Here is a 56928-nt window from a genome sequence, read left to right as displayed (position 1 = left end):
CCGCGCTGCCGCATTTGCGTAAGTCGAAGAGCCCGCGCATCGTCAACATCGCCTCGACCGAGGCGCTCGGCGCCACCGCGCTGCACAGCCCCTATTCGGCGGCGAAGGGCGGCGTGGCGAGCCTGACCCGCTCGCTCGCGGTCGAGCTCGGCCGCGAGGGCATCACGGTCAACTGCATCTGCCCGGGGCCGATCCGCACCGCGATCACCGACCGCATCTCGGAGGAGCACAAGACCATCTACGCCAAGCGCCGCACGGCACTCGGCCGCTACGGCGACCCCGAAGAGGTCGCGCATATGACGCTGAGCCTGTGTCTGCCGGCGGCGTCTTTCCTCACGGGCGCGGTGATCCCAGTCGACGGCGGGTTGATGGCGCGCAACGCGTGAGAGCTATGCGCGCCGCGCGTTGACAACTCCGAGTGCAGGAGTAGCTTTTTCACTGACAGAGCGGGACCAACCGCTCGCAGCCAGCGGGAGAAAACGCCATGACGATCGCCATCCGGCAGCTTCAGAAGCATTTTGTCGGCGAGGTTTCGGGCCTCGATCTGCGCAAGCCGCTGACACCGGACGAGGCGCGCGAGGTCGAGGCGGGAATGGACAAGTACGCGGTGCTGGTCTTCCACGACCAGGACATCACCGACGAGCAGCAGATGGCGTTTGCGCTCAACTTCGGCCAGCGCGAGGATGCGCGCGGCGGCACCGTGACCAAGGAAAAGGACTACCGTCTTCAGTCCGGCCTCAACGACGTCTCCAATCTCGGCAAGGACGGCAAGCCGCTGGCCAAGGACAGCCGCACGCATCTGTTCAATCTCGGCAACTGCCTGTGGCATTCCGACAGCTCGTTCCGCCCGATCCCGGCAAAGTTCTCGCTGCTGTCGGCGCGCGTGGTGAACCCGAAGGGCGGCAACACCGAATTCGCCGACATGCGCGCGGCCTATGACGCGCTCGACGACGAGATCAAGGCGGAGCTCGAGGACCTCGTCTGCGAGCACTCGCTGATGTATTCGCGGGGATCGCTCGGCTTCACCGAATATACCGAAGAAGAAAAGGAGATGTTCAAGCCAGTGCTGCAACGGCTGGTGCGCACCCATCCGGTGCATCGCCGCAAGTCGCTGTATCTGTCATCGCACGCCGGCAAGGTGGTCGGCATGAGCATGCCGGAGGGACGCCTGCTGCTGCGCGACCTCAACGAGCATGCGACGCAAGCAGAGTTCGTCTATGTCCACAAATGGAAGCTGCATGACCTCGTGATGTGGGACAACCGCCAGACCATGCACCGCGTCCGCCGCTACGACCAGTCCCAGCCGCGCGACATGCGCAGGGCGACGGTGGCGGGGACCGAGCCGACGGTGCAGCAGCAGGCGGCGGAGTAGCGACATACTACCCTGTCGTCCCGGACAAGCGCAGCGAAGCGGAGCGCCGATCCGGGACCCATAACCACAGGGAGTGGTTTGGCGAAGGCTAGCGGTGACCAGCCTGCCTCAAACTTCATCCTGTGGTTATGGGTCCTGGATCGGCGCTACGTTCTGGACAACGCTACGCGTTGCCAGAATCTCCGCTTGTCCGGGACGACAGCGGAGGGCGCTGCGCCAGCTACGCGTGCCCGGCCTCGTTCGAGAGCATGCCGGGATCGATGCCGATCTTGCGTAGCGCCCGGCCGTACTTCTCCTCGACATCGTCGCCGAAGATCAGGTCGGCATCGGCGTCGCAATGCAGCCAGCCATTGCTCTGGATCTCGGTCTCGAGCTGGCCCGGCGCCCAGCCGGCATAGCCGAGTGCGAGGATGGCGTGCTTGGGGCCGGAGCCGTTGGCGATCGCGCGCAGGATGTCGACGGTCGCGGTGAGGCAGACACCGTCGTCGATGCGCAGCGTCGCCTTCTCGATGTAGAAGTCGCTGGAATGCAGCACGAAGCCGCGGCCGGTGTCGACGGGACCGCCCTGCAATACCTTCATGGTTTCGGCATTCCCGGGCAGCTTGATGTGCTCGCCCTTCTTGATGATGCCGAGCTGCTGCAAGAGCTCGGGAAAGTCGATGCTGCCGGCCGGCTGGTTGACGATGATGCCCATCGCGCCCTCGGCCGAATGGGCGCAGAGATAGATCACCGAGCGTTCGAAGCGGGAGTCACCCATCACGGGCATTGCGATCAGGAGCCGGCCGTCCAGATAACCGGCCGAGCTGGGGAGCGCAGGGCCTGCGCTGCGGGTGCTTTCGCCCGTCCTCTTGCCTGTAGGAGCCATGGTGAAGCACTCCGGTTTCAATTCCTATCCTGATGTCGGGCCGGGCCGCTGTCAAATCAAGGCTTGCAGAGACTTGATTCAAGTGCATCCATCACAAGCAATTCAATGGTTTGGCCCAGGGTGACCCTGTAAAGACGTGCCATGCTGACAAGAGTTCCCCTGCGTGCGGCGATTGGCGTCGCGACAACCCTGCTTGCGTCGTCGCTGGCGTTCGCGGCTCATGCCGACGACGCCTCGCCCTGGCAGCGCGACGGACACTCCGCGGTGCGGCTGGTCGCGGGCTCGCGCAGCGGCGCGGTGCTGCTCGGCGGTATCTCCTTCCAGATCCAGCCCGGCTGGAAGACCTATTGGCGCATGCCGGGCGATTCCGGCGTTCCGCCGCGGTTCGACTTCTCGAAGTCGGATAATGTCGAAGCGGTGACGGTGATGTGGCCGGCGCCGCAGAAATTCGACGACGGCGCGGGCGGCCACTCGATCGGCTATCACGACCAGATCGTGCTGCCCCTGCGCATCGTGCCCAAGGCCGCCGACAAGCCGGTGACCTTGCGCGCCGAGATCAACTACGCCGTGTGCGAGAAGCTCTGCATTCCCGTCGAGGCCAGTGCCGAGCTCGGCTTCAACAACGTCGCCTCGACCGAGGACGCGAATTTGCGCGCCGCACTCGACACGGTGCCGAAGCCGGCCAATATCGGCGATCCCAATCCGCTGACCATCCGCGACGTCAAGCGCGATGGGCCCAAGAACGTGGTGGTCGACGTGGTCGTGCCTGACAAGCGCAACGTCAACCTGTTCGTGGAAGGGCCGACGCCGGACTGGGCCTTGCCGATTCCGGCCCCGGTCGACCAGGCACCGCCGGGCGTGAAGCGATTTACCTTCGAGCTCGACGGGCTGCCGCCGGGGGCCAAGCCTGATGGGGCGGCGTTGAAATTCACGCTGGTCGGGCCGGAGAAGTCGTACGAGTTCAATACGAGTTTGGATTGAGGCGGAGCTGTCGTCGCGGCGGCAGTCAGGACGCGGCGAGTGAGTTGCTCTGCCAGCGCTTCATATTCCGCTGTCGTCCCGGGGCGCGCGCAGCGCGAGCCCGGGATCCATAACCACAGGCCGTGGTTTGGCGAAGACTCGGAGTTTATCAGCTCGCGCTACAATTTCTCCCTGTGGCTATGGGTCCCCGCCTTCGCGGGGACGACACCGCAGTTGGCGCGACTGCACGCCCACCCAACCGAATCTTAACGAATGGTTGCTAATTCCCAAGCCTGCCGCAGACTGCGGGCGCCTGGGGATTCTTCGAATTGGCCGTGATGGATGCAGAACCCGCAACGACCGGACCGGCCGGGCTGATCGCGCGGCTGCGGGCCAGGTTGACCGGCGGATCGAGCGAGGCGTCGCTGACGCGGCGGCTGGCGGGCACCATCTTCATCATCCGCGTCATCAGCGCGGGCCTCGCCTATTTCTCGCAGGTGCTGCTGGCGCGCTGGATGGGTACCTCCGACTACGGCATCTATGTCTATGTCTGGACCTGGGTGCTGCTGCTCGGCAGCATGATGGATTTCGGCATCTCCGCCTCCGCGCAGAAGATCATTCCGGAGTACCGCACCAGCGGTGAGCATGCGCTGCTGCGCGGCTTCCTCTCCGGCAGCCGCTGGCTGACCTTTGCCGTCTCCACACTGGTGTCGCTCGCCCTTGCCGGCATCGTCAGGCTGCTGTCGCCCTGGATCAACCCGGCCGAGGAGCTGCCGCTCTATATCGGCTGCATGACGCTGCCCGCCTTCGTCGTTGCCAACACCCAGGACGGCATCGCGCGCTCGCATGACTGGATGCAGCTCGGCCTGATGCCGCAATTCATCATCCGCCAGGCGCTGATCATCGGCATCACCGCCGCGGCGTTCCTGCTCGGCTATCATCTCGGCGCGGTCGCCGCGATGGTCGCAAGCCTCGGTGCGGTGTGGATCGCGATGACCGGGCAGATGGTGGTGCTGAACCGCAAGCTCGCCGATCACATCGAGCCGGGCCCCAAGGCTTACGACATCAGCGGCTGGCTCGCGGTGTCACTCCCGATCCTGCTGGTCGAAAGTTTTTATCTGCTGCTGTCCTACACCGACGTGCTGGTGCTGCAGCAGTTCCGTCCATCCGACGAGGTCGGCGTGTATTTCGCCGTGGTGAAGACGCTGGCGCTGGTGTCGTTCATCCACTACGCGATGTCGGCGACGACGGCGCATCGCTTCGCCGAATACAACGCCCTCGGCGACAAGGCGCGGCTGTCGGCTTATGTGGCGCATGCCATCAACTGGACGTTCTGGCCGTCGCTGGCGGCAACGGTCGTGCTGCTCGCGCTCGGCAAGCCGCTGCTCTGGCTGTTCGGACCGCAATTTGTGGTCGGCTACGACATCATGTTCGTCGCCGCCATCGGCCTCGTCGTGCGCGCCGCGATCGGGCCAGTCGAGCGACTGCTCAACATGCTCGGCCAGCAGAAGATCTGCGCCCTCGCCTACGCGCTGGCCTTCGTGATGAACCTCGTGCTCTGCATTGCCCTGGTGCCGCGCTACGGCGGCCACGGCGCCGCGGCCGCAACCTCGATCTCGCTCACATTCGAGACGGTGCTGCTGTTCTGGATCGTGCGGCAGCGGCTGGGGCTGCACGTGCTGGCGTTTGGCAAATAGGCGCTAAGCGCCTGCCGGTGCGAGGGAACGGCCGTTTCGCGGTACGCTTGGGGCGGAGGCGAAACCCCTACCATCTCCCGCCCTGAAGAACGATTTTTCTTATTCCCTCCAAGCAGTTGCGCCGCAGGGAAAGTTTATTCTACGTCATATTGCCCAACCGACGAGATAAACCTAGATTCCCCGCACATGATCGATCCGCTCTATGTCGCCTCTGGTTTCGGCGTCGGCCTGCTTGTCGGGATGACCGGCGTGGGGGGCGGCTCGTTGATGACGCCGCTCTTGATCCTGCTGTTCGGCATCCATCCCACGACCGCCGTCGGCACCGACCTGCTCTATGCCGCCGCCACCAAGACCGGCGGCAGCGTGGTGCATGGCTGGTCACGCAGCGTGCACTGGCCGGCGGTGCTGCGGCTCGCCTGCGGCAGCATTCCGGCGAGCGCGCTGACGTTGCTGGTGCTGTGGAAGCTCGACCTGAAAAGCGATTCCGAGCGCAACCTCGTCAACCTCGTGCTGTGCTTTGCGCTGCTGCTGACCGCGACCTCGCTGATCTTCCGCAAATCGATCATGGAGCGCTACCGCAAGCGCCTCGAAGGTGTCGACGAGCGCACCACCGCGATCGCGACCGTCGTCACCGGCATCGTGCTTGGCGTGCTGGTCTCGATTTCGTCCGTCGGCGCCGGCGCGGTCGGCGTGACCGTGCTGCTGCTGCTCTACCCGCGGCTGCCGATGGCGACCATCGTCGGCTCCGACATCGCGCATGCGGTGCCGCTGACGCTGGTCGCGGGCGCCGGACACTGGCTGCTCGGCTCGGTCGACTGGGGCCTGATGGGCGTTCTGCTGCTGGGCTCGCTGCCCGGCATCATCCTCGGCAGTTACAGCGCAACGCGCGTGCCCGAGACGGTGCTGCGGGCCGCGCTCGCCTGCGTCCTCGTCGTGGTCGCTGGCAAGATCATGTTCGCGGAGCTGAACCTGTCGTCCGCGATCGTGACGGCGCTGGCCTGGAGCCATTAGGCGAGAGGCTGCCGCCTCGTCCTCGCTCTCGTAGGGTGGGCAAAGCGGAGCGTGCCCACCATTTCTCTCGATCAGACAAAGATGGTGGGCACGGCGCTGACGCGCCTTTGCCCACCCTACCGGCATCGGGCCGTTACTCCGCGGTCCAGCCGCCATCGATCGACAGGTTGGTGCCGGTGATCTGCGCGGCGTCATCGCCGCACAGGAACAGGGCGAGCGCTGCGACCTGCTCGGAGGTCACGAACTCCTTGGTCGGCTGCGCGTCGAGCAGCACGTCGTTGATGACCTGCTCGCGCGTGAGGTTGCGGGCCTTCATGGTGTCGGGGATCTGCTTCTCCACCAGCGGCGTCCAGACATAGCCGGGGCTGATGCAGTTGCAGGTGATCTTGTGGGTCGCCACTTCGAGCGCCACGGTCTTGGTGAGACCGTTGATGCCGTGCTTGGCCGACACGTAGGCCGACTTGAAGGGCGAGGCGACCAGCGAGTGCGCCGAGGCGGTGTTGATGATACGGCCCCAGCCCTTCTTCTTCATACCGGGGACGGCGGCGCGGATGGCATGGAAGGCCGAGGACAGGTTGATCGCGATGATCTGGTCCCACTTCTCGATCGGGAATTCCTCGATCGGCGAGACGAACTGGATGCCGGCATTGTTGACGAGGATGTCGACCGAGCCAAACGTCTTCTCGCCGAGCGCGATCATCTGGGCGATCTCGGCCGGCTTGGTCATGTCGGCGGGCGAATAGACTGCCTTGACGCCAAAATCGGACTCGATCTTCGAACGCTCCTTCTCGATGTCCTCAGGGGAACCGAAGCCGTTGATGACGACATTGGCGCCGGCGCTGGCGAAGGCGCGCGCATAAGCAAGCCCGATACCGCTGGTCGAACCGGTCACGACGGCGTTTTTGCCTGAGAGAGTACCCATCTTATTCGCTCCTTTTTGCCGGGGGCGCGGTGACGTCCCCCGTGAGATCGTAGGTCACCATGGTCTCGCCGGACTGCGGCTTCTCCAGCCAATCCTTGTGGCGCATCGACAGATGCACGTCACGCACGCCGGCTTCCCAATGCTCGACCATGGCGACATGCGAGAAGTCGTAATCCTTGGACGAGGATTCGTAGTTCTTGCTGCGGTAGATCAGGTGCACCACAGTGACGGTACTCTCACGTGCCGCCTTCGCAAGGAATTCGACGGAAGGATCGTTCTTGAGATAATCGGGCAATTTGGAAATCAGGTCGCGCACGGCCCTGCGGGCGTTGTGGATCTGCTTGTTCTTGTCGGTGTTCATGCGCGTGCGGCTGGAGAAGCGGATATCCTTCTCGCGCTCGGTCGCCTCGAGCAGCGAATTCGGCAGGTCGCCGCGGGCGCTGAACAGGTCGACCTGGAAGATCAGCATGTCGCGCGCGAGCTCGGCATCGAGCACGTAGTCGAGCGGGGTGTTGGAGGCGATGCCGCCGTCCCAGTAATGCTCGCCCTCGATGACGACGGAGGGAAAGCCGGGCGGCAGCGCGCCGGAGGCCATGATGTGCTCGGGGCCGATTTTCTTGCCGAGCTTCTTGAACTCGTAATTGTCGAAATATTTGAAGTTGCCGGAGGTGACGCCGACGGCGCCGACCGACAGGCGCGTCTTGAGGTCGTTGATGCGGTCGAAATCGACCAGGCGCTCCAGCGTCTTCTTCAGCGGCGCGGTGTCGTAATAACTTTCGGCTTCGCGATGGCCCGGCGGCCAGAGCGGCGCGGGCGGCACGCGCGGGACAAAGAAGCCGGGGACGCCGAAGGTCGCGATCAAAGCGGCGCTGGTCGAGTTGAACAGCTCGCGGCTGTGGTCGCTCTTGCCGATCGGTTTCCACGGCACCGGCGCGGAGACCATCTCCCAGAATTCCTTCAGCCGCTTGACGCGGGTGTGCCCCTCGTTGCCGGCGATGATGGCGGCGTTGACGGCACCGATCGAGATGCCGGCGACCCATTCCGGCTCGAAACCGTAGCCGCACAGCGCCTGATAGGCGCCGGCCTGGTACGAGCCGAGGGCGCCGCCGCCCTGGAGTACCAGGACACGTTGCGCATTCGCGGGGACGCTGGCGGATTCCGGGCTATGGTCGGTCATACGGGAACAATAGCAAAAGGCGAGCCACCGTGGCGACAGTTTCGCCACCCCGTCAATGCATCCCGGGATCAAGTCTGGCTTATCGGTCCGTCGAAGCCAGGATCATGGTCCAGAACACCTTGTATTTGGTGCCCGGAGCATAGCTCGCCGCTATGCCCAATTTTGTGACACCGTTCTTGAGCATGTTGGCACGGTGCGGAGGCGAGTCGCGCCAGCCGGAAAATGCTTCCGCCAGCGTATGATAGCCGGCCGAGATGTTCTCGACCGCGACGGTCGCGGGGTAGCCGCCGGCGGTCAGCCGTTTGGCCAGCGGAGCACGAACGTCGTGGTCCATCTTGTTGGCGGCAGCCATGGCCTGGGACTGGGATTCGGCGAGCCGCATCAGATCGGAATCGACCACGACCGTGCCGAGCATGTTGTTCTGGCGGTATTGCGAAATCATGATCGCGGCGGCCTGCGCGTCGAGCTGGGCGCCGGGGACGGCCATGTCGGCATACATCGACGGCTGCTGGACCGGCGCCTCATTGCCGGCGCAGCCGGCGAGAAGCAATAGGATGAGAATTGCGGCCGCAGCGCGCATGGATCGGGGCCCCCAAATGAGGGGCCGTTGTTGCATACCAACCGTGGCTGAAAGGTGAATTTTGAGGAAAATCTGTCCGGTGTCATTCCGGGGCAGTGCGCAGCACTGAACCCGGAATCTCCCTCTATAATCTCGAGATTCCGGGTTCGCGCTGACGCGCGCCCCGGAATGACGGGGGAATTCTAGCCTGCAAATATCCGGTAGCGCCTCGGCTCGAGGCCGATGGTGTCGCCGGCGCGGAGTTCCTTGTCGCGGGGGGCGTCGATCTCGATGGTTTCACCGCCTGACAGGGCGACTTCGGCGCGCTGCACCGGGCCGAAATTGCGGACGTGCTGAACCGCGCCCTCGAAGGCGCCGCTGCCCGGCGGGCCGACCAGCATGTCATGTCGCCGCACGAACAGTTTTGACGCGCCAGGCGCAAGCCCGTCCGCGGCAAGGGCGAGCGGCCGGTCGCCGAGCCTGATCACGCCGCCGTCGACCTGGACCGGCAGCTCGATGGACTCACCGATGAAGCCGTGGACGAAGGCGGTCGCAGGCGTCTCGTAGACGTCGTCCGGCGAGCCGATCTGCTCGATCTTCCCCTTGTCCATCACCACGACGCGGTTGGCGACTTCCAGCGCCTCCTCCTGGTCGTGGGTGACGAAGATCGAGGTGACGTTGATCTCGTGATGCAGCGAGCGCAGCCACCTTCGCAGCTCTTTCCGCACCTTGGCGTCGAGCGCACCGAAGGGCTCGTCGAGCAGCAGGATGCGCGGCTCGATCGCGAGCGCGCGGGCGAGCGCGATGCGCTGGCGCTGCCCCCCGGAGAGCTGGCTCGGATAGCGGTCGGCGAGCCAGTCGAGCTGCACCAAGTCGAGCAGCTCCTTGACCCGCGCACGGATCGTGGCTTCGTCCTTGCGGACGGCGCGCAGCTGCACGCGCAGGCCAAAGGCGACGTTCTCGAACACGCTCATGTGGCGGAACAGCGCGTAGTGCTGGAACACGAAGCCGACGTGGCGCTCGCGCGCGCCCTGCGCCAGCGCGTCCTCGCCGTTGAAGGAGACTTCGCCGGAATCAGGCCAGTCGAGACCGGCGATGATCCGCAGCAAGGTGGTCTTGCCGGAGCCGGAGGGACCGAGCAACGCCAGCAGCTCGCCATTGTCGACCCTGAGGTCGACGCCGTCGAGCGCGGCAAAGCTGCCGAACTTCTTGACGAGATTTTTGACTTCAATGGTCATTGACGTCTTGTCCTTCGTCGAGGTGACGTTCGAGAATTGTCTTGGCGATCAGCGTGATCAGCGCCAGCATCGCCAGCAGCGAGGCAATCGCGAAGGCGGCGACGAACTGGTACTCGTTGTAGAGGATCTCGACCAGGAGCGGCATGGTGTTGGTCTCGCCGCGGATATGGCCGGAGACCACTGAGACCGCGCCGAACTCGCCCATCGCGCGCGCGTTGCAGAGCAGGACGCCGTAGAGCACGCCCCATTTGATGTTGGGCAGCGTGACGCGGAAGAAGGTCTGCAAGCCGGAGGCGCCGAGCGAGATCGCGGCTTCCTCCTCCTGCGTGCCCTGCTCCTGCATCAACGGGATCAGCGCGCGTGCCACGAACGGGAAGGTCACGAAAGTGGTGGCGAGTGCGATGCCGGGCACCGCGAACAGGATCTGGATGTCGTGATCCCTGAGCCAGCCGCCGAAATAGCCCTGCGCGCCGAATAGCAGCACGAAGACGAGGCCGGAGATCACCGGGCTCACCGAGAATGGCAGGTCGATCAGCGTGATCAGGAAGGTCTTGCCTGGGAAATCGAACTTCGCAATTGCCCAGGCGGCGACGAGGCCGAAGACGAGATTGAGGCCGACCGAGATCGCCGCGACGATCAAGGTCAGCTTGATCGCCGCCATTGCCTCCGGCTCGGCGAGCGCGGCGAAATAGGCGAGGATCCCTCGCGAGAACGCCTGCGCGAACACCACGACCAGCGGCAGCACGACGAAGACGGACAGGAAGATCACCGCGAGCGAGATGATGATGGCGCGCACCGCGCGCGGTTCGGTGCGCAGGCTGTCGCGGGCTGCGGCAGCATGTGCACGTGCGCGTGCATCGGGCGACGTCAGCGATACGGTGTCTGCGATCTGCATCGTCATCGCATCCCCCTCAGTGCGCCGGGATCCGGCTCTGCGCCCAGCGCTGGAGCCGGTTGACGGCGAAGATGACGACGAAGGAGACGACGAGCATGACCACCGCAATCGCGGTCGCGTCGGCGTAGCGGAATTCGGAGAGCCGGATCACGATCAAGAGCGGCGCGATCTCCGAGACGTTGGGTAAGTTACCGGCGATGAAGATCACCGAGCCGTATTCACCGACCGCACGCGCAAAGGCGAGCGCGAGACCCGTGAGCAGCGCCGGCGCGAGCGAGGGCAGGATCACGCGGATGATGGTCTGCCAGCGGCTGGCCCCCAGGCTGCCCGCGGCCTCCTCGATCTCGGGATCGAGATCCTGGAGCACCGGCTGCACAGTGCGCACCACGAACGGAATACCGATGAAGATCATGGCGACGAAGATGCCGACCGGCGTGAACGCCACCTTGATACCGAGCGCGGCGAGCGGCGCGCCCAGCCAGCCCTTCTCGGCGAACAGCGCGGTCAGCGCGACGCCGGCAACCGCCGTCGGCAGTGCGAAGGGCACATCGACGATGGCATCAAAGATGCGCCGGCCGGGAAAGCGGTAGCGCACCAGCGCCCAGACGATGATGCTGCCCATGATGAGATTGACGCAGGCCGCCGCGAAGGCGAGGCCGAACGAGACCCGCAGCGCATTCAGGGTGCGGCGACTGGAGAGGATGTTCCAGAATTGCTCGGGGCTGAGCTCGAGCGATTTCAGGAACAGGCCGGCGAGCGGAATCAGAATGATGATGGACAGCCAGGACAGCGTCAGTCCCATCGTGAGACCGAAGCCCGGCAGTGTCCGGCGTCGTGCTGCGAGTGCGCTCACCAGGCCCCCTGTTAAAGCCCCTTCGACAGCGCCCGATCAGTTCTTGTAGATCTGATCAAAGACGCCGCCGTCGGCAAAATGTTCCTTCTGCGCCTTGGTCCAGCCGCCGAATACGTCGTCGATCGTGAACAGCTCGACCTTTGCAAACGAGTTTTCGTACTTTTTCGCGATCACGGGATCGCGCGGACGGTAGAAGTTGCGCGCGGCGATCTCCTGCCCTTCCTTGGTGTACCAATACTGGAGATAGGCATCGGCAGCGTTGCGAGTGCCCTTTTTATCGGCAACCTTGTCGACGATCGCGACCGGCGGCTCGGCGAGGATCGATTGCGGCGGCGCCACGATCTCGAATTTTTCCGGACCGAATTCCTTGAGCGCGAGGAACGCCTCGTTCTCCCAGGCCAGCAGCACGTCGCCAACGCCCCGCTCGACGAAGGTCACGGTGGCGCCACGCGCGCCGGTATCGAGCACCGGCACCTGCTGATAGAGCTTGCCGATGAAGTCCTTGGCCTTGTCGGCCGAGCCGTATTTCTTCTGCGCAAAGCCCCACGCGGCCAGATAATTCCAGCGCGCGCCGCCCGATGTCTTCGGGTTGGGCGTGATCACGGCAACGCCGGATTTGAGCAGATCGTCCCAGTCCTTGATGCCCTTGGGATTGCCCTTGCGCACCAGGAACACGATGGTCGAGGTATAGGGTGATGAATTCTGCGGCAGACGCTTCTGCCAATCCGCCGCGGTGAGGCCCTTGCCGGCGATGGCATCGATGTCATAGGCGAGCGCGAGCGTCACCACGTCCGCCTGCAAGCCGTCGATCACGGCGCGCGCCTGCGAGCCGCTGCCACCATGCGACTGCTTGATCTCGACGCTCTTGCCGGTCTCCTTCTGATAGGCGTTCACGAACGCCTTGTTGAACTCCGCATAGAGCTCACGCGTCGGATCGTACGACACGTTCAAAAGATTGATGTCAGCGGCGAGAGCCGAGCTTGCCACGAGGCTCGATACGAGCAGTCCTGCAGCGAGCGGAACGATACGGCGCATCATGTCCAACTCCATTCACTTCGACGACGCCAGTGTCAGCGAAGGCATGCAGGCGAAACTCGTGGCGAAACGCTCTCAAGTCAACGGAACCGGATTTTCTTGTTCGCAGCGTGGCAGATCGACTGTGCTACGAAGTCTTCATCGTGTGGATGCCGCATTCTGTCTTGGCGCGGCCGCGCCAACGACCCGCGCGCTCATCCTCGCCTTCGGCCGTTCTGCTCGTGCAAGGCATACACCCGACCGAGCGAAAACCGGACGCCGCAAGTGGGTGACGCGGCAATTTGGCGCGGACGAAAATCGCTTCGAGTTCCTCGCGCGAGACATTCGCGAACGGATTGAACTTCAACCGCGCACCGTCGTCCTCCACAACCGGAATGTCGGCGCGCGCATTGCCCTGGAAGCGCTTGCGGCCGTTGAGCCAGGCATCGAACGGTTTCAGCGCCCGCGCCAGCGGTTCCACCTTGCGGATACGGCAGCAGGCGTCGGGATCGGAGAACCAGAGGTCGCGCTCGGGATCCTCGCGCGACAGCGTTTCCTCCGCCGGCTTGATCGAGCGGACGTCCTTGAGGCCCAGCGTTTCGATGAGCGTGTCGCGATAGGCCAGCGTCTCCTCGAACAGCCAGCCGGTATCGAGGAAGATCACGGGAATCGCGGGATCGACGTCTGCCATCACCTTGAGCAGCGTCGCCGATTCCGTGCCGAACGACGACACCAGCGCGAGCTTCTCGCGCCCCACCGTCTTCAGCGCCGCGGCAATGACCTCCGCGGGGGACGCATCGCGCAAGGCGCGATCGAGCTCTTCCGCCGAAGGCAGTGCAGAGATGGACGGTGAGACCTGGGGCGCGATCGCGTTCACGTGCCGACACCCTCGGAATGACGCAGCTGCATGCGCCGGTGCAGCGCCGTGATGCGTCCGTCGCCGGTCGGCTGGTAGAACACCGAATAGCGCTTGGCGGTCTGCATGAAGGCTTCCGCGTCGGCCTGCTTCTTGACCTCGAAGGAATCGAAGCCGGCGCGCAGCATGAACACGAACTGGTCGCGCAGGATCTGGCCGGTGGCGCGCAGCTCGCCGCGATAATTGTAGCGCTCGCGCAGCAGCCGCGCCTGGCTGTAGGCGCGCCCATCACGGAAGGTCGGGAACACCAGCGCGACCGCGGCGACCTTGCCGAGATACGGCACCAGCTCGTCGATGTCGCGGTTGTTCGGCCAGATCACGCCGACCTTACCGGCGCGCTTGAGCAGGCCTTCGGCATCGCCGAGGAAGCGCTCGGCCGGCACCAGGATGTCGCCGCTCTCGGGCAGCGGCGTATCGACGGCCAGCTTGGCGAAGCTGTCGTCGGCGATCTTTCCGCCGTTAACGAGTGGCATAGACGCGCTCCTTGAAGGGTTCGACGCCGAGACGCTTCACGGTGTCCATGAACAGCTCCTCGGGCCGCTCGCGCAGCGCGAGATAGGCTTCCACGATGTCCTCGACGACGTCGGCGACCTCGTCGAACTTGACGCCGGGACCGATCAGGGTGCCGAGCGCGGCGTTCTCGTCGGCACGGCCTCCGATGGTGATCTGGTAGACCTCCTCGCCGTTCTTCTCGACGCCAAGAATGCCGATGTGGCCGACATGGTGATGGCCGCAGGCATTGATGCAGCCGGAGATGTTGATGTGGAGCCGGCCGATCAGATTGGCGAGCTCGTGATTGGCAAAGCGCCGCGTCAGCTCCTGCGCGATCGGGATCGAGCGCGCATTGGCCAGCGAGCAATAATCGAGCCCCGGGCAGGCAATGATGTCGGTGATCAGATTGACGTTCGGCGTCGCGAGGCCGAGCTTGTCGAGCGCCTTCCACAGCGCCGGCAAATCGCGCTTGGCGACGTGCGGCAGCGCCAGGTTCTGCTCGTGCCCGACGCGGATTTCGCCGAACGAGTATTTGTCGGCGAGGTCGGCCAGCGCATCCATCTGCTCGGCGGTGGCATCGCCCGGAGGCCCGCCGGTCGGCTTCAGCGAGATCGTGACGATGGAATAGCCCTGCACCTTGTGCGGAGCCACCGAGTTCTTGCGCCATGCCTCGAACTCAGGATCGGCCGCGGCCTGGCGCAGCTCGTCCGGCATGTGCGGCAGCTTCTCGTAAGCGGGATAGGTGAAGCGCGAGCGGATGTCCTCGATCACCTCGTCGTCGATCTGGAGCGAGGAGTTGCGGATATGCTGCCACTCGTCCTCGACTTCGCGCGCGAATTTCTCGATGCCGAGCTCGTGCACCAGGATCTTGATGCGCGCCTTGTAGATGTTGTCGCGGCGACCGTACTGATTGTAGACGCGCAGGATCGCCTCGATGTAGCTGAGGATATCGCGGCCATGCACGAAGTGCTTGATGGTCTTGGCGATGAACGGCGTGCGGCCGAGGCCGCCGCCGACCAGCACCTCGAAGCCGGTCTCGCCCTTCTCGTTCTTGATCAGGCGCAGACCGATGTCGTGGATCTTGATCGCGGCGCGGTCATGGTCCGACGCGGTGATCGCGATCTTGAACTTGCGCGGCAGGAACGAGAATTCCGGATGCAGCGTGGTATGCTGGCGGATCAGCTCCGACCAGATGCGGGGATCCTCGATCTCGCCCGGCGCGACGCCCGCCCACTGGTCCGAGGTGACATTGCGCATGTTGTTGCCGGAGGTCTGCATCGCATGGATGCCGACCTGGGCGAGATCTTCCAGCGCATCCGGCAGCTCGGCGAGCTTGATCCAGTTGAACTGGATGTTCTGCCGGGTGGTGAAATGGCCGTAGCCGCGATCGTACTTCCGCGCGACATGGGCGAGCGCCCGCAGCTGGTTCGTCGCCAGCGTTCCATAGGGAATCGCAACGCGGAACATGTAGGCGTGCAGTTGCAGATAGACGCCGTTCTGAAGACGCAGGATCTTGAACTCGTCCTCGGTGAGCTCGCCGGAGAGGCGGCGCTTCACCTGGTCGCGGAACTCCGAGACGCGCTCGTTGACGAGCGTGCGGTCGATTTCGTCGTAAGCATACATAAGAAAGCGCCTTAAGCCTGAGCCGACGACCCGATGGTCACACCGGTGCGGCGGATCTGTTCGCGCAGGTTGCCGGGTTCGATCTTGCCGTCCGCGCCGACCTGCACCGGGGCGATATAGGGGCCGATGGCGCCGACGTCATCGGCGACCGACTCTGCAAGCAACGCTTTGGCCTCGTCGGAGTTGCGCACGATCGCAGCTTCCGAGAGGTCGGCGGACCAGCTCTTGGCGGCGGTGCGGTACACCACAATGCCGTCCCAGGTGCGGTTGGCGGTCACGACCGAGGGGCCGGCGATCTTGATCTTCTTCTGTTCGAGCGGGGAGGTCATTCGGCTGCATCCAATAGGTCAGAGATGATTTGTTTTGGGGTTTGGCGGCGAAGCGAGCCGGCATGCCGGACCACGTCGCCGATGATGAGGATGGCGGGACCGCCATTGGTCCGCCGCACGAGCTCGGGCAGATCGCGCAGCGTGCCGATCGCGCCTTGCGCGTCGGGACGCGTGACGCGGGCGAAGACGCCGACCGGCGTCTCCGGCGAGCGGCCGGCGGCGAACAGGCCCTCGCGGATCGCGGGCGCGGCGGTCATGCCCATGTAGACCACGACGGTCATCCTGGTGTCGGTCAGCGTCGACCAGTCCACGGCTTCGGCATCGCGCGCCTTGTGCGCGGTGAGGAAAGTGATGCGGGTCGCTTCATGACGGAAGGTGAGCGGCACCTCGAAATCGGCGGCGCCGCCGAGCCCCGCGGTGATGCCGGGAATGATCGAGTAGGCGATTCCGGCGGCGCGCAGCGCTTCGACTTCTTCGCCGCCACGGCCGAACACGAAGGGATCGCCGCCCTTCAGCCGCACCACGCGCTGGCCGGACTGCGCGGCCTCGATCATGCGCTTGTTGATGGCGTCCTGGCCGATGCCGGGCTTGCCGACGCGGCGGCCGACCGCAACGCGCGTTGTGTCGCGGCGGATGCGATCGAGGATTTCGGGCGAGACCAGCTCGTCATGGAAGACGATGTCGGCATCCTGCAGCGCACGCAGCGCCTTGATGGTGAGAAGGTCAGGATCGCCGGGACCGGCACCCACCAGCGCGACCGAGCCTTCCGGCTTGTCCGCGCGCGCAAATGCCGACGGATCAGAAATGGACTTGAGCGCCACGTCCGCCTCGCGCTTGCGGCCGGCGAGCACCGAAGCGCCGATCGGACCGTCGATGACGCGCTCCCAGAAGCGGCGGCGCAGCGGAAACTCGGCGATCCGCTCATTGATCGATTTGCGAAAGGTGCCGATGAACTCGGCGAGCTCGCCGATGCGCGCGGGCAGCAGCGCCTCGATCTTCTCGCGCACGCGCCGCGCCACCACCGGTGACGTTCCGCCGGTGCCAACCGCGACCACGACATCGCCGCGATCGACGATGGCCGGGAAGATGAAGCTGGAATGTTCGAGATCGTCCATGACGTTGACGGGGAGGCCGAGCGCCTTGGCGCGAACCGACATGGCCACGCCGACGTCACCCGCGCCGGCGCAGACGATGGCGATGACGCCGGCGAGGTCAGCGGTCAGCGGATCGCCGCTCGCGATCTCAACGCGCGCCGCGTCCTCGGAGCCGAGGCCGAGGTCATGATTGCCGTCGATCGCATGCACGCGGATGCGCGCACCGGCAGCGGCGAGCACGCGCAATTTTGCGCGCAAAAGCTCGCCCGCGCCGATGAGGACCACCGGACCGGCCTTGAGATCGAGAAACACCGGCAAGAACCGCATGCGATACTCGCTTCCCCCACATCCGGGGTTGACTGGAATTATTTTCTATATATGTGTCGTTTCGAGCGCGCAAAGAGAAAATTTTTTCTTCTCTTCTGCACCGCAACTATAGAATTTTCGCCTCCAAACGCAAAGTGCCAGAGATGCATCTTCTCAAGGACGATTCCGCAGTTGTCGGAGTGAGCAGCCCGGCCCTCGTCAGCCGCTCGGGCACGCAAGAATTTTCTGCTGATCTTGCGCCCAGCATGGACCATCTCGACCAGCTCGAAGCCCAGAGCATCTACATCTTCCGCGAGGCCTTTGCCCGCCTGAAAAAGATCGCCCTCTTGTGGTCGCTCGGCAAGGACTCCAACGTCATGATCTGGCTGGCGCGGAAAGCCTTCTTCGGTCGCATGCCGTTCCCGGCCCTCCATGTCGACACCGGCAAGAAGTTTCCGGAGATGTATCGCTTTCGCGATCATTACGGGAAGGAGTGGGATCTCGACCTGCGCGTCGAGCCCTGCCCGCCCATCGATGCGGTCGACCCGACGCTTCCCCCCGCCGCCCGTTCCGCCGCGCGCAAGACCGAGGGCCTCAAGATGGCGCTCGGCAAATACGGTTTTGACGGCCTGATCGCCGGCATACGCCGCGACGAGGAGGCCACCCGCGCCAAGGAGCGCGTGTTCTCACCGCGCGGTCTCGAAGGCAATTGGGACGTGCGCGACCAGCCGCCGGAGTTCTGGGATCATTTCAACGCCTCGCCTCCCCAGGGCGCTCACCTGCGCATCCACCCGATCCTGCATTGGACCGAGGCCGACATCTGGGCCTACACCAAGCGCGAGAACATTCCGATCATCCCGCTGTATCTTGCCAAGGACGGCAAGCGCTATCGCTCGCTGGGCGATCAGGACATCACCAACCCCGTGAATTCGACCGCGTCGACCATCGACGAGATCCTGATCGAGCTCGAGCAGACCAAGGTGCCGGAGCGCGCCGGCCGTGCGCTCGACCATGAGACCGAGGACGCTTTCGAGCGCCTGCGCGTCGCCGGCTATCTCTGATTTTAGGACGCACCGCGGCTATGAACATGATCGTCACCCCCACGTCGTCCGCCACGCCGAACGGCACCACGCGTCCGCAAGTGCGCATCGTCATCGTCGGCCATGTCGATCACGGCAAGTCGACGCTGGTCGGTCGTCTCCTGCACGAGACCGGCAGCCTGCCCGAGGGCAAGCTGGAAATGCTGAAAGCCGTCAGCGCGCGGCGCGGCATGCCGTTCGAATGGTCGTTCCTGCTCGATGCGCTGCAGACAGAGCGCGACCAGGGCATCACCATCGACACCACGCAGATCCGCTTCCGCACCAATTCGCGCGACATCGTGCTGATCGACGCGCCCGGCCACGCCGAATTCCTGCGCAACATGATCACCGGCGCCTCGCAAGCCGACGGCGCCGTGCTGATCATCGATGCGCTCGAAGGCGTGCGCGACCAGACCCGGCGGCACGGCTATCTCCTGCATCTGCTCGGCGTGAAGCAGGTCGCCGTCGTCGTCAACAAGATGGACCGCGTCGATTTCTCATCCGACCGCTTCAAGGCGATCAGCGAGGAAATCTCGGCGCATCTGAACGGCCTCGGCGTGACGCCGACAGCGGTGATCCCGATTTCGGCGCGCGATGGCGACGGCGTCGCCGAGCACACCGACCGCATCGGCTGGTACAAGGGACCGACCGTGGTCGAGGCGCTTGACCGGCTCGAGCCGGCCCGGCCGCTGGAAGCGCTGGCGCTGCGCCTGCCGGTGCAGGCGATCTACAAGTTCGACGACCGCCGCATCGTGGCGGGCCGCATCGAATCCGGCAGCCTCATTGCCGGCGACGAGATCGTGATTATGCCGGCCGGCAAGATCGCGAAGATCAAGTCGGTCGAGAGCTGGCCGCTGACACCAATCGCAAGCCGTCAGGGCGCGGGCCGCTCGGTCGGCATCACGCTCGACCGCGAATTGTTCATCGAGCGCGGCGACATCATCGCGCATGCGGGCGCCGCCCCGCGCGAGACGCGGCGGCTGCGCGCGCGCATCTTCTGGCTGCACGACAAGCCGCTCGCCAAGGGCGACCAGCTGCTGGTGCGCTGCGGACCGAAGGAAAGCCGCGCCACCGTCGTCGCGATCGAGAAGGCGGTCGATCCCGGCGAGCTCTCCAGCAGCGAGAACAAGGCGATCGGCCGTAACCATGTCGGCGAGATCGACATTTCTCTTTCGAATCCGATTGCCACCGATCCCTACACCGAGAACCCGCGCACCGGCCGCCTCGTGATCGAAGTGTCCGGACGCATCGCCGGCGGCGGCCTGGTGCTGTCGGTCGATGCCGGCCAGCGCGCAGTGCCTGTCGACATCGTGCCGGTGGAATCGGCGCTGCGACCGGACGAGCGTTCCGCGCGCTATCGCCACAACGGTGCCGTTGTCTGGCTCACCGGCCTGCCGGCCTCCGGCAAGTCGACGCTGGCGCGGGCGCTGGAGCGGCGTCTCTTCACCAATGGCGGCTCGCCGATCCTGCTCGACGGCGACACGCTGCGCGCCGGCCTCAACAGCGATCTCGGCTTCTCGGCCGCCGATCGCAGCGAGAACATCCGCCGCCTCGCCGAGGTCGCGACACATCTCGCCCGCAACGGCCATATCGCGATCGTTGCGGCCGTCTCGCCCGCCCGCGAGGACCGCGCCACCGCGCGCCGCATCGCCGACACCGCCTTCCGCGAGATTCATGTCGCGACGCCGGCGGAGGTGTGCGAGGAGCGCGATCCCAAGGGCCATTACAAGAAAGCCCGCGCCGGCGCGCTCGCCTCGTTCACCGGCATCGGCAACGACTACGAGGCGCCGCAGGCGGCAGAGCTCGTGATCGACACGTCGAAGCGGACGGTCGCCGAGGCGGCAGACGAGATCGAACTCATGCTCAAGACATCAGGCGTGCTGTTCGACGAGCTCGTGGACCTCGCCGCGAATATTTGAGCACACGTGCTTTCGCTGGCACGCGCGCGGCGCCACACGGGCAGTGCGTTCCCTCCCCCCTTGCGGGGGAGGGTTAGGGAGAGGGGTCCACACGGGGACTCTCTCCATCACTAGCACTCGCTCCGTCGAACTCAGACACACCAATTCCTGGGCCACCCCTCTCCCCCGCCCTCCCCCGCAAGGGGGAGGGAGCGCAGTTGTGCGCGTGGTGTGGAGCCGGGCCCGATCGGTTTGTAAAACGAGCCAACCCCCTCGCCTTGACATTTTGACAAACCTTTGGGGGTCTTCTCACCGCCTCGATTTTGGGGCTAATAGGTCCCCGAAAGCCGCCCCTCGTGGGCGCATTTTGCTGCTGTCGGGTCAAAAGCAGCCAAAAACAGCCATTTCCAACAAGAAAGCCCATCATGAAACGCGTCGACGCCCACGGATTGAAGATCGCTCCCGTCCTGTTTGACTTCATCGCCAAGGAAGCGGCCCCGAAAACGGGGATCGCGCCGGATGCGTTCTGGGCCGGGGTTGCTGGCATCATCAAGGAGTTGGGACCGAAGAACCGCGAGCTGCTGGCGTTCCGCGACGCGCTCCAGGCCAAGATCGACGACTGGCACCGCGCCAACAAGGGCAAGGCGTTCGACCTCGACGCCTACACCGCGTTCCTGAAGCAGATCGGCTATCTCGTCCCGGAGCCGGCGACGCAGAAGGTCGAGACCGCCAATGTCGACGAGGAGATCGGCAAGATCTGCGGCCCGCAGCTCGTCGTGCCGCTCACCAATGCGCGCTATGCGCTGAACGCGGCGAACGCGCGCTGGGGTTCGCTCTATGACGCCTTTTACGGCACCGACGCGATCCCGCACGATCCTTCCGAGGGCGGCAAGGGTTACAACAAGGCCCGCGGCGACAAGGTGATCGCGAAAGCAAAGGCCTTCCTCGACGCCGCCGCGCCGCTCGCGACCGGCAGCCACACCGACGTCACCGCCTACAATGTGGTCGCGGGCCAGCTCGCGGTGAAGCTGAAGAGCGGCAATGCCACCGCACTGAAGAACGCCGCGCAGTTCGCCGGCTTCCAGGGCGATGCAGCCGCACCGTCAGCGGTGCTGCTTGTCAACAACGGCCTGCATGTCGAGGTGGAGATCGACCGCAGCAGCGCGATCGGCAAGGACGATCCGGCCGGCGTCGCCGACATGATCATGGAAGCCGCCGTCTCCACCATTCTCGACATGGAAGACTCGGTCGCCGCGGTCGACGCCGAGGACAAGGTGCTGGTCTATCGCAACACGCTCGGCCTGATGAACGGCACGCTGTCGGCGGACTTCGAGAAGGGCGGCAAGACGCTGACGCGCTCGCTCAACGCCGACCGCGTCTACAAGACGCCCGACGGCAAGGGCGAGCTCAAGCTGCACGGCCGCAGCCTGCTCCTGATGCGCAATTGCGGTCACCACATGTTCACCGACGCGGTGCTCGACGAGAAGGGCGAGGAAGTGCCGGAAGGCCTGCTCGATGCCGCCGTCTCCGGCCTGCTCGCCATCCACGACCTCAAGGGTAACTCCAAGGTCAAGAACAGCCGCACCGGATCGGCCTATATCGTCAAGCCGAAGATGCACGGGCCGGACGAAGTCTCGCTCACCTGCGAGATTTTTGATCGCGTCGAGAAGATGCTCGGCCTGCCCGAGAACACGCTCAAGGTCGGCATCATGGACGAGGAGCGGCGCACCACCGTCAACCTCAAGGCCTGCATCCAGCGCGCCTCCAAGCGCATCATGTTCATCAACACCGGCTTCCTCGACCGCACCGGCGACGAGATCCACACCTCGATGGAAGCGGGTCCGATGATCCGCAAGAACGAGATGAAGGCGCAGGCCTGGATCAAGGCCTATGAGGACTGGAACGTCGACATGGGCCTGATCGACGGCCTGCCCGGCCATGCCCAGATCGGCAAGGGCATGTGGGCCGCCCCCGACAAGATGGCGGACATGCTGGCGCAGAAGCTCGCGCATCCGCAGGCCGGCGCCACCACGGCGTGGGTGCCCTCACCGACCGCGGCGACCTTGCACGCGCTGCACTACCACCAGGTCAACGTCATCGCACGTCAGCAGGAGCTGACCAAGGGTGGCCCGCGCGCCAAGCTCTCGGACATCCTCACCATTCCGGTATCGAAGTCGAACTGGGCGCCTGACGACGTCAAGCAGGAGATCGACAACAACTGCCAGGGCATCCTCGGTTACGTCGTGCGCTGGATCGACCAGGGCGTCGGCTGCTCCAAGGTGCCTGACATCCACGATGTCGGCCTGATGGAAGACCGCGCGACCTTGCGCATCTCCAGCCAGCATCTCGCCAACTGGCTGCACCAGGGCGTGATCACCGAGGCGCAGGTGATGGAATCGCTCAAACGCATGGCCGTCGTCGTCGACAAGCAGAACGCGGGCGATCCGATCTACAAGCCGATGGCGCCAGCCTTCGACGGCGTTGCCTTCAAGGCCGCCTGCGACCTCATCTTCAGGGGACGCGAGCAGCCGAACGGCTACACCGAATACATCCTCACCGCGCGCCGCCGCGAGGCCAAGGCGCTTGGATAACAAGGCGGCGGGTTGAGCCCGGTCATTCGGACGTCAAAAGCCCCGGCGCGAGCCGGGGCTTTTTTGTTGGGCGAAACGCCGCGGCGCGCCGCGGAACGGCTGCGCGCGCCTCGCGTTGTCGGGCCATCAACCAACGGGAGATGGTCATGGATTGGAATCGCATCGAAGGAAACTGGAAGCAGTTCAAGGGATCGGCCAAGGAGAAATGGGGCAAGCTCACTGACGACGACCTCCAGCTGATCGAGGGACGCCGCGAGCAGCTCGAAGGCCGGCTGCAGGAACGCTACGGCAAGGCCAAGGACCAGGTCCGTCAGGACGTCGACGACTGGCTGAAGTCGCTGCACTAGTGCGGCACGAACGAAGCCCCGGCTCGCGCCGGGGCTTTCTGTTTGGGCCGTAGGCCGCTCTCGCTAAAACACCGCGAGATATTTCAACAACGACACGATGCCGATGATGATCACGATCACGCGCGCGATCTGCTTGGCGCGGCCGTCCATCGGCAGCATGTTGATGAGATAAAGCACGAGAATAACGACGAGAAAGGTGACGAGTACGCCGACCAGCATTGCGAGGCCCCCTTCAGGCAAATTGCCAACGGTAGTCCCAACGCCGATCTCGCGCGCCGGTTCCATCCGGCCAACCCATTACAACTTCTGGTAATTCCGTATTTCTACAGTGCGGCCGGCTGCCTAAAACTTTACCCTTTTCCTTTCAGATGCGGAAACCGTTCGGGCTCCGAGCCGCAAACGGTACGCAATTGCCGATCTGCGCGCCCAATGTTTTCGATGTTGCCGGGCGTCTTCACGACCTTTGGAAATGGGACTTTGGGGGGATTTCGATGCTCAATCGTCTGACCGTATCCGCGCTGCTGAAGGCGGTGATCGCGATCACGTCGGCCTGCGTGGTGATTGCGCTCTCGCTCACCGCCTACGAGTCCTGGGATCGCCTCAAGACCGCCAACCGCATCTCGCAGATCGCGGACGCTTCCGCCGATCTGTTCAAGGCGATGCACAATCTGCGCACCGACCGTTCGAGCACCAACCGGCTCCTCAACGCGACCGAGCCGATGGATCCCGAGATCGAGAAATATCTGCGCGGGATCCGCGACGCCGAGATGCCGGCGATGGGACACGCGCTGGAGCTGCTGCCTGCCATGGAGTTTCCGCAATCCGGCACGCTGGTGCCGGAGCTGTCGCGGCTCTACAAGCTGCTGACCGAGGAGCAGAAGCAGTTCTGGGAGGACGTCGCCAAACCCAAGGACCAGCGTCGTGCCGGCCTGCCGAAAGAGTACATGGAGACGACGCAGGGCCTGCTCGAGACGCTCGACAAGCTCTCGAACATCCTGGCCGCCAGCGTCAACCACCAGGACGCGGAGATCGACCAGTTGCTGTCGATCAAGCAGAATGCCTGGCTGCTGCGCAACACCGGCGGTGAAGCCTCGTTGATCATCTCGACCGGGCTCAATGCCGGCCGCATCACGCCGGAGGCCCGCCTCGCCTACACCCAATATGTCGGCGGAACGGCCGCGGCATGGAAGGCGCTGGAATTGTCGGCCTCGGGCATGCAATTGCCGCCGGCCCTGTCGTCCGCCATGGCGACGGTCAAGACCGCCTATTTCGATCCGCAATATCTGGCGCTTCGCGATCGCCTCGCCAATACGCTTGCCAATGGCGAAAAGGGCGAGATGACGGCGAACCAATGGACCCCGGTCACGGTGGGCCGCCTCGCCGGCGCAGTGGCCGTGGCCGAGACCGCGCTCGATGCCGCCAAGAGCCATACGCTGGACCAGCGCAGCGCGGCTCAACGCGCACTGATCGTGCAGCTGACGCTGCTGGCGCTCGCCATCGGACTTGCCGCCGGCGCGATCATGCTGGTCAGCCGCCGCGTCATCCATCCGCTCACCACCATCCGCGACGCCATGCTCAAGGTCGCCGGCGGCGACCTCGCCGTCGACAGCGGCTATCTCGACCGCCAGGACGAGATCGGCGCGCTGGCCGGCGCACTCGAGACCTTCAAGCGGCAGGCGGCCGAGAAGCTCAAGATCGAGGAGCACGAGCGCGAGCGCAATGCGGGCGCGGCCGCACGCCAGCGCGCGGTCGAAGCCTATGTCGGCGAGTTCGAGGGCGCGGTGCGCAAGACGCTGGGCGAATTGAGCGAAGCCTCCGGCGAGATGCGCAAGACCTCCGGCGATCTCTCCGCGGTGTCGCGCCAGACCAACGACCGCGTCCAGGTCGCCGGCAAGGCCTCCAACGACGCCTCGATGAGCGTCGACAGCGTCGCCGCCGCCGCCGAGGAGCTCTCGGCCTCGATCAACGACATCAGCCAGCAGGCGGCCCATGCCGCGGGCATTGCCAGCCGCGCCGTCAATCAGGCTCGCGAGACCGATGGCACGGTCCAGGGGCTCGCCCAGTCCGCAGGACGCATCGGCGAGGTCGTGGGCCTGATCAATACCATCGCGGCGCAGACCAATCTGCTCGCGCTCAACGCCACGATCGAAGCCGCGCGGGCCGGCGAAGCCGGACGCGGTTTCGCGGTGGTCGCATCCGAGGTGAAGTCGCTGGCCAGCCAGACCGCGAAGGCGACGGAGGAAATCTCCGGTCAGATCGCCGACATCCAGAGGGTGGCGAGCGACGCCATCAACGCGATCCAGACCATCGGCGGCATCATCGGCGAGGTCAACGAGGTCGCAACCGCCATCGCCGCCGCCGTCCAGGAGCAGGGCGCGGCGACCCAGGAGATCACCCGCAGCACGCAATTCGCGGCTCAGGGCACCAAGAACGTCTCGGACAACATCACGGGCGTCAAGGCGGATGCGGACGCTGCTGCGGCGGCCGCGGACAACGTGAAGCAGGCTTCGGAGATGCTGGAAAGCCAGAGCCGTCAGCTCGGCCACGAGGTCAGCGACTTCCTCGGCAAGATCCGCGCGGCGTAGGGCACGCTGGCGCCACAAACTCGCTGTCGTCCCCGCGAACGCGGGGACCCATAACCCCAGGGAGAAGTTGTAGCGCGAGCTGCTAACTCCGAGTCTTCGCCAAACCCAATCCTGTGGTTATGGGTCCCCGCGTTCGCGGGGACGACGGCGGAGATTGGGGCGGCGTCGCTTCAACCACCGGCGATGCGAGCCGAACACCGATGATGCGAGCCCGCGCAAGCGCCGCATGCTAACGCCCCGTAATTATACGCCGGGAACACTGTCTAAGTTTTTACCCTTTTCAGGCCAAATGCCCATCAAGCGCCTGCCCGAGAGCATGCGCATCTACGTGCATCCCTTTGGTCGTTCGAGGTTCGTGGGGGCGCCGTTCAGGGCCACGAACTTCGAAACGCATACCGGGGTGTCCGATGCTCAACCGCTTGACCGTCTCCACGCTGCTGAAGGCGGTGATCCTGTCCACCGCGCTCGTCGTTGTCATCGGCTTCTCGATCAGCGCATGGAATTCATGGGGCCGGCTGCAGCAGGCCAACCGGATCGTCGCGGTCTCCGCCGCCTCGGCCGAAGTGTTCAAGGCGATGGCGAACATCCGGGCCGACCGCTCGACCAGCAACCGCCAGCTGACCTCCGACGTCCCGATGGACAAGGACATCGAAAAATACATCCGCGACATCCGCCAGGCGTTGATGCCGGCGCTGGCCCGCACGCTCGAGATCCTGCCGACGACCGACCTCGTCCAGCGTGAGGCGTTCCTCACCGATCTCGGCACCCTGAACAAGACGCTGCTGGCCGAGCAGGCCGAGTTCTGGACCGAGGCCGTCAAGCCCCGCGCTGATCGCCGCGCCGGTCTTGCGAAGGAATATGTCGCAACCGAAGACACGCTGATGGTGCAGCTCGAAAAGCTGGCCGGCGCACTCGCCGCCAGCGTCAACCACCAGGACGCCACCATCGACCAGCTCCTGACCATCAAGCAGATGGCCTGGCTGCTGCGCAGCAATGCGGGCGAATCCTCGCAGATCGTCGGCAACGCGCTCGGAGGCGGCAAGATTACGCCCGAATTGCAGCTGGCCTACACCAAATTCGTCGGCGGCACCGACGCCGCCTGGACTGCAATCGAGCTGGCCGCCTCGGGCATGCAGCTACCGCCGGCCCTCAGCGCCGCGATCAGCGAAACCAAGTCGACCTATTTCGACCCGCAATATGCCGCCACGCGCGACGGTATCATCACGACGATCGCCAAGGGCGAGAAGCCGTCGATGACCGCCAACCAGTGGAGCCCCTATTCGGTGCCCCGCATGATGACCGCGGTGAAGCTCGCCGATGCGGCGCTGGAGGCCGCCAAGGATCATTCCGCGGCTCAGCGCTCGGCCGCGGTCCAGTGGCTGATCATCAACACGGCGCTGCTCGTGGCCGCCATCGTCCTGACCGGCGCCGCCATGCTGGCGGTCAGCCGCCGCGTGATCACGCCACTGCACCGGATTCGCGACGCCATGCTCAAAGTCGCCGGCGGCGATCTCAGCGTCGACAGCGGCTATCTCGACCGCCACGACGAGATCGGCTCGCTCGCCGGTGCGCTGGAGACGTTCAAGCAGCAGGCGATCGACAAGCTCAAGATCGAGGCGCAGGAGCGCGAGCGCAATGCCGGCGCTGCCGCCCGCCAGCGCGCGATGGAGGCCTATGTCGGCGAGTTCGAGGGCGTGGTGCGCCAGTCGCTGGGCGAGCTCAGCGAAGCCTCCGGCGAGATGCGCAAGACCTCGGGCGACCTCTCCGCGGTGTCGCAAAAGACCAATGAGCGCGTCGAGATCGCGGGCAAGGCGTCGAACGACGCCTCCACCAGCGTCGAGAGTGTGGCGGCCGCCGCCGAGGAGCTGTCGGCCTCGATCAACGACATCAGCCAGCAGGCGGCCCATGCCGCTGGCATCGCCAGCCGTGCCGTCAACCAGGCGCGCGAGACCGACGGCACCGTGCAGGGGCTGGCGCAATCCGCAGGCCGCATCGGCGAGGTGGTCGGGCTGATCAACACCATCGCCGCGCAGACCAATCTTCTGGCGCTGAATGCCACGATCGAAGCGGCGCGCGCCGGCGAGGCCGGCCGCGGCTTCGCCGTGGTCGCTTCCGAGGTAAAGTCACTGGCGAGCCAGACTGCCAAGGCGACCGAGGAAATCTCCGAGCAGATCGCCGACATCCAGAAGGTCGCGGGCGATGCCATCAACGCGATCCAGGCGATCGGCGGCATCATCGGCGAGGTCAATGAAGTGGCGACCGCCATCGCCGCCGCCGTGCAAGAGCAAGGCGCGGCGACGCAGGAGATCACCCGCAGCACGCAATACGCGGCACAGGGCACCAAGAACGTCTCCGACAACATCACCGGCGTGAAGGCCGACGCCGACACCGCGGCCGGTGCGGCCGAGAACGTCAAGCAGGCCTCCGAGACGCTGGAGACGCAGAGCCGCCAGCTCGGCCAGCAGGTCAGCGACTTCCTGGGCAAGATTCGGGCGGCCTAGGCCACGCTGGCACGACAAGCGCGCTGTCGTCCCCGCGAACGCGGGGACCCATAACCACAGGGAGGAGTTTGGCGAGAGCTGCTAACTCCGAGTCTTCGCCAAACTTCTTCCTGTGGTTATGGGTCCCGGATCTGCGCTTCGCTTGTCCGGGACGACAATCTTTGTTGGGCTGCTATCGCGACAACTCAGCCAATGCCCGCCCTACTCCTTCGCCACCACCGGCACCTGGCGGAATTTGGCGCGGACTGATTGCGGCAGTGGCGAGAAGTTCATCGCGACGCCGTGGCGGTCGTTGGCGTTGCGGTTGGCGACGACAAGGCCGTCGGCGCCGGCAACGATGTCGCCCTTGCGCAAGGTGGGATCGTCCTCGACCTTGACCTGGGCGAGCCCGACCGGATCCTTGCCGTTGCAGGTGCAGCCGGCAACCAGCTCGCCCCGTTAGCGGAAGGCGTTGGGCAGGTCGGAATAGGATTTTCCGTTCTCTGTCGTCGCCTCGTCGATATTGCTGCCATAAACCAGCGAGGTTTCGGACGCCGGGCAGAAGCTCTTGCAGGATTGCGCCTTGCTCTCGGCATCGTTGCCCTGCGCCGGGAAGTAACGGCCATCGCAGCCGCGCACGCAATAGGCCGTGCCGCCGCCATAGCTGGCGCGCGAACGCGGCGCCTCGTAGCGCGGCATGTCGTCGTTCGGGAACGGGACGCGGATCTGCGGCGGCGGACGCATGCGGAAGCCGCCGAACAAGGCCGAGAAGAAATCCTCCGCATGCGCGGACGGCGTCAGCGCGAGGCCGAGAGAGGCGACGGCGAACAACGCCGCCGCGCCACCGGCCAGTTTGCCGATCGAACGTCTGATCATGTGACCTCTCGTACTCTTAGTTCACGGTCGACGTCGGCATGTTCAGCGCTTGCCGGCCCGACGGCAGCGTCGTCACCGCCGGGCGCTTGCGAACGGGGTCGCCGCCTTTGGCCATCAGCGGGGCGTTCTTCGGCAGCACCACGACCTTGGCGCCGATATTGACGCGGCTGAACAGGTCGATAACGTCCTCATTGGTCATGCGGATGCAGCCGGAGGAGACGAACTTTCCGATCGTGGTGGGATCGTTGGTACCGTGGATGCGGTATTCGCTCGAGCCGAGATACATCGCACGCGCGCCGAGCGGATTGCCCGGGCCGCCGGCGACGAAGCGCGGCAGATAAGGTTGGCGCGCGATCATCTGGGCCGGCGGATGCCAATCCGGCCACTCCGCCTTGCGGCTGACGCTCTGCACGCCCGACCAGGTGAAGCCCTCGCGGCCGACGCCGACGCCGTAGCGGATGGCACGGCCGTTGCCGAGCACGTAGTAGAGATAGGTATTGCCGGTATCGATCACGATGGTACCGGCCGGCTCGCCGCGGTCGAAGCTGACGATCTGCTTGCGCAGCCGATCGGGCAGCGCGGCGTCCTCATCCGTCGCCTGCGGCTCGCCGGTGACATAGCCCTGGCTGGCGTAACCTCGCGAATAGCTCTGGTCTTGCGGATAGAGCTGCGGCTGCATCGGCGCATAGCCGTAGGTCTGCGCGCTGGCGGCGCCGAACGGCACCGTCAGCAATGCTGTCGCAAAGGCAAAAGCGGTTACGGCGCGCGGCGAGAAGCGGCGACGGACGGCAAGAAACGTTGTCATGTGCTGCCCCGTTGGATGTGTGCATCAGGGTGATGCGGCTTTCCAACAAACGCAGTCGACGCGACTCAAGTTCCGCCGCCTGTTGAGGCGGCAACGTCACAGTCAAGCGAGCAGGACTTCACGAAGCCGCGATGGAACCGCAGCCCCACCGGGGCGTTGGACGATCAACAGTGCGCGCGGAAGCTTCCGTGCGGGAGAGAGATATTGTGCGCGTCCTTCCCAATGAACGTCTGATTTCCGGTAACGGCGAAGGCGCCCCGCTCCCCGACAGCCATAGCGAATTGCCGCCGGTGATCCGCCGCACCGAATTCGTTGCCTTCGCGCTCGCTGGCCTGCTCCTGATCGCGATCGTGGCCGTGCTCTATGTCGGCAAGGCGTTCTTCCTCCCCGTGGTGATGGCCTTCGTCACCGGCACCATGCTGTCGCCGGCGGCAACCTTCCTGGAGAATCGCAAGGTGCCGCGCGGGCTTGGCGCCGTCCTGATCGTGGTCGCCGTGACCGCCGTGGTCGCCTTCGTCGTCGCGCTGATCGCCTCGCCGGTGATGGAATGGAGCTCGCGCCTCCCGGAGCTCGGCGCGCAGCTCAAGGACAAGCTGCACGTGTTCGACCGGCCTCTGTTGCTGTGGCGGGAGCTGCAGACCATGGTCGGCGGCTCGGAGGGATTGCCGAGCTTCCAGATGCCGAAATTCGAATGGGTGCAGCCGACACTGGAATTCCTGTCGCCGACCTTCACCGAATTCCTGTTGTTCTTCGTTACGCTGATCCTGTTCATCGCGAGCTGGCGCGATCTGCGGCGGGCGCTGATCATGACCTTCAGCGACCGCGACGCGCGGCTGCGGACGCTGCGGATCCTCAACGAGATCGAGGTCCATCTCGGCAATTACCTGCTGACCGTCACGCTCATCAATGTCGGCGTTGGGGTTGCCACCGGCATCGTCTGCGCGCTCACCCACATGCCCAATCCCGCCGGCCTCGGCGCACTGGCGGCAACCCTAAACTTCATCCCGATCATCGGGCCGATCGCGATGTTCGCCGTCCTGGTCGTGGTGGGGCTCGTCGCCTTCCCGACCATCAGCGGCGGCCTGCTTGCCGCCCTCGCCTTCGGCGGTATCACCTTCCTGGAAGGACACTTCGTCACGCCCACCATCATCGGGCGGCGGCTGGCGCTGAATGCGCTCGCCGTGCTGCTCGCGCTCGCGTTCTGGACCTGGCTGTGGGGGCCGATGGGCGCGTTCCTGTCCTCGCCGCTCCTGATCGTCGCGCTGATCCTGAAGGAGCATCTCCTGCCGCCGGATGCGCCGCAGCTGCCGCAGGACTGACCGGTTTCCGTGAACGGAACTTCCCCGGCGACGAAGCGTTTTCCGGCTATCTCAGCCGTCAACAGTTCGGAGCTCCTGATGTCCACGCCCAATGCCGATGCCGGGATCAGAGACTGGACCGACAAAGCCACCAGAGAACGCCTCGAGAAGGATGTAGCAGCCGTGAAAAGCGATATCGCCGCCCTCACCGACCAGATCACCGACGCGCTCAATACCTTTGCCAATTCCACCAGCAAGCAGGCCAGACGCGGCTACCGCCAGGCGCGCGAGAACATGGATTCGGCGATCGACGACATGTCGGACCGGGGCAGCGCGATGATGGGTGCTGCGCAGGACGCCTACGGGTCGATCGAGGAGACGCTCGAAGATGCGATCACGCAGCGGCCGCTCGCGACCGTGGGTCTCGCGCTCGGCATCGGCTTCCTGATCGGCGCCGCCTGGCGGCGGTAAGGTCCGCGGAACGGAACTAGATAACGGCGGCGCGCTGTGGCGCCGCCGGCGGCGGCTTGTGGGGATTTGAGGAGCAAGGCCATGTTTCAGCGCATCATCGACGGGATCAATGCTTCCGCCGGCACGACCGTGCGGCTGACCTCCCTCGCCGCAGGCGCCGCATTCGCGCTGTTCATCACGACCTGCTTCCTGTGCGCGGCGGCGTTCATCTCGGTGCTCGAGAAATATGGTCCGGTGCAGGCGTGCCTCGCGGGGGCTGGCATTTTCTTCCTGCTGACCCTGACCGCGGCGGTGAGCTATTGGGCCTACAAGCGGCAATTGCGCAAGGAAGCCCACATCGCGGCCGAGCGCGCCGCGAAATCGGCGGCGCACAGCATGCTTGCCGATCCCATGCTGCTCGCCACGGGACTTCAGATCGTTCGCGCCATCGGGGTCAAGCGGCTCTTGCCGATTCTCGCCATCGGCGGCGTCGCACTCGGCATCATGGCGAGCCGCGCCGGAGCATCCGACGAGGCCTCGGCCGAGCCGGCGGAGTGACGTCACGCCCGGCTGCGGCCGATGCAGACCGCGGCGACCGCGAGCGGCGCCGCCAGCGCGACCCACGACAGCGGCAGCCAGAAGCCGGTTTGACCAAGCAACGCGGAGAGCAGGCCGAAAATGCTCGAGGCCGCGAGCAGCGACGGCCAGCGCCAGATCAGGGCTAGCGAACCGCGTCCCGTCATTCCGCGGCACTTGGCGATGCCAGCGGCATGGCCGCCGCAGACCCCTCTTGCGCCCTGCTGGCCCGCGACCGCACGAACCAGAGATAAACTCCGCTGCCAAGCACCACGATCGTGGTGAGGTCAAGCAGCCCCCAGATGATCTTCAGCGGCATGCCGCCGTAATCGCCGAAATGCAGCGGACGCGACAGCTCCAGCGCGCGCAGATACCAGGGCATGGTGACCGCGGCGACCAGCGCGCCGCTCCTGGCATCGACCAGCACCGGGCTGAACAGGCGCGAGGTCAAGGGCTCCCTGCCCTTGGTCCAGACCACGTAGTGGAACGGCGAGCCGAACGGCGCGCCCGGATACACCACGCTGGTGGTGGTCATGTCGGGGAATGCGGCCTTCACGGTGTCGTAGGCGGCCTGCGGCGAGGACAGTTCGGAGGTCTGCGGCACCGGCTTGCCTTGCAGCGGCGCCAGCATCGCGCGCACGTCGGTCTGCTGCCACAGCGCGAACAGGGGCGTCGAGAGCTCGTTGATCACGCCGGTGGCGCCGACCACCAGCGCCCAGCCGAGCGTGACGACGCCGAGCAGATTGTGCAGGTCCAGCCATTTCAGCCGCCGCGACCGGGCCGCACGTACGGTGCCGAAATCAAGCTTGCGCATGAACGGCCCGTAGATCGCGATCCCCGAGACGATCGCGGCGATGAACAGCAGCGCCATCGCGCCGAGGAACAGCTCGCCCGCGAGCCCTCCGAAGAGATCACGGTGCAGCGACAACATCAGTTGCAGGAAGGTGAGCCCGTCCTCGCCGAACGGTTTCGTCTGCTTCAGCACGTCGCCGGTGTGGGCGTCGAACCGGATCGAATGGATCGCCCGGCGATTGGCCTTGAACGCCTCCCAGGAGCTCGCCATGAACACTATGATCTTGGGCTCGTCGTCATCGACGAACACCGAGATGATGGTCTCGCCGGGATACATTTTCCGGCTGGCTTCGACCACCCGGTCGAGACTGACATTGGGCGTGCCCTCCGCCACCTGGGCATAGGGCAAGGCGTCGTCGAGCAGGCCGTCGATCTCGTCGCGCAGCACCAGCGGCAGGCCCGTGATGCAGATCAGCAGCAGGAACAGCGTGCAGATCAGGCTCGACCATTTGTGCACGAACAGCCAGCGCCGCAGTGCGGGCTTGCGTTCATACACACGTTCCTCGAAGGCAGCCTGCTCGCTCATCCCGTTCCTCTACCAGCGGTAGCGCAGCGTCGCAATCACGTTGCGGCGCAGGCCGTAATAGCAGCCGATGTCCTGGCAGAGCGTGACGTAAGTCTTGTCGAAGATGTTGGTGGCGTTGATCTGTGCCGAATAGCCCTTGAACATCGGCCCCAGCGCCGAGAAATCATAATGGAGCGAGGCATCGAACAGCGTCACGGCCGGGACGTAGAACGTGTTGGCGGTCGTGCCCGGCGTCTCGCCCACGTAGCGGACGCCACCGGAGAGACCAAAGCCGTCGAGCGGGCCGCTGCGGAAGGTGTAATCGGCCCAGGCCGCTGCCGAATTCATGGGCATGCCGACGGGATGCCCGCCGAGCTGGGTTGGCGTGTTGCTCCGTGTCACGACGTTGTCGAGATAGGTGTAGGAGGCCAGCACCGTCAGCTCGCGGTTGACCTCGGTCTTGGCCTCGAGCTCAATGCCGCGCGAACGGATCTCGCCGGTCTGGACACGCTGTCCGACGCCGTGGGACGGATCGGTATCCGGTGTCAGCACGTTCTGCTGGATCAAATTGTACGCCGCGATCGTGTAGAGTGATTTGGCATTGGGCTGATACTTGATGCCCACTTCCTCCTGCTGGCCGGTCGTCGGCGCGAACGGACTGCCAGCGAAGGTCGTGCCGGCAGTCGGCTGGAACGACTCGGTGTACTGGATGTAGGGCGCGATTCCGTTGTCGAACTTGTAGAGCAGCGCGCCGCGCTTGGTCACCGCGGTATCGGATTTCGGCGCGATAGCGGTGACGCCGCTCGCATAGGTCAGTGTTTCCGTGCGGGACTGCGCCAAATCGTGGCGGATACCGAGCAACGCGACCCAACGATCGAACTTGATCTGGTCCTGCGCATAGACGCCGAGCTGATCAAGGCTCTGATGGACGTTCGTCGTGTAAGGCACCGGCCCGATCGATACCCCGTAAACCGGATTGAACGCATTGATCGCGGGGACGATCGTGAGGCTGCCATTGAGCCGGTTGTCGGTGGCGTGGAGGTAGTCGAGGCCGGCGAGCACGGTATGCTCGAACGGGCCGGCATTGAACTTCGTCTCGACCTGGTTGTCGGCGTTGATGGAGCGGATGACCTCCTGCGTCGTGAAAGCGCCGCGCGCGAGGTTGGTCGGATCGGTCTGGCCGCCGTTGGGAGACACCACCGCGAAATCGGTGCTGAGGTCCATGTAGCGGACGTTCTGGCGAACCTTGAGATTGTTGTTGAAGCTGTGCTCGAGCTGATATCCGACCATGCCGAGGGTACGGTCGGTCTTGTCGAAATTCGGCTCGCCGGAATAGAAGCTCGTCGGGATGTAGCTTCCCTTGTAGGGCGTGATGGTGCCGATGCCATTCGGCGGCAATTGATTGTAGAAGCCGGCCTTGGGATCGCGCTGATAGGTGCCGAGCACGGTCAGCGTGGTGTCGTTGTCGGGGCGCCAGGTCAGCGACGGCGCGATCGAGATACGCTGATACTCGACGTGGTCGACCTGGCTGTTGACGTCGAAGCCGGACGCCGTGAAGCGGTAGAGGAACTCCTTGTTCTTGTCGATCGGGCCGGAGAGATCGACGCCCCCTTGCGCGCGGCCATAGCTGCCGGTTGACACGAACATCTCGTGATAGGGCTCCAGCGTCGGACGCTTCGAGACGAGATCGACGATGCCGCCGGGCGATGACTGGCCGTACAGCACCGATGCCGGCCCATGCAGGATTTCGACGCGTTCGAGATTGAAGGGCTCGATGATCGGATAGGCAAACACGCCGAAGTTCAGGATCCGCTGCGAATCCAGGTACTGGTCTGCCAGGAAGCCGCGAATATAAACATTGTCGAAGCGCGCGTCTGCGCCGGTCGTCTCGCTGCGCACGCCCGGTGAATAGCGGACCGCCTGCGCGATGCTCTGCGCAGCCTGGGCCTGGATCTGGTCCTGGGTCACGACGGAGATTGCGACGGGCGTCTCGATCAGCGCCGCATCGGTCTTGGTGCCGGTGCCGCTGCGGGTTGCGACCATGCCATCGACGTGGCCGAAGGCCGTTTCCTTGCGGCCTGCTCCGGATCCAGCCTCGGTTGCGGCCGCAGCAGCGGCGCCGGCGGGCACATTCGAGCGTCGCACCGTTCGCGCGCGGGCCGCGTTGCTTCGGCGCGAAGGTGATGCGTTCGCACCTTTCGGAGGTGCGCTTCCCTGCACGGTGACCGGGCTGAGCTCGGTGGGCGCCGCCGTCGATGATTGTGCCGCCGCCCCCGTCGCAATGATCAAAACAACTGAGCTGACGGCCCCCACGAGCCGCCAGCGCCCCACTTCCAAAACGCCCACTGCAACTTCCCCAATTCCGACGGCCGCGCATGCATGCAGCCGGACCAAGGAGGTACCGCAGCGGTTCAACCTTGCCTGCTAGAAGGCCTCCAGCCTGGAGATTTTCCATTTCTAGACTTGAGAAGCGCTGCACCCACGCGCAGAATCATGCAGCATCGCTGCGCAAGGGTCCTTCGTGAGCGGGAGGAAAGATCGGCCCCTTTCCGAAAATTGCGTCCCGGGCGGGGTGAGCGGGGGTTCACCAACGGTGCCGGGCGCGCGCTGCGCAATTTTTTAACAGTGGGGACGAAAACCCGCCCCGCTCACGCAAACGCTACTCGGACGGGCTGGCGGTTGCCGCTAAAAGCAGCGCCCCGATTCCAAAAGAAATATTTAGCAATGAAGCCGTCGGTTAAGGCGAACCTCGCCGCATTCCATCACGACGCCAGGCTCTATTTGACGCTCGGTATCGCCAACTGGTCGGTGTTCGTCGATCACATCCCGAACAACGTCGTCAATTTGCTGACGCTGCGCAATTTCGGCTTCAGCGGCGCCGCGGACCTGTTCGTGTTCGTCGTCGGTTATGGCGTCGCCATCATCCATGGACGGATGGCGCTGGAGCGCGGCTATCTCGTCGCCGCGACGCGCATCTTCCGCCGCGTCTGGCGGCTCTACGCGGCCTATGTCGTGCTGTTCGTGATCTATATCGACACCATCGCCTATGTCGCATCGCAGTCGATGGCGCCGGAGATCATCCACGAATACAATATCTCCGGGATTCTCGAGCACCCGCTGCGCATCCTGGTGCGCGGCCTCGTGCTGCAGGAGGAGCCGCTGAACCTCGACCTGCTGCAACTGATGATCCCGCTGATGGCATTCTTTCCGCTCGTGCTGTGGGGGCTGCTGCGGCGGCCGAACGTGACGCTCGGTGCATCGGTCGCGCTGTATTTGGCGGCGCGCTGGTTCGACTGGAATTTCCGGGTCTATCCCGATCAGGAGTGGACCTTCAATCCGCTGTGCTGGCAGATGCTGATGGTGCTGGGCGGCTGGTTCGCCGTGACGGACGCGCCCGGCCGGGCGCTGCGCGGCATGTCCTGGCTGCGGATCCTCGCCGGCGTCTATCTCATCTTCGCGATGGCTGTCACGCTGATGCGCCATTCGCCGGCCTTGTCCGCCTACCTGCCGGACGTCTTCCTCAGCGGCATCAGGCCGACCGACAAGGAAAACCTCGCGCCCTATCGCGTGGTCCATTTCCTCGCGCTCGCCTTCCTCGCGACCCATCTCATTCCGGCCGATCATCCCGGCCTGAATTGGCGGCCGCTTCAGGCGGTGATCACGTGCGGCGAGGAATGGCTCGCGGTGTTCTGTATCGCCGTGTTCCTGTCCTTCGCCGGCCATCTCATCTTGATCACCGGGCCGAACCTGATGGTGATGCAGATCGCGGTGAGCCTCGTCGGCTTCGCCGCGCTAACCGGAGTTGCCTATTACATCTCCTGGTCCAAGCGGCAGGACCTGCCGGCGGCCTTGCGCCAGCAGGCCTAAAGCGCGATGAGATCAGGATGAATCGTCATCGCGCTTTAGCTCGTTGTTTGAGCATGATCTTTTCGGAAAACCGCCGCACACTTTTCCGGATCATGCTCTAGAGCTCTGTTCCGATGGAATCGGAACGGGGCCTTGGCTGCTTGTCTTGATGCGTTTTCTTCACGCGAACCGGTATCCACTTCGCTCGAAGACGCCTTGCCAAAATAATCGTGCGATTCTGCTAGGCCGAAAGCGGCGGCTGCGCTATGCCGGGTGTCGTGAGGAGACCGGCGTGGCAATGGCGAAAGGCGGGGGTGAAGAAGCCGGCAGCACGCCCCGGCGCGGCCGGCCAAGGTCGATCGAGACCACCAACGCCATTCTCGAAAGCGCCTATGCGCTGATGGCGGCCACCGGCCTTGCCACCACCACCATCGACGCCGTCGCGCGCCATTCCAGCGTCTCCAAGATGACGATCTACAAATGGTGGCCGTCGCGCGAGGCGCTTTTGATCGACGCCTTCCTGCACCATGCCGCGCAGATGCTGCCGCTGCCGCCGGCGAGCTCCGGCAGCCCCGCGGCGCGCACCCGCCGCCACGCCGCGGCCTATGCCGAGGCGCTTCAGGGCGAATTCGGCAAGGTCCAGCTCGCCGTCATCTCCGAATGCATTTCGAAGACCGGCTCGGCCGGGCTGTTCTACGCCCGCTATCTGCAATTCCGCCGCGACGCGCTGGTGGAGATCATTGCCGCAGGCCAGAACGACGGCAGCATCCTGGCCGACGGACCGGCCGGAGATCTCTATGACGCGATCTATGGCAGCCTGTTCTACCGCTACGTCTTCGGCATCACGCCGATCACGCCCGGCTATGCGCGCAGCCTGGTCGACCTGATCCTGCGGCCGAAAGGCTAAAGCATGATCCCGAAGAGTGCGTAGCGGTTTTCCGAAAAGATCATGCGCAAATAACAAGCTAAAGCACGATGAGGATTCATCCTGATCTCATCGCGCTTTAGCCGCGCACAGGCCTTACCGGCGCCAAGATTTTGTCGGTGCGATCGCGCTCGGTCATGTCGACGACCGTCTCCATCGGCGCGGTCAGCTCGTAGACATAGGAGACGTCGGTGAAGAAGCGCTTGGCGGTGCCGCCGAGCGCCTCGGGCGCAACGCGGTCGAGCAGGATCAGGCCGAAATCGGAATCCGGGCGGCGCGTCGCCTCGCTGGTGTTGAACTCCTCCCAGCGGAAATGGAAGACCTCGTCGGGCGCCTCGCCCGTCACCGTCCAGTTGGCGGTGATGTGCGGATGCTTGCCGACCAGCGACAGGCCCTCGTCGGAATGCGAGGCGAGCTCGAAGAACAGCAGCGACAGGCTCTGCGCCGCGCGCGCGCTGACGGCGATGTCGGGACCGGTGACGGCGATGCGGTCCGCATGCGGGATGGCCCGCGCCTCGAACAGGCCCTTCAGCTTGACGCCCTGCCACTGGCTCTCGCTGAGCAGCGAGACCACGTTGGACATGGCATGGATGCGGCCGATCAAAAGCTCGCGCGCGACGTCGATGTCCGAGCCGTGGCGCAGCGTCCGCGTCACGATCGACTGGATCACCGCCAGGATGTTCTTGACCCGGTGGTTGAGCTCGTCGATGACCGCGGTCAGCCGCCGCTCGAAGCCGATCCGCACCTGGATCTCGCGGCTGAGCCGCAAATTGTTGTAGGCGACATAGCCGAACAGGCCGCAGACCATCGCAGTGATGGCAAAGCCAATCGCGGCCACGATGATCGCGGTCTGCTCTGCGCGCCGCGCCGAGTTGGTCTTGGCGTAGTAGCTGAGCTGCCAGTCGCGGCCGCCGAAGCTCACTGTGCGCGTCGCCGACGGCGCCGGCCCGTCCGCCGCCGCAATGCGCGTCGAGACCACGCCCTGGTCGTTGGCGATCAGCTCGCCGCCTTCCCTGCGCGGGTCCTTGAGCGCGACCGAGAACAACGACATGTCGTCATTGGTCAGCATCAACGATGCGAGTTCGTAAGAAAATGTGACGAAGCCGACCGGCACGGTCGCGCCTTCGGGAATGACCGGAGCTGCGACGATCACGCCGATCGGCCCGTTCGGATGCAAGAGCGGCACCGGATCGGAGGCGACCGACCTCTTCTCGACCCGGGCGCGGGTGAGCATCGCGCTGCGCACCGGGTCCTGATCATAGCTGCGGCCGGGCAGCATCTTGGTCTCGTCGCTGCGCGGCTCGAGATCCATCAGCACGTCGATCGGCTGGGTGAGGCCGGTGATCGGCTTGTCGTTGTAGTCGCGGATCTCAGGCCTCGGGAAGCCGGCGGCCGAGATCGCGGCCTGCGCCGCAGCGAGCTCGTTCGGCTGAAGGCGGGCGACCCAACCGGCCACCACGAAATCGGTCTTGAAGGCGTAGATGGCCGAGCGCAGCGGCTCCAGCATGTTCGGCTTGAGCACCGATGGCGCGCGGAACAGGCCTGAGGCGACGCGCGCGAGCAGCTCGCGCTCGGTCAGCCGGTCCTGAACGAGGCTGGCATGAACGTCGATCGCCCGCGCGAGCGCGATCCGGTCCAGCGCCAGCTCCTGGTCGTGAACGCGATAGGCCGCCAGCCCGGAGAGCAAGGCTCCGAGCAGAGCGATGAAACCGATGATGAAACCCAGCCGGACCACGCGACTACTCAGGCGAAAGCAGCAGGTCGACAATAAGCACGGAGCATATGAACGCCGCTCGAACGGCCATGTGCCGAAACAGGGTGAACCCCAGTGGCGGAGATAATGAAGGAGGAGGCATCAGTACGCAACTTGGGTCGCCCGAAAAGCTTAATTCGTCCGGCCGATGGTCTGGCCGGGATTAACCTTCCCCGGGCACCGGAGGTAGTTAATCGCCGTGTCCGAAATTTGTTCCGCCTGGTGCGCCCTGCCCCAGGTGTTAACGGCGAAAAGCGGCTGCGTAACGGCGTCGCGTCCGTCAGCCCGCCCGTTTCAGGCCGCCTTTGGCCTCGATGAAGCTGACGATGCGGTCGAGCCCCTCGCTCTTTTTCAGGTTGGTCATGACGAAAGGGCGCTCGCCGCGCATGCGCCGCGCGTCCGTATCCATCTTCTCCAGGGAGGCGCCGACATGGGGCGCGAGGTCGATCTTGTTGATGACCAGCAGGTCGGACCGGGTGATGCCGGGGCCGCCCTTGGACGGGATCTTGTCGCCGGCCGCCACGTCGATGACGTAGATGGTGAGGTCGGCCAGCTCCGGGGAAAAGGTGGCAGCGAGATTGTCGCCGCCGGATTCGATCAGCACGAGATCGAGCCCCGGGAATTTCGCGCGCATGTCCGCCACCGCCGCGAGATTCATCGAGGCGTCCTCGCGGATCGCGGTGTGCGGGCAGCCGCCGGTCTCGACGCCGGCGATGCGGTCCGGCGTCAGCGAGCCCGAGCGCACCAGGAATTCCGCATCCCATTTGGTGTAGATGTCGTTGGTGATCGCGGCGATGTCATAGCGCTCGCGCATGGTCTTGCAGAGCAGGTCCATCAGCGCGGTCTTGCCCGATCCGACCGGGCCGCCGACGCCGACACGCAAGGGGCCGTGGGATTTCGACATGTGACTTGCTCTCTCTTGATGGATTGAGGGCCGCAACGCTCAGGAACGGAACAGCCGCGTGTATTGTGTCTCGTGCCGCAGGCTGGCGAGATCGGCGCGGAAGGTCGCGCTGCCGAGATCGTCCAGTGTCGCATTCAGCGCCCGATTGGCGGTGGCGGCCACCTTGGCTTCCAGCTTCACCAGCACGCGCTGGCTGTCGGTCTGACCGAGCGGAATGAGGCGGCTTGCCGCCGAGATCCAGTTCGAGACCAGCGCATGCAGGAAGGCGTGCAGCGTCGGCGCCAGAGGAACGCCGTGCATCGCTGCGACGACGCCGACCGCGACGGGATAGACCAGTGGCGCGCGGCATGCCGCGACCAAGGCATCCAGGCCGTCTGCATCCCACGCGGCCCGGGCGATGTCGACGAAGGCCCGTCCCTGCGAGGTCGTCTCCAGTTGCCGCTCGCGCGACGGCACGAAGGCCGCGGCAAGCTCGGCAATATCGCTCAGGGCGGCCTCTTCACCCGCCTCCGTGGCCCGATAGGCATGAACCAGAAACGTCGCATCGCAAAAGCCGGAGCCATCGGCGAGCATCGCCTCGAGCCAGTCGGCGAGCGTCGCGATGTCTGTGATATCGCCCGCCTCGACCGCCCATTCGATGCCGCTGGAATAGGAGAAGCCGCCGACGGGAAACGCCGGCGACAGCCAGGTCATCAGCCGGTACAGCGCCGCCGCCTCGCGCTCGGCGAGGTCACCGGCACTGGCCGGCTCATTTGTGGTCATGAGCATGCTTGTGGCCGTGGTGATGGTCTGGATGGTCGCAATGCTCGTCGTGGTGATGGTGGTGATCGTGTCCATGGTCATGCGCGGCATGATCATGGTGATGGTGGTCATGGCCGTGATGATCGTGGTGGTCGTGATCGTGATCATGGTGATGATGACCGTGACCGTGGTGCGCGTGATCATGATGAGCATGATCATCGTGCCCATGCGCATGACCGGCATCGGCGTAAGCGCCGCCTTCGGGATCGAACGGCGCCTCGATCTCGACCACGCGCGCACCGAGGCCCTTCACCATGGCCTCGATGACGTGGTCGCGACGGATGCGCAGGGCCTTGGCCATGATCTGCGTCGGCAGATGACGGTTCCCGAGATGCCAGCCGACGCGGATGAGATGGTGCGGATCGCGGCCGCGGATCTCGAGCAACGGCTCGGGCGCAGCGACCACCTCGACCAGCTTTCCGTCTTCCAGCACCAGCGCATCGCCGCCGCGCAGCGCGACGGCGTTCTCCAGGTCGAGCAGGAATTCGAGGCCGCGCGTCCCCGTCATCGCCATGCGGCGGCGGTGCCGTTCGTCGAAATCGAGCACGACCGTATCCGCCGGTGCTTCCGTGAAGCGGTGCTGTCCCTTAACCTGCGTCGCCCGGATCATTCGCTTCTACCCTGTTACCGCACTTCGACCTTCTCGGGCGTGATCACCTCGATCTTCGGCGGCGCCGTGAAGCACTTCACCGCGACGCGGCCGAACGTCTTCATGTGCTCCATGGCACGATGCGGCACCAATGCCTCGGCATTCTCCCACTGCTCGACGAACACCATCTTGCTGGGATCAGTGACGCTCTCGTGCAAATCATAGGCGATATTGCCGGGCTCCTTCCGCGTCTCCTTGATGCAGGCGGTGGCGGCTGCGATGAATTCGGCGCGCGTTTCGGGCTTGATGGTCAGGGTGGCAACGACGTAGATCACGAGAAATCCTCCCGGCTTTTCTTCTCTGAGGTTACGATACCGGGCGGGACATTAGACCAGGCGGGATCGAACGCAAAACCCGAAAAGCCGTCCCCGGACATGTTCCGGGGACATGCGTTGAGCCGCTATTTCAGTACATGAAATATCGCTGCGCCATCGGCAGCACCTCGGCGGGGGCGCAGGTCAGGAGTTCGCCGTCGGCGCGGACCTCATAGGTCTCCGGATCGACCTCGATATCGGGCGTGGCGTCGTTGTGGATCATGCTCTTCTTCGAGATCTTTCCGCGGGTGTTCTGGACCGCATAGAGCTTCTTCTCGATGCCGAGCTTTCGCGCGAGGCCGCCGGTGACCGCGGCTTTCGAGGTGAAGACGACGGAGGACGCGGTGCGCGCCTTGCCGAAGGCGCCGAACATTGGCTGGTAATGCACCGGCTGCGGTGTCGGGATCGAGGCGTTGGGATCGCCCATGGGAGCTGCGACGATGGTGCCGCCCTTGACGACGCAGTCCGGCTTGACGCCGAAGAAGGCCGGCGACCACAGCACGAGATCGGCAAGTTTGCCCTTCTCCACCGAGCCGATCAGTTTCGACACGCCGTGCGCAATCGCCGGGTTGATCGTATACTTGGCGATGTACCGCTTGACACGAAAGTTGTCGTTGTCCTTGCCCTTGTCCTGCGGCAGCGACCCACGCTGCTTCTTCATCTTGTCGGCAGTCTGCCAGGTCCGGATGATGACCTCGCCGAGCCGGCCCATGGCCTGCGAATCCGACGACATCATCGAGAGGGCGCCGAGATCGTGCAGGATGTCCTCCGCCGCGATGGTCTCTTTCCGGATACGGCTCTCGGCGAACGCCAGATCTTCCGCGATCGAGGGATCGAGATGGTGGCACACCATCAGCATGTCCAGATGCTCGTCGATCGTGTTGCGCGTGAACGGGCGCGTCGGGTTGGTCGAGGACGGCAGCACGTTCTTGAGCCCTGCGACCTTGATGATATCGGGGGCGTGGCCGCCGCCGGCGCCTTCAGTGTGGAAGGCGTGGATGGTGCGGCCTTTGAACGCCTTGATCGTGTCCTCGACGAAGCCGGATTCGTTCAGCGTATCGGAATGCAGCATGACCTGGACGTCGTGATCGTCGGCCACCGACAGGCAGTTGTCGATCGCGGCCGGCGTGGTGCCCCAATCCTCGTGCAGCTTCAGCGCACAGGCGCCGGCCTTGATCATCTCGACCAGCGCCGCGGGACGCGAGGCGTTGCCCTTGCCGGAGATGCCGAGATTGACCGGGAAGGCATCGAACGACTGGATCATCCGCCCGATGTGCCAGGGGCCCGGGGTGCAAGTGGTCGCGAAGGTGCCGTGCGAGGGACCCGTGCCGCCGCCCAGCATCGAGGTGACGCCGCTCATGAGCGCGTGTTCGATCTGCTGCGGGCAGATGAAATGGATGTGGCTGTCGAAGCCGCCGGCGGTGAGGATTTTTCCTTCGCCCGCGATCACGTCCGTGCCGGGGCCGATGACGATGGTGACGCCCGGCTGGATATCGGGATTGCCGGCCTTGCCGATCGCCGAGATCATGCCGTCCTTGATCGCGACGTCGGCTTTCACGATGCCCCAGTGATCGAGGATCAGCGCATTGGTGATGACGGTATCGGCTGCGCCCTGCTTGTTGGTGACCTGCGACTGCCCCATGCCGTCGCGGATCACCTTGCCGCCGCCGAACTTCACCTCCTCGCCATAGGTGGTGAAATCCTTCTCCACCTCGATGATGAGGTCGGTGTCGGCGAGCCGCACCCTGTCGCCGGTGGTCGGGCCGAACATGTCGGCATAGACGGAACGCTTGATCTTCACGGACATGCTTGAACCCCCATCATTCCGATACGTGCAGCCGCGATCTCGCACTCACTTCGTTGAGCTCGCGCAAAGATCGAGAAATTTGCCGACATTGTCGAGACCAACCTTGAATTCCTCGTGGACCTCGGCCTTGCCGAACTTGAAGTCGATGACACCATCGCGCTTGAAGCGGTCGAATATCTTGTGGCTGACCTGAACGCCGAATTTGTAGCGCCATCCGTCGATGAAAGAATAAAACAGATCGATGGTCGCGGATTCCGCATTGGCATCCGGCGCTACGTTGATCCGGGGTGCCTGATCTGTCCGGATCATCTCCGCCATGACCGTGCGAATGCCCTCCTTGGCTTCGCCTTCGATGCTGACGTAGCCGGTCTTCTGGGTGCAGGACAGCAGCGGCAGGCCGAAAGCGTCACCGGGCTCGTCGGTATCTGCAATCGCAAGAAGTGCGTCCGTTCCCTGGTCGAACAGACGCCATCGAGCCTCGTCCGCATTGGCCTGCGGCGGGCCAAACGAGAGGCCTACGCACGCCGAAAGGGCACAACGTTTCGCCAGCGCGGCAAGCTGACTCACAGCAAAGCCCTCGCTGCTTTCACGGCATCGTCGAATTTCGTGTCGAGCCATGGATTGCCGCCGCGACAGCCGGCGACCACCTGCTCGGCCCAACCGGTGTAGTCGGCGAGATCGTCGCGCTCCTCGTTGGTCGGATCGGTCTGAATGCGGGCGCCGATATTGCTGATCTTGTCGGCGATCTTGATCAGCTTTGCGCCGGGGGATTTGTGCGGAGCGTCCTCGATCTGCTTCTGCCGCCGCTCGGCTTTCGGCAGGCTCATGTCATCGGTGCATTCGACGACGAGGGAGGCGACACGCTCTGAGAATGTCTGCGCAAGCTCTTCGCGTGTGGTGTCGGTGTCCTCGATCGTATCGTGCAACCAACCGGCCGCAACCAGCTCGGCATCGGCCCCGTCGGTCGCGCTCGCGAGCAGGTTCGCGACCTCGGCGAGATGATTGATATAGGGCTCGTTGCCGCGCCCCTTGCGCGCCATGCCGTTGTGGCGGCGCGCAGCGAGTTCAGCAGCTTCGGAGATGAGGCGAATTGGCGACAGCATGGCAAATTCCTCCGTTTTCGCCTCAACGGTGCCGCGTCATGCTCGTTCCTGCTGAGCTCACAGCTTCCCCATGACGTCGCCGCGGAAGCCATAGATGGTCTTCTTGCCGGCCATCGCGACGAGCTGGACGTCGCGGGTCTGGCCGGGCTCGAAGCGGACGGCGGTGCCGGCGGCGATGTCGAGGCGCATGCCGCGGGCTTTCTTGCGGTCGAACTTCAGCGCGGGGTTGGTCTCGAAGAAATGGTAGTGCGAGCCGACCTGGATCGGGCGGTCACCGGTGTTGGCGACCGTGAGCGTCACGGTCTTGCGGCCCGCATTGAGCTCGATCTCGCCGTCCTGGATGAAGAGTTCGCCGGGGATCATTCTATCCTCCTCGTCATTCCGGGGCTCGCGCAGCGAGAAGGCCGGAATCTCGATCAACAATTTCTGGATTCCGGGTTCGCCCTGCGGGCGCCCCGGAATGACGAATTCAAAACTACCTGATCGGCTCGTGCACGGTGACGAGCTTGGTGCCGTCAGGAAAAGTCGCCTCGACCTGGATGTCGTGGATCATCTCGGGAATGCCCGGCATCACCTGGTCGCGGGTCAGCACCTGCGCGCCTGATTGCATCAGCTCGGCGACAGTGCGGCCGTCGCGCGCGCCTTCGAGAATGAAATCGGAGATGATCGCGACCGCCTCGGGGTGGTTGAGCTTGACGCCGCGGTCCAGCCGGCGGCGGGCCACGATGGCGGCCATCGAGATCAGAAGCTTGTCCTTTTCGCGGGGAGACAGGTTCATGAAAAATCTCTTCCGTTCAACGCATCAATTCAGCCAGAGCCGCGGCAAGGCCGCACCGGTGCGCGCCAGCACCGCCATCATGTCGGCGCGCAAGCGCGCCGCATCTTGGGCACAGAACCGCGCCATTGCAAAGCCATTCCAGGCCGAGATTCCGACCTCGCCGGAGAATGAATCCGAGGCCTCGCGGATTTTTTCGACCAGGGCCTCATCGCCAGGGACGATCAGCGCCGTGCCGATCGCGGCGCCGCCTTTGGCTACGGCGGATCGCCCAAGCTTGGCGCCTATATTGCCATCGAGCCGGACCGTCTCGGCGAACACCAGCTTCCCGCCGCGACGCAGCCGCCAGCGGTCGACGAACTCGCCCTGCTCCATCCGCTCGCCCATCGCGGTGCGGCCGAATACGACAATTTCACAAAGCAGGAGCGACGCCGCGCTATCGAGCTCGATGTCGAAACGGCGATGGACCCGGGCGCGATCGAACAGGATGGTCTCCTGGGGCAGCCAGGCGAGATGCGCACCCGCCGCGACTTTCAAGCCGATGTTGAGCTGCGCCGCCGCGCCCGGCGCGCGATAGACCTTTTCGGCGGCCGCCGTGGTCAATGTCAGGCGCGCGGCATCGGCGGCCGCGATCTCGATGTCGAAACGATCGCCGCCGGCGACTCCGCCGGCGGTGTTGACGAACACGCCGGACAGCCCCTCGCCTTCCGGCGACGGAAACCGTACGCGCAGCGAGCCGGATTCATGCAAGGTCCCGCGTCGCGTGACGCCATCGCGGGCATGGACATCGAAACGCACCGCGCCACGGGCGCGGTTCGCCTCGAAAACTCCGGACATGGCTGATAGCTCACTGCGCATCCGCCTCCCCAGCCGGTCGCGGCAAATTTCCGGGCTACAGCGCCATCTGGCGACTGATCTCGCTCGGGTCGAGATTGGAGCGGTCGCAGGTGAATTTCACCGCGCCGCGATCCATCACCGCGAAACTGTCGCCGAGTTCGCAGGCAAAGTCGAGATATTGTTCGACCAGCACGATGGCGATGTTGCCGAGGTTTCGGAGATACGAGATGGCGCGGCCGATGTCCTTGATGATCGAGGGCTGGATGCCCTCGGTCGGCTCGTCGAGCAGCAGCAGTTTTGGCCGCATCACCAGCGCGCGGCCGATCGCGAGCTGCTGCTGCTGGCCGCCGGAGAGGTCGCCGCCGCGGCGGCCGAGCATGGATTGCAGCACCGGGAACAGCGAGAACACGTCGTCCGGAATGTGCTTGTCCTCGCGCTTGAGCGGGCCGAAGCCGGTCTTGAGGTTCTCCTCGACCGTCAAGAGCGGAAATATCTCGCGGCCCTGCGGCACGAAGCCGATGCCCTTGCGGGCGCGCTCATAGGGCTTGAGGCCGGTGATGTCGCTGCCGTCGAGCACGATCGCGCCCGAGGAGATCGGGTATTGCCCGACCATGGCGCGCAGCAGCGAGGTCTTGCCGACGCCGTTGCGTCCGAGCACGCAGGTCACCTTGCCGGGCTCCGCCGAAATCGACACACCGCGCAGCGCCTGCGCCGCGCCGTAGAACAGGTTGATGTCCTTGACCTCAAGCATTGCTCAGCGTCCCAGATAGACTTCGATGACCCGCTCGTTGGACGAGACCTGGTCGATGGTACCTTCCGCCAGCACCGTGCCTTCGTGCAGGCAGGTGACCTTGACGCCGAGCTCGCGCACGAATGTCATGTCGTGCTCGACCACCATCACGGTGTGGGTCTTATTGATCTCTTTCAAGAGCTCCGCGGTGAGATGCGTCTCGACGTCGGTCATGCCCGCGACGGGCTCGTCGACGAGGAGCAGCTTCGGATCCTGCGCCAGCAGCATGCCGATCTCGAGCCACTGCTTCTGGCCGTGGCTGAGGCTGCCGGCGAGGCGGTTGCGCGCCTCGGTGAGGCGGATCGTCTCCAGCACCTTGTCGATGCGCTCGGACTCCGCCTTGCTGCCGCGCCAGAACAGCGTGCCGCGGACCGAGTGATCGACGTTGAGCGCGAGCAGGAGATTGTCCTGCACGGTCTGGCTCTCGAACACGGTTGGCTTCTGGAATTTGCGGCCGATACCGAGCTCGGCGATGCGGGTCTCGTCGAGCCGCGTCAGGTCCGTGACGCCGTCGAACAGCACCGTGCCCTCGTCGGGCTTGGTCTTGCCGGTGATGATGTCCATCATCGTGGTCTTGCCGGCGCCGTTCGGGCCGATGATGGCGCGCATCTCGCCGGGTTCGAGCGTCAGCGACAGGTTGTTGATGGCGTGGAAGCCGTCGAACGAGACGTGCACGCCGTCCAGGTAAAGCATTGCGGAGGTCGCGCGGGTATCCATGACGTTCATGACCGCTTACTCCGCCATCTTCGGTTGGGTGACGCCGTCTTCAGCCGCGGCGCTCGCCGAAGTCGCCGCGCGCTTTTCCTTTGTCTGGTCCCACCAGGCATTGAAGGTACCGACGATGCCCTTGGGCAGCAGCAGCGTCACCAGGATGAACAGCGCACCCAGCATGAACAACCAGTACGGCGCGAGCACGCCGGAGGTGAAGAACGTCTTGGCGTAGTTGACGACGACGGCGCCGAGCGCAGCGCCGACCAGCGTGCCGCGGCCGCCGACCGCGACCCAGATCACCGCCTCGATCGAATTGCCGGGGGCGAACTCACTGGGATTGATGATGCCGACCTGCGGGACGTAGAGCGCGCCGGCGACACCGGCCATGCACGCCGACACCGTGAACACGAACAGCTTGTAGGACTCGACGCGGTAGCCGAGGAAGCGCGTGCGCGATTCCGCATCGCGCACCGCGATCAAGACCTTACCGAGCTTGGACGAGACGATGGCGCGGCAGATCAGGAAGCCGGTGATCAGCGCCAGGCAGCTCAGCGCGAACAGCGCCGCGCGGGTGCCTTCGGCCTGCACGTTGAAGCCGAGGATGTCCTTGAAGTCGGTCAGGCCGTTGTTGCCGCCGAAGCCGAAATCGTTGCGGAAGAAGGCGAGCAGCAGCGCATAGGTCATCGCCTGCGTGATGATCGACAGGTACACGCCGGTGACGCGGGAGCGGAAGGCGAGCCAGCCGAAGCAGAAGGCGAGCAGGCCGGGCACGACCAGCACCATCAGCGCCGCGAACCAGAACATGTCGAAGCCGTACCAGTACCAGGGCAGCTTCTGCCAGTTCAGGAACACCATGAAGTCGGGCAGAACAGGATTGCCGTAGACGCCGCGGGTGCCGATCTGCCGCATCAGGTACATGCCCATCGCGTAGCCGCCGAGCGCGAAGAAGGCGCCGTGGCCGAGCGAGAGGATGCCGCAATAGCCCCAGATCAAATCGATCGACAGTGCCAGGATGGCGTAGCAGACATATTTGCCCCACAGCGCGACCAGGTAAGTCGGCACCTGAAGGAACGAGCCTGCGGGCAGCAGCAGATTGGAGAGCGGGATGAGGATGCCGCAGGCCGCGACGATCGCGAGGAAGATCGTCGCACCGCGGTCCAGTGATCGGGTCAGCATGTGAGGGGTCATGCTTCCACCGCACGGCCCTTGAGCGCGAACAATCCGCGCGGGCGCTTTTGAATGAACAGGATGATGAGAACCAGGATCGCGATCTTGCCGAGCACGGCGCCGGCGACCGGCTCCAGGAACTTGTTGGCAATGCCGAGCGTGAAGGCACCGACCAGCGTGCCCCAGAGATTGCCGACCCCGCCGAACACCACGACCATGAAACTGTCGATGATGTAGCTCTGGCCGAGATTGGGGCTGACATTGTCGATCTGCGACAGCGCCACACCGGCAATGCCCGCAATGCCCGAGCCGAGGCCGAAGGTCAGCGCGTCGACGCGCGAGGTCGCGATGCCCATCGACGCCGCCATGCGGCGGTTCTGCGTCACCGCGCGCATCTCGAGGCCGAGCGCGGTGTAACGCAGCATCGCCAGCAGGATCGCGAACACGGCGAGCGTGAAGCAGAGGATCCAGAGCCGGTTATAGGTGATGGTGATCTGGCCGAGCTCGAAGGCGCCGCTCATCCAGGAGGGATTGCCGACCTCGCGGTTGGTCGGGCCGAACATGGTGCGCACGGCCTGCTGCAGCACCAGCGACAGGCCCCAGGTCGCGAGCAGCGTCTCCAGCGGGCGGCCGTAGAGGAAGCGGATGATGCTGCGCTCGATCAAGACGCCGATCGCTCCGGCGACCAGGAAGGCGAGCGGCACGGCGATCAGCAGCGAATAGTCGAACAGAGCGGGATAGCGGGTGCGGATCACCTCCTGCACCACGAAGGTGGTGTAGGCCCCTAACATCACCATCTCGCCATGGGCCATGTTGATGACGCCCATCACGCCGAAGGTGATGGCAAGGCCAATCGCGGCGAGCAGCAGCACCGAGCCGAGCGAGAGGCCGTACCAGGCGTTCTGCACCGTGGACCAGACCGCGAGCGACGACTGGATCGAGCTGATCGCGCTGGCCGCGGCTTTGGTCACCGAGGCCGGCTGCTCGCCCATGCCGGTGAGCAGCGCCAAGGCCTCCTGGTCGCCGCGCGCCTTGAGGGTGCCGACCGCCTCGAGCTTCTCGACCTCGCTGGCGTCGGACTTGAACAGCAGGATCGCCGCGCGGGCCTCGCCGAGCGCCGCCTTGACCGATTTGTTGGTCTCCTTGGCGAGCGCGGCATCGACCGCGTCGAGCGCGGTCTCCTCGTGCGACTTGAAGACGGATTGCGCGGCCTGGAGACGCGTCGCCAGATCCGGCGATTGCAGCGTCAGGCTGCCCAGCGCGGCGTCGACGCTGCGGCGCAGGCGGTTGTTGAGACGCACCGCGCTCGCACCGTCGGGAACGCTGGCGACGGGCTCGCCGGTTGCGGCGTCGATCGACTTGCCGTCGGCACCGGTGACGTAAACCTTCTTGCTATCGGGATCGGCCATGAGGCGGCCGTCCTGGAGCGCGCTGATGATCGGGAAGGCCAGCTTGTTGCCACTGCCGGCGATCACGCCGATCGCCTCTTCCGTGTCGGAAAACTCGTCGTTGGCGAATTTGGCGACCGCATCCTCGAACGGGCCGGCGAAGGCCGGCAGCGCGAACGCGATCAGGAATAGCGAGAGAACAAACGTACAGAAACGAGCGGATAGATTGGTTGGCACTGTGGATCACCCCGGCAGAAGTGGGGAGAAGACGGCGGAATAGCCGTCTTCTCCCATCGTGCGATAGACGTCAGGTCCGGATCAGGAGCCGGAGCCGAGGCACTTGTTGGTCTTGGTGTTGAAGTTGCCGCACTTCTTGCCGACCCAGTCGCCGATCAGGTCCTTGGAGCCGTCGAGCTCCTTCGACCAGGCATCGCCGGCAACGAGGCTCGGGGTCTTCCAGACCACGTCGAACTGGCCGTTGCCCTTGATCTCGCCAATGAACACCGGCTTGGTGATGTGGTGGTTCGGCAGCATCTTCGAGGTGCCGCCGGTCAGGTTCGGCGCCTCGATGCCGGGAAGCGCGTCGATCACCTTGTCCGGATCGGTCGACTTCACCTTCTCGACGGCCTTCACCCACATGTTGAAGCCGATCACGTGCGCTTCCATCGGGTCGTTGGTCACGCGCTTCGGGTTCTTGGTGTAGGTCTGCCAGTCCTTGATGAACTTCTCGTTGGCCGGGTTCTTGATCGACTCGAAGTAGTTCCAGGCGGCGAGATGGCCGACCAGCGGCTTGGTGTCGATGCCGGCGAGCTCTTCCTCACCCACCGAGAACGCGACCACCGGGATGTCCTTGGCCTTGATACCCTGGTTGCCGAGCTCCTTGTAGAAGGGAACGTTGGCGTCGCCGTTGATGGTCGAGACCACCGCGGTCTTCTTGCCGGCCGAGCCGAACTTCTTGATGTCGGCGACGATCGTCTGCCAGTCGGAATGACCGAACGGCGTGTAGTTGATCATGATGTCTTCCTGGGCGACACCCTTGGACTTCAGATAGGCTTCCAGGATCTTGTTGGTGGTTCGCGGATAGACGTAGTCGGTGCCCGCGAGCACCCAGCGCTTCACCTTCTCTTCCTTCATCAGATAGTCGACGGCGGGGATCGCCTGCTGGTTCGGCGCAGCGCCCGTGTAGAACACGTTACGCTCGGACTCCTCGCCCTCGTACTGCACGGGATAGAACAGGATGTTGTTGAGCTCCTTGAACACCGGCAGCACCGACTTGCGCGACACCGAGGTCCAGCAGCCGAACACGACCGAGACCTTGTCCTTGGTGATCAGCTCGCGGGCCTTCTCGGCGAACAGCGGCCAGTTCGAGGCGGGATCGACCACGACGGCCTCGAGCTTCTTGCCGAGCACGCCGCCCTTCTTGTTCTGCTCGTCGATCAGGAAGAGGATGGTGTCCTTCAGCGTGGTTTCGCTGATGGCCATGGTGCCGGACAGGGAATGAAGCACGCCGACCTTGATGGTGTCGTCCGCGGCCTTCGCACCGGAAATGGAAGCCAGGCCGAGCATCAGGCCGGCGGTCGCGGCGAGCACGCCGCGGCGGCTGAATGATGCCGCTATATCGTGAGTGGATTTGTTAAACATGAGTGTCTCGTCTCCCTGACGCAGGCGTGAATACGCTGCGAAACGGCCCCACGGCCGCCTGCGATTAACGGAATCGCAAGAACCGTGCCATGCCCGAGGCACCCACCAAGCTTTTGTTATTGCTTAAAGAATTGCCATTAATCAAAGTTTCGCCGCAGTCATATCGCCTAAATAACGAGCAATTGAAATGTATGCGAAAGCGGCAGGCAGATCATTTCGTAAGCAAAATGTCCCCTCTGGCTAAATTTGCGGCATAACTATTTCTGCACCGCAATCGCCGTTTCGGGCACGCTTGCCTTGAAAGCGCCCGCTCAATGTTCCATATGAGCAAGCGAAACCTCTTGCGAATCAAGGGGTCGTAGCGAGCCGCGTGTTCTTAAGCCCCCTTCGGGCCTCTGGCTTGCCCCATATCTCCCAAGCCATCCGACACCCCAAACACGCAGGTGTCTTCTCGACACCCTTTTGCGTACGCCGCGCCAGATGCGCCGGGCGTCCGCTTTTGACATGGAAAGAACCCGTCTTTTGACTTCGTTTCAGGACTTCGGCCTCGCCGAACCGATCGCCCGCGCTCTTCGCGAAGAGAATTACGTCACTCCCACCCCGATCCAGGCTCAAACCATTCCGCTGGCGCTGACCGGCCGCGACGTGGTCGGCATCGCCCAGACCGGCACCGGCAAGACCGCGTCATTCGCGCTGCCGATCCTGCATCGCCTGCTCGAGAACCGCATCAAGCCGCAGCCGAAGACGGCCCGCGTCCTGGTGCTGTCGCCCACCCGGGAACTGTCCGGGCAGATCCTCGACAGCTTCAACGCCTATGGCCGCCACATCCGCCTGTCCTCGACGCTCGCCATCGGCGGCGTGCCGATGGGCCGACAGGTCCGTTCCCTGATGCAGGGCGTCGACGTGCTGGTCGCGACCCCGGGCCGCCTGCTCGATCTCGTGCAGAGCAACGGACTGAAGCTCTCGAGCGTTGAATTCCTCGTGCTCGACGAGGCTGACCGCATGCTCGACATGGGTTTCATCAACGACATCCGCAAAATCGTCGCCAAGCTGCCGATCAAGCGGCAGACGCTGTTCTTCTCGGCCACCATGCCGAAGGACATCGCCGAGCTTGCCGATTCCATGCTGCGTGACCCCGCCCGCGTCGCGGTGACCCCGGTCTCCTCGACCGCCGAGCGGATCAACCAGCGCATTCTCCAGGTTGATTTCTCGGCCAAGCCGGCCTTCTTGACCAAGCTGCTGAAGGACGAAGAGATCAACCGCGCGCTGGTGTTCACCCGCACCAAGCACGGCGCCGACAAGGTGGTGAAGACGCTGGCCAAGGCCGGCATCGCCGCCAACGCCATCCACGGCAACAAGTCGCAGAACCATCGCGAGCGCACGCTGGCACAGTTCCGCTCCGGCGAGATCCGCACCCTGGTCGCCACCGACATCGCCGCCCGCGGCATCGACGTCGACGGCATCAGCCACGTCATCAATTTCGACCTGCCCAACGTGCCCGAGACCTATGTCCACCGCATCGGCCGCACCGCGCGCGCCGGCGCCGACGGCACCGCGATCTCGCTGGTCGCCGGTGGCGAGGAGCTCAGCTATCTCCGCGACATCGAGCGGCTGATCAAGGTGGCGCTGCCGCGCGAAGATCTTCGCACCGACGCCGGCCGCCGCGATGCGGGCCCCCCCGCGCCGCAACAACGACAGGGCCGGCCGGGCGGCCGCCCGGGCCAGCGTCCGCAGGGCGCACGGCACGGTGACGGACGGCGTACCGACGAAAGGCATGCCGACGGCCGACACCACAGCGCCGGCCGGCAGGGCGAAGGACGGCATGTCGACGGAAGGCCCGGCGAAGGACGCCATGTCGAGGGCAGACCTGTTGATGGCAGGCCCGGTGAAGGCCACAAGGCCTCCAAGGGGTCTCGCCGTCGCCGCGGTTCCGGTGGTAAGATGAACTCCTCACCAACCGATCGGTCGGAACAGCGTCCCGCGCATAGCGCAGGCAAGCCTGATGGAATACAAGGCGTTGCCTTTTTGCGTCGCGAGAGCCGTCCCGCCGGTCGACCGAACCGCAATCCTCATTCGCACTAGCCGTCCACCGACTGGAGACAACCACATGGCTAAGGAAGAGCTGATCCAGTTCGAAGGACTGGTCACCGAAATCCTCCCCGACGCGCGCTACCGCGTGCAGCTCGACGCCGGACACGAGATCGTCGCCTACACCGCCGGCAAGATGAAGAAGAACCGCATCAAGACGCTGGCGGGCGACCGCGTGACGGTGGAGATGTCGCCCTACGACCTCGAGAAGGGCCGGCTGATTTTCCGCCACAAGGACGAACGTCCCGCAACAGCCGGCGGACCGCCGCGAGGCGGGCCGCAGCGCGGCGGTCAGTTCCGCCGCCGCTGATCGACTCCGGCGCGCGAGCGCGGAATTAAAATTCTGACCTGTATGCTGATCTGCCGCGGACATCGCGGCGGATCAAAAAATCGTGCACGTCAGGATTGTTCTGAGGCCCTATTTCCAATAAAATGAATTAATCGATTTTCGGCCGGACGACATTAGCATCCACCGGTACAGCCGGTTCAGACACGCTGACGACCCTTCCAAAAATTCGATCTAACCTGCCTGCGCGAGCGGGCTTTTACATTGTGTATCTGAGAAGGGACTACCCCCATGAGCATGGGAACCGTGAAGTGGTTTAACGCGACCAAGGGCTATGGCTTCATTGCGCCCGACGACGGCGGCAACGACGTGTTCGTTCACATCAGCGCCGTCGAGCGCGCCGGCCTCGGCTCGCTGCGCGAAGGCCAGAAGGTCTCCTACGAGATCGTGGCCGACCGTCGTTCCGGCAAGCAGGCAGCCGACAACCTCCGCGCCGCCGGCTGAGTCACCGCTCACGGCCCGAAAGGCTCGAGCGAACAAGTCAGCAAATCGACAAGTCAAAAGAAAAGGCCGGGCGGAGTGCACGGCCTTTTTTCATGTTCGCGCCTGCTCGCAGATATCAGCACGACGACGGCACGCTGTTGTAGGGCACACAGGTGGTCTGCCGCGGCCGCGTGTAGGCAACATCGCCCAGCGGAAGGCTCGTCTTCAACACATAGCCTATCGTGGGTGAGTAAGTGTAATTCGCCTCGCCGAGGATAAGGTAGGTCGACGGAACCAGGAGCGCCGCTGGGATCATCGAGGTGACCTTATCGCCGGCCTTCCGGGCAGAGTTCGCCAGCGTCGCCTGCGTCGCTCCGCTCGCAATGGTGCCGGACTTACTCCACTGGACCGTGGCAATGCTGTCGGCATCGATGTAGATCTGCGAGATCGTGCCCTTCACGAGAGTAGCGTCGTAAGGCTGCACGATCGATATGCTTGCGGTGAACGCGTCCTGCATGTCGCTATCGGCGAGCTTGATCGACTGCGACGTCAAATCGGACAGGGTTCGTGCAATCAATGTGACCTTGCGATCGACGGCCACGGCCGACGAGAACTCGACGGTGCCGAAGAACATCACCAGCATGACCGGAACGATGACGGCGAACTCGGTCGCCGCGAGTGCGCGCCTGTCGGCGACGAACTCGCGCACGGAGCTACGGGCATTCCTCCAGATATTCGCAATCGCCTGCATTGGTCAGCTCGGGTCCATCTGTCTCAGAACGGTTCGTTCTTGAATGCAGCAGTCGCCACCAGCAACCGCTTGTTGCTGCACCCCATATTGAAGCCGAGGCCGGTGACGATGAGCGGCCACTGATAGAACAGCCGCACCACAACGACCTGGCCGGAGCCTCCGGGACTGTACTGCACGCCGCTTGGGCTGAAGCTGCAGGAATCGCCATAATTGGTGAGGCTCAACGCTCCGAACGAGCCCGCGC

General features: G+C 64.6%; 55 protein-coding genes and 1 pseudogene (2 of these 56 only partly in view). 19 read left to right on the top strand and 37 right to left on the bottom strand.

What is annotated here, in order from left to right:
- Together WN72_RS06380 and WN72_RS06375 are read left to right on the top strand one after the other, a co-directional pair.
- Positions 1–386, top strand: the end of a protein-coding gene (locus WN72_RS06380; protein ID WP_027561152.1) for an SDR family NAD(P)-dependent oxidoreductase. 394 nt of this gene lie to the left of the window's left edge; only the last 386 of its 780 coding nucleotides appear in the window; its start codon lies off the left edge, out of view; it ends in the stop codon at positions 384–386.
- A gap of 98 nt (positions 387–484) precedes the next feature.
- A complete protein-coding gene (locus WN72_RS06375) occupies positions 485–1372 on the top strand; it encodes a TauD/TfdA dioxygenase family protein (RefSeq protein WP_027561153.1) in 888 nt (295 codons plus the stop codon).
- A gap of 220 nt (positions 1373–1592) precedes the next feature.
- Here the strand turns inward: WN72_RS06375 and WN72_RS06370 are convergent, their stop codons facing one another.
- Positions 1593–2237 carry a YqgE/AlgH family protein gene (locus WN72_RS06370; protein WP_027561154.1) on the bottom strand — a complete coding sequence of 215 codons (645 nt, stop codon included), beginning with the start codon at positions 2235–2237 and terminating at the stop codon, positions 1593–1595.
- A gap of 141 nt (positions 2238–2378) precedes the next feature.
- Between WN72_RS06370 and WN72_RS06365 the strand changes: the two genes are divergently transcribed.
- From WN72_RS06365 to WN72_RS06355, 3 genes are all read left to right on the top strand, one after another.
- A complete protein-coding gene (locus WN72_RS06365) occupies positions 2379–3218 on the top strand; it encodes a protein-disulfide reductase DsbD domain-containing protein (protein WP_027561155.1) in 840 nt (279 codons plus the stop codon).
- Between the two features lie 308 nt (positions 3219–3526).
- On the top strand, positions 3527–4894 hold the full coding sequence (locus tag WN72_RS06360; protein WP_027561156.1) for a flippase: 1368 nt from the start codon (positions 3527–3529) through the stop codon (positions 4892–4894).
- A gap of 186 nt (positions 4895–5080) precedes the next feature.
- Positions 5081–5905 carry a sulfite exporter TauE/SafE family protein gene (locus WN72_RS06355; protein ID WP_092216567.1) on the top strand — a complete coding sequence of 275 codons (825 nt, stop codon included), beginning with the start codon at positions 5081–5083 and terminating at the stop codon, positions 5903–5905.
- Between the two features lie 133 nt (positions 5906–6038).
- Here WN72_RS06355 and WN72_RS06350 read toward each other — a convergent pair whose 3' ends face one another.
- From WN72_RS06350 to cysG, 12 genes are all read right to left on the bottom strand, one after another.
- Positions 6039–6827: a 3-hydroxybutyrate dehydrogenase gene (locus WN72_RS06350; protein ID WP_027561158.1), complete on the bottom strand. Its 789-nt coding sequence runs from the start codon at positions 6825–6827 to the stop codon at positions 6039–6041.
- A 1-nt stretch (position 6828) separates the two neighbouring features.
- Positions 6829–8004 carry a DUF3734 domain-containing protein gene (locus WN72_RS06345; protein WP_092216568.1) on the bottom strand — a complete coding sequence of 392 codons (1176 nt, stop codon included), beginning with the start codon at positions 8002–8004 and terminating at the stop codon, positions 6829–6831.
- A gap of 79 nt (positions 8005–8083) precedes the next feature.
- Positions 8084–8584: a CAP domain-containing protein gene (locus WN72_RS06340; RefSeq protein WP_027561160.1), complete on the bottom strand. Its 501-nt coding sequence runs from the start codon at positions 8582–8584 to the stop codon at positions 8084–8086.
- 182 nt (positions 8585–8766) lie between these two features.
- Positions 8767–9801 (bottom strand): sulfate/molybdate ABC transporter ATP-binding protein, encoded by a 1035-nt coding sequence (locus WN72_RS06335; RefSeq protein WP_092216569.1) that lies wholly within the window; start codon positions 9799–9801, stop codon positions 8767–8769.
- Entirely contained in the window at positions 9791–10702 is a 912-nt protein-coding gene (cysW, locus tag WN72_RS06330) for a sulfate ABC transporter permease subunit CysW (RefSeq protein WP_092216570.1), read from the bottom strand. Before cysW ends, WN72_RS06335 begins: the two co-directional genes overlap by 11 nt.
- Positions 10703–10712: 10 nt before the next feature.
- On the bottom strand, positions 10713–11498 hold the full coding sequence (gene cysT, locus WN72_RS06325) for a sulfate ABC transporter permease subunit CysT (RefSeq protein ID WP_244553774.1): 786 nt from the start codon (positions 11496–11498) through the stop codon (positions 10713–10715).
- A gap of 87 nt (positions 11499–11585) precedes the next feature.
- Positions 11586–12599 (bottom strand): sulfate ABC transporter substrate-binding protein, encoded by a 1014-nt coding sequence (locus WN72_RS06320; protein WP_092216572.1) that lies wholly within the window; start codon positions 12597–12599, stop codon positions 11586–11588.
- Between the two features lie 112 nt (positions 12600–12711).
- Positions 12712–13440 carry a phosphoadenylyl-sulfate reductase gene (locus WN72_RS06315; protein WP_092216573.1) on the bottom strand — a complete coding sequence of 243 codons (729 nt, stop codon included), beginning with the start codon at positions 13438–13440 and terminating at the stop codon, positions 12712–12714.
- Positions 13437–13952 carry a DUF934 domain-containing protein gene (locus WN72_RS06310; RefSeq protein ID WP_092216574.1) on the bottom strand — a complete coding sequence of 172 codons (516 nt, stop codon included), beginning with the start codon at positions 13950–13952 and terminating at the stop codon, positions 13437–13439. The genes WN72_RS06315 and WN72_RS06310 overlap by 4 nt, the downstream gene beginning before the upstream one ends.
- Positions 13939–15594 (bottom strand): nitrite/sulfite reductase, encoded by a 1656-nt coding sequence (locus tag WN72_RS06305; protein WP_092216575.1) that lies wholly within the window; start codon positions 15592–15594, stop codon positions 13939–13941. Before WN72_RS06305 ends, WN72_RS06310 begins: the two co-directional genes overlap by 14 nt.
- Positions 15595–15605: 11 nt before the next feature.
- Positions 15606–15923: a DUF2849 domain-containing protein gene (locus WN72_RS06300; protein WP_092216576.1), complete on the bottom strand. Its 318-nt coding sequence runs from the start codon at positions 15921–15923 to the stop codon at positions 15606–15608.
- Positions 15920–17344: a siroheme synthase CysG gene (gene cysG / locus WN72_RS06295; RefSeq protein ID WP_092216577.1), complete on the bottom strand. Its 1425-nt coding sequence runs from the start codon at positions 17342–17344 to the stop codon at positions 15920–15922. Before cysG ends, WN72_RS06300 begins: the two co-directional genes overlap by 4 nt.
- Before the next feature lie 245 nt (positions 17345–17589).
- Between cysG and cysD the strand changes: the two genes are divergently transcribed.
- From cysD to WN72_RS06275, 4 genes are all read left to right on the top strand, one after another.
- Positions 17590–18384, top strand: coding sequence for a sulfate adenylyltransferase subunit CysD (gene cysD, locus WN72_RS06290; protein WP_027561170.1), 795 nt, complete (start codon positions 17590–17592; stop codon positions 18382–18384).
- Between the two features lie 20 nt (positions 18385–18404).
- On the top strand, positions 18405–20321 hold the full coding sequence (gene cysC, locus WN72_RS06285) for an adenylyl-sulfate kinase (protein WP_092216578.1): 1917 nt from the start codon (positions 18405–18407) through the stop codon (positions 20319–20321).
- Between the two features lie 404 nt (positions 20322–20725).
- On the top strand, positions 20726–22891 hold the full coding sequence (locus WN72_RS06280) for a malate synthase G (protein ID WP_092216579.1): 2166 nt from the start codon (positions 20726–20728) through the stop codon (positions 22889–22891).
- Between the two features lie 146 nt (positions 22892–23037).
- On the top strand, positions 23038–23238 hold the full coding sequence (locus WN72_RS06275) for a CsbD family protein (RefSeq protein ID WP_008546815.1): 201 nt from the start codon (positions 23038–23040) through the stop codon (positions 23236–23238).
- A 63-nt stretch (positions 23239–23301) separates the two neighbouring features.
- On the opposite strand, the gene WN72_RS06270 is transcribed toward WN72_RS06275, so the two are convergent.
- Positions 23302–23457 (bottom strand): Thivi_2564 family membrane protein, encoded by a 156-nt coding sequence (locus WN72_RS06270; protein WP_008546817.1) that lies wholly within the window; start codon positions 23455–23457, stop codon positions 23302–23304.
- Positions 23458–23729: 272 nt separating this feature from the next.
- Here WN72_RS06270 and WN72_RS06265 point away from each other — a divergent pair, with 272 nt between their 5' ends.
- Together WN72_RS06265 and WN72_RS06260 are read left to right on the top strand one after the other, a co-directional pair.
- Positions 23730–25823: a methyl-accepting chemotaxis protein gene (locus WN72_RS06265; protein WP_092216580.1), complete on the top strand. Its 2094-nt coding sequence runs from the start codon at positions 23730–23732 to the stop codon at positions 25821–25823.
- A 407-nt stretch (positions 25824–26230) separates the two neighbouring features.
- The gene (locus WN72_RS06260) at positions 26231–28324 is read left to right on the top strand and encodes a methyl-accepting chemotaxis protein (RefSeq protein ID WP_027561174.1); all 2094 of its coding nucleotides are present in this window, start codon (positions 26231–26233) and stop codon (positions 28322–28324) included.
- A 201-nt stretch (positions 28325–28525) separates the two neighbouring features.
- On the opposite strand, the pseudogene WN72_RS06255 reads toward WN72_RS06260, so the two are convergent.
- Together WN72_RS06255 and WN72_RS06250 are read right to left on the bottom strand one after the other, a co-directional pair.
- Positions 28526–29179, bottom strand: a pseudogene (locus tag WN72_RS06255) (DUF2865 domain-containing protein).
- A 16-nt stretch (positions 29180–29195) separates the two neighbouring features.
- Positions 29196–29984, bottom strand: a complete 789-nt coding sequence (locus WN72_RS06250; RefSeq protein ID WP_092216581.1) for a L,D-transpeptidase — start codon at positions 29982–29984, stop codon at positions 29196–29198.
- A 206-nt stretch (positions 29985–30190) separates the two neighbouring features.
- Between WN72_RS06250 and WN72_RS06245 the strand changes: the two genes are divergently transcribed.
- From WN72_RS06245 to WN72_RS06235, 3 genes are all read left to right on the top strand, one after another.
- Positions 30191–31303, top strand: coding sequence for an AI-2E family transporter (locus WN72_RS06245; RefSeq protein ID WP_092216582.1), 1113 nt, complete (start codon positions 30191–30193; stop codon positions 31301–31303).
- A gap of 78 nt (positions 31304–31381) precedes the next feature.
- On the top strand, positions 31382–31753 hold the full coding sequence (locus tag WN72_RS06240) for an ElaB/YgaM/YqjD family protein (protein WP_027561178.1): 372 nt from the start codon (positions 31382–31384) through the stop codon (positions 31751–31753).
- 81 nt (positions 31754–31834) lie between these two features.
- Positions 31835–32290, top strand: coding sequence for a hypothetical protein (locus WN72_RS06235; RefSeq protein ID WP_092216583.1), 456 nt, complete (start codon positions 31835–31837; stop codon positions 32288–32290).
- A 2-nt stretch (positions 32291–32292) separates the two neighbouring features.
- Here WN72_RS06235 and WN72_RS06230 read toward each other — a convergent pair whose 3' ends face one another.
- The 3 genes from WN72_RS06230 to WN72_RS06220 are packed head-to-tail and all read right to left on the bottom strand — an operon-like array spanning position 32293 to position 35810.
- Positions 32293–32475, bottom strand: coding sequence for a hypothetical protein (locus tag WN72_RS06230; protein ID WP_092216584.1), 183 nt, complete (start codon positions 32473–32475; stop codon positions 32293–32295).
- Entirely contained in the window at positions 32472–33686 is a 1215-nt protein-coding gene (locus WN72_RS06225) for a PepSY-associated TM helix domain-containing protein (protein WP_092216585.1), read from the bottom strand. The genes WN72_RS06230 and WN72_RS06225 overlap by 4 nt, the downstream gene beginning before the upstream one ends.
- Before the next feature lie 9 nt (positions 33687–33695).
- Positions 33696–35810 carry a TonB-dependent siderophore receptor gene (locus tag WN72_RS06220; RefSeq protein WP_244553773.1) on the bottom strand — a complete coding sequence of 705 codons (2115 nt, stop codon included), beginning with the start codon at positions 35808–35810 and terminating at the stop codon, positions 33696–33698.
- A 579-nt stretch (positions 35811–36389) separates the two neighbouring features.
- Here WN72_RS06220 and WN72_RS06215 point away from each other — a divergent pair.
- Entirely contained in the window at positions 36390–37532 is a 1143-nt protein-coding gene (locus WN72_RS06215; protein ID WP_092216586.1) for an OpgC domain-containing protein, read from the top strand.
- A 277-nt stretch (positions 37533–37809) separates the two neighbouring features.
- Entirely contained in the window at positions 37810–38418 is a 609-nt protein-coding gene (locus WN72_RS06210) for a TetR/AcrR family transcriptional regulator (RefSeq protein WP_092216587.1), read from the top strand.
- A gap of 97 nt (positions 38419–38515) precedes the next feature.
- On the opposite strand, the gene WN72_RS06205 is transcribed toward WN72_RS06210, so the two are convergent.
- The 16 genes from WN72_RS06205 to urtA form a co-directional block, all read right to left on the bottom strand.
- Positions 38516–40171: a CHASE domain-containing protein gene (locus WN72_RS06205; RefSeq protein ID WP_092216588.1), complete on the bottom strand. Its 1656-nt coding sequence runs from the start codon at positions 40169–40171 to the stop codon at positions 38516–38518.
- Positions 40172–40469: 298 nt separating this feature from the next.
- On the bottom strand, positions 40470–41093 hold the full coding sequence (gene ureG, locus WN72_RS06200; protein WP_092216589.1) for an urease accessory protein UreG: 624 nt from the start codon (positions 41091–41093) through the stop codon (positions 40470–40472).
- A 39-nt stretch (positions 41094–41132) separates the two neighbouring features.
- Complete coding sequence (locus tag WN72_RS06195) at positions 41133–41861, bottom strand: urease accessory protein UreF (protein ID WP_092216590.1); 729 nt, start codon at positions 41859–41861, stop codon at positions 41133–41135.
- A complete protein-coding gene (gene ureE / locus WN72_RS06190; RefSeq protein WP_092216591.1) occupies positions 41842–42504 on the bottom strand; it encodes an urease accessory protein UreE in 663 nt (220 codons plus the stop codon). Before ureE ends, WN72_RS06195 begins: the two co-directional genes overlap by 20 nt.
- Before the next feature lie 14 nt (positions 42505–42518).
- Positions 42519–42818 carry a putative quinol monooxygenase gene (locus WN72_RS06185; RefSeq protein ID WP_027561188.1) on the bottom strand — a complete coding sequence of 100 codons (300 nt, stop codon included), beginning with the start codon at positions 42816–42818 and terminating at the stop codon, positions 42519–42521.
- Positions 42819–42948: 130 nt separating this feature from the next.
- Positions 42949–44664: an urease subunit alpha gene (gene ureC / locus WN72_RS06180; RefSeq protein WP_092216592.1), complete on the bottom strand. Its 1716-nt coding sequence runs from the start codon at positions 44662–44664 to the stop codon at positions 42949–42951.
- Positions 44665–44709: 45 nt separating this feature from the next.
- Positions 44710–45231 carry a hypothetical protein gene (locus WN72_RS06175; protein ID WP_092216593.1) on the bottom strand — a complete coding sequence of 174 codons (522 nt, stop codon included), beginning with the start codon at positions 45229–45231 and terminating at the stop codon, positions 44710–44712.
- On the bottom strand, positions 45228–45767 hold the full coding sequence (locus WN72_RS06170) for an HD domain-containing protein (RefSeq protein ID WP_027561191.1): 540 nt from the start codon (positions 45765–45767) through the stop codon (positions 45228–45230). Before WN72_RS06170 ends, WN72_RS06175 begins: the two co-directional genes overlap by 4 nt.
- Positions 45768–45824: 57 nt before the next feature.
- Entirely contained in the window at positions 45825–46130 is a 306-nt protein-coding gene (locus WN72_RS06165) for an urease subunit beta (protein ID WP_026202067.1), read from the bottom strand.
- A gap of 112 nt (positions 46131–46242) precedes the next feature.
- Positions 46243–46545 carry an urease subunit gamma gene (locus tag WN72_RS06160; protein WP_027553946.1) on the bottom strand — a complete coding sequence of 101 codons (303 nt, stop codon included), beginning with the start codon at positions 46543–46545 and terminating at the stop codon, positions 46243–46245.
- A gap of 24 nt (positions 46546–46569) precedes the next feature.
- Positions 46570–47379, bottom strand: coding sequence for an urease accessory protein UreD (locus WN72_RS06155; protein ID WP_416207777.1), 810 nt, complete (start codon positions 47377–47379; stop codon positions 46570–46572).
- Positions 47380–47434: 55 nt separating this feature from the next.
- The gene (gene urtE / locus WN72_RS06150; protein ID WP_027561193.1) at positions 47435–48130 is read right to left on the bottom strand and encodes an urea ABC transporter ATP-binding subunit UrtE; all 696 of its coding nucleotides are present in this window, start codon (positions 48128–48130) and stop codon (positions 47435–47437) included.
- 3 nt (positions 48131–48133) lie between these two features.
- Positions 48134–48895: an urea ABC transporter ATP-binding protein UrtD gene (urtD, locus tag WN72_RS06145; RefSeq protein ID WP_018646608.1), complete on the bottom strand. Its 762-nt coding sequence runs from the start codon at positions 48893–48895 to the stop codon at positions 48134–48136.
- Positions 48896–48901: 6 nt separating this feature from the next.
- Positions 48902–50068 carry an urea ABC transporter permease subunit UrtC gene (urtC, locus tag WN72_RS06140; RefSeq protein ID WP_027561194.1) on the bottom strand — a complete coding sequence of 389 codons (1167 nt, stop codon included), beginning with the start codon at positions 50066–50068 and terminating at the stop codon, positions 48902–48904.
- Positions 50065–51672, bottom strand: coding sequence for an urea ABC transporter permease subunit UrtB (gene urtB / locus WN72_RS06135; RefSeq protein ID WP_092216594.1), 1608 nt, complete (start codon positions 51670–51672; stop codon positions 50065–50067). Before urtB ends, urtC begins: the two co-directional genes overlap by 4 nt.
- A gap of 81 nt (positions 51673–51753) precedes the next feature.
- Positions 51754–53076 (bottom strand): urea ABC transporter substrate-binding protein, encoded by a 1323-nt coding sequence (gene urtA / locus WN72_RS06130; RefSeq protein ID WP_027561196.1) that lies wholly within the window; start codon positions 53074–53076, stop codon positions 51754–51756.
- Positions 53077–53556: 480 nt separating this feature from the next.
- Between urtA and WN72_RS06125 the strand changes: the two genes are divergently transcribed.
- From WN72_RS06125 to WN72_RS06115, 3 genes are all read left to right on the top strand, one after another.
- Positions 53557–55158 (top strand): DEAD/DEAH box helicase, encoded by a 1602-nt coding sequence (locus WN72_RS06125; protein WP_051378230.1) that lies wholly within the window; start codon positions 53557–53559, stop codon positions 55156–55158.
- A 25-nt stretch (positions 55159–55183) separates the two neighbouring features.
- Entirely contained in the window at positions 55184–55474 is a 291-nt protein-coding gene (gene infA, locus WN72_RS06120; protein ID WP_008546913.1) for a translation initiation factor IF-1, read from the top strand.
- Positions 55475–55741: 267 nt separating this feature from the next.
- Positions 55742–55954: a cold-shock protein gene (locus WN72_RS06115; RefSeq protein WP_027561198.1), complete on the top strand. Its 213-nt coding sequence runs from the start codon at positions 55742–55744 to the stop codon at positions 55952–55954.
- Positions 55955–56069: 115 nt separating this feature from the next.
- On the opposite strand, the gene WN72_RS06110 is transcribed toward WN72_RS06115, so the two are convergent.
- Positions 56070–56684 carry a TadE/TadG family type IV pilus assembly protein gene (locus WN72_RS06110; RefSeq protein WP_092216595.1) on the bottom strand — a complete coding sequence of 205 codons (615 nt, stop codon included), beginning with the start codon at positions 56682–56684 and terminating at the stop codon, positions 56070–56072.
- Between the two features lie 23 nt (positions 56685–56707).
- Positions 56708–56928, bottom strand: the final stretch of a protein-coding gene (locus tag WN72_RS06105; RefSeq protein WP_027561200.1) for a TadE/TadG family type IV pilus assembly protein. Its footprint extends 352 nt past the window's final position; only the last 221 of its 573 coding nucleotides appear in the window; its start codon lies beyond the right edge, outside the window; the stop codon is at positions 56708–56710.

The organism is Bradyrhizobium arachidis (assembly GCF_015291705.1).
GTDB lineage: Bacteria > Pseudomonadota > Alphaproteobacteria > Rhizobiales > Xanthobacteraceae > Bradyrhizobium > Bradyrhizobium arachidis.
The sequence above is the reverse complement of the archived record's forward strand: the minus strand, read 5'-3'. Positions and strand labels throughout refer to the sequence as shown.

Coding starts and splice junctions, on each gene's coding strand:
- WN72_RS06375 (WP_027561153.1), top strand. CDS start 485: ATGACGATCGCCATCCGGCAGCTTCAGAAGCATTTTGTCGGCGAGGTT.
- WN72_RS06370 (WP_027561154.1), bottom strand. CDS start 2,237: ATGGCTCCTACAGGCAAGAGGACGGGCGAAAGCACCCGCAGCGCAGGC.
- WN72_RS06365 (WP_027561155.1), top strand. CDS start 2,379: ATGCTGACAAGAGTTCCCCTGCGTGCGGCGATTGGCGTCGCGACAACC.
- WN72_RS06355 (WP_092216567.1), top strand. CDS start 5,081: ATGATCGATCCGCTCTATGTCGCCTCTGGTTTCGGCGTCGGCCTGCTT.
- WN72_RS06350 (WP_027561158.1), bottom strand. CDS start 6,827: ATGGGTACTCTCTCAGGCAAAAACGCCGTCGTGACCGGTTCGACCAGC.
- WN72_RS06345 (WP_092216568.1), bottom strand. CDS start 8,004: ATGACCGACCATAGCCCGGAATCCGCCAGCGTCCCCGCGAATGCGCAA.
- WN72_RS06340 (WP_027561160.1), bottom strand. CDS start 8,584: ATGCGCGCTGCGGCCGCAATTCTCATCCTATTGCTTCTCGCCGGCTGC.
- WN72_RS06335 (WP_092216569.1), bottom strand. CDS start 9,801: ATGACCATTGAAGTCAAAAATCTCGTCAAGAAGTTCGGCAGCTTTGCC.
- cysW (WP_092216570.1), bottom strand. CDS start 10,702: ATGACGATGCAGATCGCAGACACCGTATCGCTGACGTCGCCCGATGCA.
- cysT (WP_244553774.1), bottom strand. CDS start 11,498: ATGGGACTGACGCTGTCCTGGCTGTCCATCATCATTCTGATTCCGCTC.
- WN72_RS06320 (WP_092216572.1), bottom strand. CDS start 12,599: ATGGAGTTGGACATGATGCGCCGTATCGTTCCGCTCGCTGCAGGACTG.
- WN72_RS06310 (WP_092216574.1), bottom strand. CDS start 13,952: ATGCCACTCGTTAACGGCGGAAAGATCGCCGACGACAGCTTCGCCAAG.
- WN72_RS06305 (WP_092216575.1), bottom strand. CDS start 15,594: ATGTATGCTTACGACGAAATCGACCGCACGCTCGTCAACGAGCGCGTC.
- WN72_RS06300 (WP_092216576.1), bottom strand. CDS start 15,923: ATGACCTCCCCGCTCGAACAGAAGAAGATCAAGATCGCCGGCCCCTCG.
- cysG (WP_092216577.1), bottom strand. CDS start 17,344: ATGCGGTTCTTGCCGGTGTTTCTCGATCTCAAGGCCGGTCCGGTGGTC.
- cysD (WP_027561170.1), top strand. CDS start 17,590: ATGGACCATCTCGACCAGCTCGAAGCCCAGAGCATCTACATCTTCCGC.
- cysC (WP_092216578.1), top strand. CDS start 18,405: ATGAACATGATCGTCACCCCCACGTCGTCCGCCACGCCGAACGGCACC.
- WN72_RS06280 (WP_092216579.1), top strand. CDS start 20,726: ATGAAACGCGTCGACGCCCACGGATTGAAGATCGCTCCCGTCCTGTTT.
- WN72_RS06275 (WP_008546815.1), top strand. CDS start 23,038: ATGGATTGGAATCGCATCGAAGGAAACTGGAAGCAGTTCAAGGGATCG.
- WN72_RS06270 (WP_008546817.1), bottom strand. CDS start 23,457: ATGCTGGTCGGCGTACTCGTCACCTTTCTCGTCGTTATTCTCGTGCTT.
- WN72_RS06265 (WP_092216580.1), top strand. CDS start 23,730: ATGCTCAATCGTCTGACCGTATCCGCGCTGCTGAAGGCGGTGATCGCG.
- WN72_RS06260 (WP_027561174.1), top strand. CDS start 26,231: ATGCTCAACCGCTTGACCGTCTCCACGCTGCTGAAGGCGGTGATCCTG.
- WN72_RS06250 (WP_092216581.1), bottom strand. CDS start 29,984: ATGACAACGTTTCTTGCCGTCCGTCGCCGCTTCTCGCCGCGCGCCGTA.
- WN72_RS06240 (WP_027561178.1), top strand. CDS start 31,382: ATGTCCACGCCCAATGCCGATGCCGGGATCAGAGACTGGACCGACAAA.
- WN72_RS06235 (WP_092216583.1), top strand. CDS start 31,835: ATGTTTCAGCGCATCATCGACGGGATCAATGCTTCCGCCGGCACGACC.
- WN72_RS06230 (WP_092216584.1), bottom strand. CDS start 32,475: ATGACGGGACGCGGTTCGCTAGCCCTGATCTGGCGCTGGCCGTCGCTG.
- WN72_RS06225 (WP_092216585.1), bottom strand. CDS start 33,686: ATGAGCGAGCAGGCTGCCTTCGAGGAACGTGTGTATGAACGCAAGCCC.
- WN72_RS06215 (WP_092216586.1), top strand. CDS start 36,390: ATGAAGCCGTCGGTTAAGGCGAACCTCGCCGCATTCCATCACGACGCC.
- WN72_RS06210 (WP_092216587.1), top strand. CDS start 37,810: ATGGCGAAAGGCGGGGGTGAAGAAGCCGGCAGCACGCCCCGGCGCGGC.
- ureG (WP_092216589.1), bottom strand. CDS start 41,093: ATGTCGAAATCCCACGGCCCCTTGCGTGTCGGCGTCGGCGGCCCGGTC.
- WN72_RS06195 (WP_092216590.1), bottom strand. CDS start 41,861: ATGCTCATGACCACAAATGAGCCGGCCAGTGCCGGTGACCTCGCCGAG.
- ureE (WP_092216591.1), bottom strand. CDS start 42,504: ATGATCCGGGCGACGCAGGTTAAGGGACAGCACCGCTTCACGGAAGCA.
- ureC (WP_092216592.1), bottom strand. CDS start 44,664: ATGTCCGTGAAGATCAAGCGTTCCGTCTATGCCGACATGTTCGGCCCG.
- WN72_RS06170 (WP_027561191.1), bottom strand. CDS start 45,767: ATGCTGTCGCCAATTCGCCTCATCTCCGAAGCTGCTGAACTCGCTGCG.
- WN72_RS06165 (WP_026202067.1), bottom strand. CDS start 46,130: ATGATCCCCGGCGAACTCTTCATCCAGGACGGCGAGATCGAGCTCAAT.
- WN72_RS06160 (WP_027553946.1), bottom strand. CDS start 46,545: ATGAACCTGTCTCCCCGCGAAAAGGACAAGCTTCTGATCTCGATGGCC.
- WN72_RS06155 (WP_416207777.1), bottom strand. CDS start 47,379: ATGTCCGGAGTTTTCGAGGCGAACCGCGCCCGTGGCGCGGTGCGTTTC.
- urtE (WP_027561193.1), bottom strand. CDS start 48,130: ATGCTTGAGGTCAAGGACATCAACCTGTTCTACGGCGCGGCGCAGGCG.
- urtD (WP_018646608.1), bottom strand. CDS start 48,895: ATGAACGTCATGGATACCCGCGCGACCTCCGCAATGCTTTACCTGGAC.
- urtC (WP_027561194.1), bottom strand. CDS start 50,068: ATGACCCCTCACATGCTGACCCGATCACTGGACCGCGGTGCGACGATC.
- urtA (WP_027561196.1), bottom strand. CDS start 53,076: ATGTTTAACAAATCCACTCACGATATAGCGGCATCATTCAGCCGCCGC.
- WN72_RS06125 (WP_051378230.1), top strand. CDS start 53,557: ATGCGCCGGGCGTCCGCTTTTGACATGGAAAGAACCCGTCTTTTGACT.
- infA (WP_008546913.1), top strand. CDS start 55,184: ATGGCTAAGGAAGAGCTGATCCAGTTCGAAGGACTGGTCACCGAAATC.
- WN72_RS06115 (WP_027561198.1), top strand. CDS start 55,742: ATGAGCATGGGAACCGTGAAGTGGTTTAACGCGACCAAGGGCTATGGC.
- WN72_RS06110 (WP_092216595.1), bottom strand. CDS start 56,684: ATGCAGGCGATTGCGAATATCTGGAGGAATGCCCGTAGCTCCGTGCGC.